The sequence below is a fragment of the Dysgonomonas sp. 520 genome (genome assembly GCF_010501095.1).
Taxonomy (GTDB): Bacteria; Bacteroidota; Bacteroidia; order Bacteroidales; family Dysgonomonadaceae; genus QVMP01.
On record NZ_QVMP01000020.1, the window covers coordinates 1 to 57,671 of the forward strand.

Annotated in this window: 45 protein-coding genes (1 of these 45 running past the window's edge); 29 read left to right on the plus strand and 16 right to left on the minus strand. The window is 40.3% G+C overall.

The features are described from left to right. Positions 1 to 235 precede the first annotated feature (235 nt). The 8 genes from D0T56_RS11740 to D0T56_RS11775 all read left to right on the plus strand — a co-directional run bounded on the left by D0T56_RS11740 (position 236) and on the right by D0T56_RS11775 (position 12,398). Positions 236 to 2,971: a hypothetical protein gene (locus tag D0T56_RS11740; protein WP_163320353.1), complete on the plus strand. Its 2,736-nt coding sequence runs from the start codon at positions 236 to 238 to the stop codon at positions 2,969 to 2,971. Then, positions 2,968 to 4,632 carry a glycoside hydrolase 43 family protein gene (locus D0T56_RS11745; RefSeq protein ID WP_163320354.1) on the plus strand — a complete coding sequence of 555 codons (1,665 nt, stop codon included), beginning with the start codon at positions 2,968 to 2,970 and terminating at the stop codon, positions 4,630 to 4,632. The genes D0T56_RS11740 and D0T56_RS11745 overlap by 4 nt, the downstream gene beginning before the upstream one ends. Before the next feature lie 494 nt (positions 4,633 to 5,126). Next, positions 5,127 to 5,543, plus strand: a complete 417-nt coding sequence (locus tag D0T56_RS11750; protein WP_163320355.1) for a hypothetical protein — start codon at positions 5,127 to 5,129, stop codon at positions 5,541 to 5,543. Beyond that, positions 5,503 to 6,219 (plus strand): helix-turn-helix domain-containing protein, encoded by a 717-nt coding sequence (locus tag D0T56_RS16905; protein ID WP_221412352.1) that lies wholly within the window; start codon positions 5,503 to 5,505, stop codon positions 6,217 to 6,219. The genes D0T56_RS11750 and D0T56_RS16905 overlap by 41 nt, the downstream gene beginning before the upstream one ends. Positions 6,220 to 6,323: 104 nt before the next feature. Continuing rightward, positions 6,324 to 6,785 carry a hypothetical protein gene (locus D0T56_RS11760; RefSeq protein WP_163320357.1) on the plus strand — a complete coding sequence of 154 codons (462 nt, stop codon included), beginning with the start codon at positions 6,324 to 6,326 and terminating at the stop codon, positions 6,783 to 6,785. Next, a complete protein-coding gene (locus D0T56_RS11765; RefSeq protein ID WP_163320358.1) occupies positions 6,775 to 8,139 on the plus strand; it encodes an Ig-like domain-containing protein in 1,365 nt (454 codons plus the stop codon). Before D0T56_RS11760 ends, D0T56_RS11765 begins: the two co-directional genes overlap by 11 nt. A gap of 138 nt (positions 8,140 to 8,277) precedes the next feature. Beyond that, the gene (locus tag D0T56_RS11770; RefSeq protein WP_163320359.1) at positions 8,278 to 8,505 is read left to right on the plus strand and encodes a hypothetical protein; all 228 of its coding nucleotides are present in this window, start codon (positions 8,278 to 8,280) and stop codon (positions 8,503 to 8,505) included. Between the two features lie 2 nt (positions 8,506 to 8,507). After that, a complete protein-coding gene (locus D0T56_RS11775; RefSeq protein WP_163320360.1) occupies positions 8,508 to 12,398 on the plus strand; it encodes a T9SS type A sorting domain-containing protein in 3,891 nt (1,296 codons plus the stop codon). Between the two features lie 99 nt (positions 12,399 to 12,497). On the opposite strand, the gene dnaJ is transcribed toward D0T56_RS11775, so the two are convergent. Continuing rightward, positions 12,498 to 13,640, minus strand: a complete 1,143-nt coding sequence (dnaJ, locus tag D0T56_RS11780; RefSeq protein WP_163320361.1) for a molecular chaperone DnaJ — start codon at positions 13,638 to 13,640, stop codon at positions 12,498 to 12,500. Positions 13,641 to 13,657: 17 nt separating this feature from the next. Beyond that, a complete protein-coding gene (grpE, locus tag D0T56_RS11785) occupies positions 13,658 to 14,224 on the minus strand; it encodes a nucleotide exchange factor GrpE (RefSeq protein ID WP_163320362.1) in 567 nt (188 codons plus the stop codon). Positions 14,225 to 14,805: 581 nt separating this feature from the next. Between grpE and D0T56_RS11790 the strand changes: the two genes are divergently transcribed. The 5 genes from D0T56_RS11790 to D0T56_RS11810 all read left to right on the plus strand — a co-directional run bounded on the left by D0T56_RS11790 (position 14,806) and on the right by D0T56_RS11810 (position 19,878). Next, the gene (locus tag D0T56_RS11790; protein WP_163320399.1) at positions 14,806 to 16,659 is read left to right on the plus strand and encodes an SLC13 family permease; all 1,854 of its coding nucleotides are present in this window, start codon (positions 14,806 to 14,808) and stop codon (positions 16,657 to 16,659) included. 153 nt (positions 16,660 to 16,812) lie between these two features. Further along, positions 16,813 to 17,409, plus strand: coding sequence for an RNA polymerase sigma factor (locus D0T56_RS11795; protein ID WP_163320363.1), 597 nt, complete (start codon positions 16,813 to 16,815; stop codon positions 17,407 to 17,409). A gap of 56 nt (positions 17,410 to 17,465) precedes the next feature. Then, positions 17,466 to 18,038, plus strand: coding sequence for a hypothetical protein (locus tag D0T56_RS11800; RefSeq protein WP_163320364.1), 573 nt, complete (start codon positions 17,466 to 17,468; stop codon positions 18,036 to 18,038). An 87-nt stretch (positions 18,039 to 18,125) separates the two neighbouring features. Next, positions 18,126 to 19,100 (plus strand): polyprenyl synthetase family protein, encoded by a 975-nt coding sequence (locus D0T56_RS11805; RefSeq protein WP_163320365.1) that lies wholly within the window; start codon positions 18,126 to 18,128, stop codon positions 19,098 to 19,100. 7 nt (positions 19,101 to 19,107) lie between these two features. Then, entirely contained in the window at positions 19,108 to 19,878 is a 771-nt protein-coding gene (locus D0T56_RS11810; protein ID WP_163320366.1) for a TatD family hydrolase, read from the plus strand. 222 nt (positions 19,879 to 20,100) lie between these two features. Here D0T56_RS11810 and D0T56_RS11815 read toward each other — a convergent pair whose 3' ends face one another. Next, positions 20,101 to 20,916, minus strand: coding sequence for an AraC family transcriptional regulator (locus tag D0T56_RS11815; protein WP_163320367.1), 816 nt, complete (start codon positions 20,914 to 20,916; stop codon positions 20,101 to 20,103). A 370-nt stretch (positions 20,917 to 21,286) separates the two neighbouring features. Between D0T56_RS11815 and D0T56_RS11820 the strand changes: the two genes are divergently transcribed. The 3 genes from D0T56_RS11820 to D0T56_RS11830 all read left to right on the plus strand — a co-directional run bounded on the left by D0T56_RS11820 (position 21,287) and on the right by D0T56_RS11830 (position 24,066). Continuing rightward, a complete protein-coding gene (locus tag D0T56_RS11820) occupies positions 21,287 to 21,874 on the plus strand; it encodes a hypothetical protein (RefSeq protein WP_163320368.1) in 588 nt (195 codons plus the stop codon). A 187-nt stretch (positions 21,875 to 22,061) separates the two neighbouring features. Next, the gene (locus tag D0T56_RS11825; protein ID WP_163320369.1) at positions 22,062 to 23,483 is read left to right on the plus strand and encodes a PKD domain-containing protein; all 1,422 of its coding nucleotides are present in this window, start codon (positions 22,062 to 22,064) and stop codon (positions 23,481 to 23,483) included. 4 nt (positions 23,484 to 23,487) lie between these two features. Then, positions 23,488 to 24,066, plus strand: a complete 579-nt coding sequence (locus D0T56_RS11830) for a hypothetical protein (protein ID WP_163320370.1) — start codon at positions 23,488 to 23,490, stop codon at positions 24,064 to 24,066. Positions 24,067 to 24,349: 283 nt separating this feature from the next. Here the strand turns inward: D0T56_RS11830 and D0T56_RS11835 are convergent, their stop codons facing one another. The 6 genes from D0T56_RS11835 to D0T56_RS11860 form a co-directional block, all read right to left on the minus strand. Beyond that, positions 24,350 to 25,861 carry a T9SS type A sorting domain-containing protein gene (locus tag D0T56_RS11835; protein ID WP_163320371.1) on the minus strand — a complete coding sequence of 504 codons (1,512 nt, stop codon included), beginning with the start codon at positions 25,859 to 25,861 and terminating at the stop codon, positions 24,350 to 24,352. 90 nt (positions 25,862 to 25,951) lie between these two features. Next, a complete protein-coding gene (locus tag D0T56_RS11840) occupies positions 25,952 to 28,735 on the minus strand; it encodes a family 10 glycosylhydrolase (protein ID WP_163320372.1) in 2,784 nt (927 codons plus the stop codon). A 72-nt stretch (positions 28,736 to 28,807) separates the two neighbouring features. Beyond that, entirely contained in the window at positions 28,808 to 30,487 is a 1,680-nt protein-coding gene (locus D0T56_RS11845) for a PKD domain-containing protein (RefSeq protein WP_163320373.1), read from the minus strand. Positions 30,488 to 30,544: 57 nt separating this feature from the next. After that, positions 30,545 to 31,390, minus strand: a complete 846-nt coding sequence (locus D0T56_RS11850) for a hypothetical protein (protein WP_163320374.1) — start codon at positions 31,388 to 31,390, stop codon at positions 30,545 to 30,547. A gap of 23 nt (positions 31,391 to 31,413) precedes the next feature. Then, complete coding sequence (locus D0T56_RS11855; protein WP_163320375.1) at positions 31,414 to 33,045, minus strand: SusD/RagB family nutrient-binding outer membrane lipoprotein; 1,632 nt, start codon at positions 33,043 to 33,045, stop codon at positions 31,414 to 31,416. 12 nt (positions 33,046 to 33,057) lie between these two features. After that, positions 33,058 to 36,183, minus strand: coding sequence for a SusC/RagA family TonB-linked outer membrane protein (locus D0T56_RS11860; RefSeq protein WP_163320376.1), 3,126 nt, complete (start codon positions 36,181 to 36,183; stop codon positions 33,058 to 33,060). A gap of 1,064 nt (positions 36,184 to 37,247) precedes the next feature. Between D0T56_RS11860 and D0T56_RS11865 the strand changes: the two genes are divergently transcribed. From D0T56_RS11865 to nagB, 11 genes are all read left to right on the plus strand, one after another. Continuing rightward, entirely contained in the window at positions 37,248 to 37,622 is a 375-nt protein-coding gene (locus D0T56_RS11865; RefSeq protein ID WP_163320377.1) for a hypothetical protein, read from the plus strand. Next, positions 37,619 to 39,085 carry a glycosyltransferase family 2 protein gene (locus D0T56_RS11870; protein ID WP_163320378.1) on the plus strand — a complete coding sequence of 489 codons (1,467 nt, stop codon included), beginning with the start codon at positions 37,619 to 37,621 and terminating at the stop codon, positions 39,083 to 39,085. The genes D0T56_RS11865 and D0T56_RS11870 overlap by 4 nt, the downstream gene beginning before the upstream one ends. A gap of 223 nt (positions 39,086 to 39,308) precedes the next feature. Beyond that, positions 39,309 to 40,244 carry a DUF4922 domain-containing protein gene (locus D0T56_RS11875; protein WP_163320379.1) on the plus strand — a complete coding sequence of 312 codons (936 nt, stop codon included), beginning with the start codon at positions 39,309 to 39,311 and terminating at the stop codon, positions 40,242 to 40,244. Beyond that, a complete protein-coding gene (locus D0T56_RS11880) occupies positions 40,245 to 41,540 on the plus strand; it encodes a SpoIID/LytB domain-containing protein (RefSeq protein ID WP_163320380.1) in 1,296 nt (431 codons plus the stop codon). A 51-nt stretch (positions 41,541 to 41,591) separates the two neighbouring features. After that, the gene (locus D0T56_RS11885) at positions 41,592 to 43,478 is read left to right on the plus strand and encodes an MFS transporter (RefSeq protein ID WP_163320381.1); all 1,887 of its coding nucleotides are present in this window, start codon (positions 41,592 to 41,594) and stop codon (positions 43,476 to 43,478) included. A 5-nt stretch (positions 43,479 to 43,483) separates the two neighbouring features. After that, positions 43,484 to 44,722 carry an exo-beta-N-acetylmuramidase NamZ domain-containing protein gene (locus D0T56_RS11890; protein ID WP_163320382.1) on the plus strand — a complete coding sequence of 413 codons (1,239 nt, stop codon included), beginning with the start codon at positions 43,484 to 43,486 and terminating at the stop codon, positions 44,720 to 44,722. Positions 44,723 to 44,882: 160 nt separating this feature from the next. Further along, the gene (locus D0T56_RS11895) at positions 44,883 to 45,986 is read left to right on the plus strand and encodes an acyltransferase family protein (protein WP_370458805.1); all 1,104 of its coding nucleotides are present in this window, start codon (positions 44,883 to 44,885) and stop codon (positions 45,984 to 45,986) included. Next, a complete protein-coding gene (locus D0T56_RS11900) occupies positions 45,983 to 46,834 on the plus strand; it encodes a BadF/BadG/BcrA/BcrD ATPase family protein (protein WP_163320383.1) in 852 nt (283 codons plus the stop codon). The genes D0T56_RS11895 and D0T56_RS11900 overlap by 4 nt, the downstream gene beginning before the upstream one ends. A gap of 16 nt (positions 46,835 to 46,850) precedes the next feature. Continuing rightward, complete coding sequence (murQ, locus tag D0T56_RS11905; protein WP_163320384.1) at positions 46,851 to 47,669, plus strand: N-acetylmuramic acid 6-phosphate etherase; 819 nt, start codon at positions 46,851 to 46,853, stop codon at positions 47,667 to 47,669. A gap of 111 nt (positions 47,670 to 47,780) precedes the next feature. Next, entirely contained in the window at positions 47,781 to 49,769 is a 1,989-nt protein-coding gene (locus D0T56_RS11910; RefSeq protein ID WP_163320385.1) for a glucosamine-6-phosphate deaminase, read from the plus strand. A 115-nt stretch (positions 49,770 to 49,884) separates the two neighbouring features. Further along, a complete protein-coding gene (nagB, locus tag D0T56_RS11915) occupies positions 49,885 to 50,694 on the plus strand; it encodes a glucosamine-6-phosphate deaminase (protein ID WP_163320386.1) in 810 nt (269 codons plus the stop codon). A gap of 91 nt (positions 50,695 to 50,785) precedes the next feature. Here the strand turns inward: nagB and D0T56_RS11920 are convergent, their stop codons facing one another. The 6 genes from D0T56_RS11920 to D0T56_RS11945 form a co-directional block, all read right to left on the minus strand. Further along, positions 50,786 to 51,229, minus strand: coding sequence for a DUF4293 domain-containing protein (locus D0T56_RS11920; protein ID WP_163320387.1), 444 nt, complete (start codon positions 51,227 to 51,229; stop codon positions 50,786 to 50,788). Positions 51,230 to 51,232: 3 nt separating this feature from the next. Beyond that, complete coding sequence (locus tag D0T56_RS11925) at positions 51,233 to 51,565, minus strand: DNA-directed RNA polymerase subunit omega (protein ID WP_163320388.1); 333 nt, start codon at positions 51,563 to 51,565, stop codon at positions 51,233 to 51,235. A gap of 29 nt (positions 51,566 to 51,594) precedes the next feature. Beyond that, on the minus strand, positions 51,595 to 52,434 hold the full coding sequence (locus tag D0T56_RS11930) for an outer membrane protein assembly factor BamD (RefSeq protein WP_163320389.1): 840 nt from the start codon (positions 52,432 to 52,434) through the stop codon (positions 51,595 to 51,597). A 100-nt stretch (positions 52,435 to 52,534) separates the two neighbouring features. Next, positions 52,535 to 54,058: a GH3 auxin-responsive promoter family protein gene (locus tag D0T56_RS11935; protein ID WP_163320390.1), complete on the minus strand. Its 1,524-nt coding sequence runs from the start codon at positions 54,056 to 54,058 to the stop codon at positions 52,535 to 52,537. Continuing rightward, on the minus strand, positions 54,055 to 54,759 hold the full coding sequence (locus D0T56_RS11940; protein ID WP_163320391.1) for a Crp/Fnr family transcriptional regulator: 705 nt from the start codon (positions 54,757 to 54,759) through the stop codon (positions 54,055 to 54,057). The genes D0T56_RS11935 and D0T56_RS11940 overlap by 4 nt, the downstream gene beginning before the upstream one ends. A gap of 224 nt (positions 54,760 to 54,983) precedes the next feature. Next, positions 54,984 to 55,991 (minus strand): aspartate-semialdehyde dehydrogenase, encoded by a 1,008-nt coding sequence (locus tag D0T56_RS11945; protein WP_163320392.1) that lies wholly within the window; start codon positions 55,989 to 55,991, stop codon positions 54,984 to 54,986. 156 nt (positions 55,992 to 56,147) lie between these two features. On the opposite strand from D0T56_RS11945, the gene D0T56_RS11950 reads away from it, so the two are divergent. Next, positions 56,148 to 56,903 (plus strand): shikimate dehydrogenase, encoded by a 756-nt coding sequence (locus tag D0T56_RS11950; protein ID WP_163320393.1) that lies wholly within the window; start codon positions 56,148 to 56,150, stop codon positions 56,901 to 56,903. Positions 56,904 to 57,137: 234 nt separating this feature from the next. After that, positions 57,138 to 57,500 (plus strand): hypothetical protein, encoded by a 363-nt coding sequence (locus tag D0T56_RS11955; protein WP_163320394.1) that lies wholly within the window; start codon positions 57,138 to 57,140, stop codon positions 57,498 to 57,500. 61 nt (positions 57,501 to 57,561) lie between these two features. On the opposite strand, the gene D0T56_RS11960 is transcribed toward D0T56_RS11955, so the two are convergent. After that, positions 57,562 to 57,671: the final stretch of a type I restriction enzyme HsdR N-terminal domain-containing protein gene (locus tag D0T56_RS11960; protein ID WP_163320395.1), read on the minus strand. The gene runs 340 nt beyond the window's last position; the window shows 110 of its 450 coding nt (coding positions 341-450); its start codon lies off the right edge, out of view; its stop codon occupies positions 57,562 to 57,564.

The window sequence follows — 57,671 nt, forward strand, 5'->3', positions numbered from 1 at the left end:
GATGGTCAAAATTGCTTCTATAAAATTATTGTTGAATAAAATTTAAACAAACTCTTAAATTATACTTAATTTTTGAGTTTTTGTCATGTTGAACGTAGTGAAACATCTAAAAAACAGATCCTTCGATACTCTCAGGATGACAAAATTGAATAAAACGAAAAAGTCTAGACGGTTTCATCGTAAACATCAAGTATTCTAACAAAATTTAGACCTTAAATTCTCAAACACTGTATAGATGAAACATACGTGCATATTATTATTACTATTAAATTGTTTTTTTTCATACGGGCAAGATATTCCCCTACCGTCTGATTTACCACAGACACATCCTCGTTTGATGACAACACCCGCTTACAAGCCTGTATTGCAAAAGCAACTAAAAGAAGAAGTTTGGGCAAAAGAGGTGATGCAAGGTATTTTAAATAGAATCGACCCTTACGTAGAAAAGACCCGGACGCAAGAGGATTGGCTGACCTCCCGCCTGATGATGTACTGGAAAAGCAAGGCGACGAATGTATATATACGTGGAGGTGTTTACTCTCATGCCGACGGTGAAGCACCTGTTCCTACGGTCAGATTTGGAAGTACAAGAGGAATCGGCTCGCCAATAAAAAGACCAAAAATTGAAGATGTGATTCCTTATATGGATGATACTAAAGGAGTTTATTTTCATAATACTGCCAAAGAAGGAAATCCTTTGGAATGGGTAGACCAATCGAATGTATCGGGAGGAAGCATAGAAAGCATCAACGAAGAAATTATGAAGTTGGCTAAAGATGCCGCTTTTCTCTACTGGCTGACCGATGATAATAAATATGCGAAGTTTGCATTCAACTTGTTCGATACTTACATGATCGGCATGTATTACCGCAACGAGCCTCTGGATCTGGGCAACGGTCATGCGCAAACATTAGCCGGACTTTCCACGTTTGAGGTCATACAGGAGCGGATTCTTAACGAATTGTCTTACACCTACGATTTCTTGTATGCTTACATAGAGAAGAATCATAAAGACAGAATGGATATATATTCCACTACATTCAAAAAGTGGATAGACCTAACCATCAAAAACGGGGTTCCTCAAAACAACTGGAATCTGCACCAAGCTAAATTCATACTGAAAGTGGCTATGGTGCTGGAAGATAACAGTAAATATGCAGATGGAAAAGGACGTGAATATTATATTGATTACATTCTGAATAAAAGTTCTGCCCGCCAATGGTCGCTGACCGATTTCATGAAATTCGGCTATAATATGGAAACGGGTATTTGGAACGAATGTCCGGGATATGCACAAGGCGTAACACGGGATTTAACTAACTTTATCCGTGATTATGATAATACGTTCAATCAGAATCTACTGTCATATACTCCGGTTATAAGAAAAGCTGTGGAGGTATTGCCTCAATACTTGTTTCCCAACAATAAAATCACCGCATTTGGAGATTCTCATTACAGTAATATCAACACCGAAGCTTTCAGCGATATGATACGAATGGCTCAGAAATATGAGGACAAGGCTGATGAAAAGTTATTTACTGAGATGTATAAACTATTTGAACCAAGAGCAGAACAAACAGAAAATAAAGGGAGTAACCTTCCTGCACAAGTATCCACTTTTTTCACAACCAAACCACTTGTTTTAGATAAAAAAATCGGAAAAGGAAAACTAAGCGACTATGTTACACAAACATTTTATGCTCCTAACGTGAGTTGGTTTGTTCAGCGGAATAAATATAATGACAGACAAAATGGACTGATGATATCTCAATATGCTTCGTTCGGCAACCATGCCCACAGTAACGGTATAGCTATGGAATTGTATGGAAAGGGCTATGTATTAGGTGCCGAGTCGGGAATCGGGTCTTCTTATTTTGAAAAACCTTATCTGGAATATTATTCCCAGTTTCCTGCACACAATACGGTGATGGTAGACGGCATATCCAAATATCCTGAGATGCTGAGCAATCATCCTTTCGACTTGCTTTCCTGCTATCCGGCATCGGGACAAAAAAACGGATATTATCCCAACATAACTTATTCGGAGGTTTATTTTCTTGAGCCTGAAAGCAGAAGTGATCAAAACCGTCTGCTAAGTATTGTCAGCACAGGAGAAACATCGGGCTATTATGTAGATATTTTCCGTTCGAAGAAACAACGAAAAGGAGATAAATTTCACGATTATTTTTATCATAACTTAGGTCAGGAATTGTTTATTCAAAACACAACAGGGCAACATTTAAACTTACAGCCAAGTCAGGAAATGGCTTTTGCAGGAGGACATCTCTTTGCCTTGGATTATATGTGGGATAAAGAATCAGCAAAAACGAATGAAGATTATCAAGCCGTTTGGAAAATGACAATGCCGGACAACAACCATATCTATATGAATTTATGGATGAAAGGCTATGAGGGTCGGGAAGTATTCTCAATTAAAGCCCCATCGTGCAAATCTTTTCGGGGCGATCACGGATTACCCTATCAGGTGGATAAAGATCCTTATCTGACTATCGCCGCCCGTCAGCATGGCGAAGCATGGAAGCATCCGTTTGTCTCCATATTTGAACCGACAACCGAAAATGAAGGCAGGTCAATACAATCAATCAATTCTTTCAACGCTAAAAATGTTTCACCCGATTTTGTGGGTTTGATTGTAAAAAACAAATCGGGTTGGATAGACTATATATTTTCATCGGTGAAAGACGAAGTTGCCCTTTATAACGATATGTCGGTAAATGCCACTTATGCAGTGATAAGAGAAAACGGAAATGATTTTACGATCTTCATGGGGAATGGAAAACTCATAAAAGCGAAAGGGTTTACGATTGAGGCTGACGAAGAGACTAACGCCACATTAGAATACAAAAACGGTGATTATTGGTTGGCATGTGATACACCTGTTACGATTATCACAGAAAAAAATAAGAAAGTAAAATTTGAGAAAACAGCTTACCATAAAATTAAGTTATGAGAAAAATATTTTTTATACTAAGTCTTATTCTATCTACGACAGTCAATGCCCAAATTTACAAATCACAAGTTTGGGTGTCGGATCAAGGAAACGGTACATATAAGAATCCGATTCTTTACGCCGATTATTCCGATCCCGACGTAATACGTGTTGGTGACGATTACTATATGACCGCATCCAGCTTCAACTGCGTACCGGGTTTGCCTATCCTTCACTCGAAAGATTTGGTGAATTGGCAGTTAGTCAACTATGCGCTGAAAGACTTGTATCCGGAAAGTGTAGAACCTGCCAATTTCTTCGACAAGGCACAGCATGGAAAAGGAGTTTGGGCTCCCTGCATCCGCTATCATAAAGGAGAATATATGATCTACTGGGGTGATCCGGATTTTGGTATCTATGTAGTAAAAACAAAAGATATACTTGGCAAGTGGGATAAACCAGTCTTGGTATTACCCGGAAAAGGCAGGATAGACCCAAGTCCTTTGTTCGATGATGATGGTAAAGCATACCTGGCTCATGCTTGGGCAGGAAGCCGAGCAAGGCTGAACAGCATAATGACTGTTTGCGAGATGAATGAAGATGGCACAAAAGTCATCAGCGAAGAGTCATTGATATTTGATGGTAATGATGGTAACCATACAGTAGAAGGAGGTAAGTTCTACAAGAAAGACGGCTATTACTATCTGCTTGCTCCTGCGGGAGGTGTGGCTATGGGATGGCAAATTGCTTTACGCTCGAAGAACATTTACGGTCCTTATGAAGTAAAGACAATTCTGGCTCAGGGCAAAACCAATATTAACGGACCTCATCAGGGCGGTTTGGTAGAGACACAAACAGGTGAGTCGTGGTTCATACATTTTCAGGATAAAGGTCTTTACGGACGCATTTTGCATCTGCAACCGGTCAACTGGAAAGATGGCTGGCCTGTAATGGGAATCAATGATAAAAATTATTGTGGAGAACCTGTAATAACATATAAAAAGCCAAATGTTGGGAAGACATATCCGATAGAAACTCCTGTGGAAAGTGATGAATTTGATTCAGCGAAACTCGGACTGCAATGGTCTTGGCACTCCAACCCCGGACAAGCATGGGGTTTTGCTTCAACTGATGGCTATTACAGAATGTACGGACAATATTACCCCGATAATTACTCCAACTTCTGGGATATACCTAATCTGCTGATGCAAAAATTACCTGCACCACAATTTTCTGCTACGGCCAAAATATCAGCAGTTTTGAAGAATGATGGCGATAAGGCAGGGCTAATAATGATGGGATGGGACTATTCCTATATAGCATTACTGAAAAGAGGAGATAAATATCTACTGGAACAAATTACCTGCACTGATGCCGAGCAAAAGACGCAAGAGAATAAAGTATCGGAAATTATATTGAACGGACTGAAGATTGATAAACGAATGAATTACCAAACTCCTATTGATAATGTACATCTCTACGTGCGTGTGTCTGTTAAGGACGGAGGGTTATGCAGATTTAGTTATAGTGTTGATGGCAAAAAATTTCAGAATGTAGGCGAATCGTTTCAAGCCAAACAAGGCAAATGGATAGGTGCAAAAACAGGAATGTTCATCATGAACGAAAAAGAAAACACATCCCGTTCGTGGGTCGATATAGACTGGTTCAGAATAGAAAAATAGAATATAATAACCCGTAGTGCATTTAGAAAATAAAAGATAACTAACTGAAACACAAAACATATCCACATTACCATTGAGTCATCTTCGCTCCTCGAACGTTGTTTCTGTACAAAGTGAAGGATCTGTTTTTTTGAGAATCCAGATTCTTCGTTGCTCTCAGAATGACAAAGCCGGTATGAATTTTATAATAAATGAGTTAACATCAAAGTATTAAATACACTACGGGTTATAGATAATGTTTATAAAAGCTCAGTTCTGTAACTGAATTTGCGAATTATAAATAGTAAAGCAAAATCACGTCATCAGCCTCGTTAATTCAGAAAAAAAGTAGTAACATTGTACATCCTAAAAGTTTCACATTACAGATAGATGTACAGAATCGCGTTAAATATTATTTTTCAATTACCCAATTCTTTATTTGATAATTCTTGCAATTCATTGGTATACAGGTTGAATATTCGTTTTTCTAAAATATTAAAAAAAGAAGTGCTGTTATGATTGTCCAATCATATTACATTGCCCTTATTGCCCTTATTGTTGCCACAGCTATTCTGGGTTTGCTATTTATAGCGCAACACAGCCAAAACGAAACAACGATGCGCAATTTCCATATAGCCAAACGGCTGATGGCAGCTGCGTATTTTTGTGTGGCAGTTGGTAAACTGCTCGAATTATTGAGTCATATTGGCGGACAAACTGCCGCCGCTGAAACCCCGAAAATTTTGCTTTCACAGGTTATTACGCTTGTGGTTGCAGTATCGCAAGCATTAATTTTTACGCTATCGTGTCTGCTGTTGCTCGATACGAAAAGCGTTAATCGAGAACAACTCAAAGTACAAATTATTCACAGTTGCCTTATACATAATAGCTGTGGTGGCTTGCTATGTTATTTTACCAAAATCGGCAGTTGAAGTTTCGGTTTATGTTTTCACCATGATGTATTGTGCTACGCTTGTTTATTTTACTTACTGCTTTACTGATAGTTATCGGCGTTTTCGTGTAACGATGGACAATTTCTACTCCGAAGACCTTGCTGCTCGCCTACGGTGGATTGCCATAGTGTTTTATGCTGCGCTCGTTGTGGGAGTATTTGCACTTGTTACGGCTCAGTATTTTAACTTTGTACTCGGAACAGCTTTTGCGCTCACATCTCTGTGTTTCTATACTTTTTTCGGAATACAGATACTTAATTATCAATGGCAGTTTGAAATAATAGAAACACCCCAAAATGACGAAAACACAGAAAGTCCGGCAAAAATAAACACCGGTCTTCTGCGACGTTGGATTGACGAAAAACAGCTTATGGAGCAAGGTATTACTATTAACAATGTGGCGCATTACATTGGCACCAACCGCCACTACCTTTCGGAATATATCAACGCCAACAAAAATATGACTTTTCGCCAATGGATAAATAGCCTGCGTCTTGCCGAAGCAAAAAAACTGATAAGGGAAAACCCTGAAATGACATTGAACGAAATTGCCGAACAATCGGGATATTCTAATGCGAGAAATCTGATTCGCCAGTTTTACCAACAAACAGGTGGCTCGCCAACAGTCGGGAAAGAAAAAAATCTCAATTCTTAAATTTTTTGTTGTTTTGTCACCTCGATTGTCGTTTTGTCACCTCGCAAACAGTTGAGTTTTCGTAATTTTACAGATATTAATAAAAATTATAATCTGTAAATTCTATGTTACTATTAAAAACAACTCTTGGCAATCTTAAAAAACTTGTCATAACTTTGATTTTAATGAGTTTTACCCCATCCTTATTATGGGCAGTTCCGCCCCTCATCATCCCGAATGATGTAATTACGGTTGAGGGAGGAGTTGTCAGTCCCGACAACCCCGATGTGTACGAAATTGACAAAGGCTTTTATGTCAACGGCACGTCTTACACGCTCACGCTCATGCGACCGCAAGGTGCCGGGGCAAACTATCCCGTTCGTATTGAATATACGCTGCAATGCAACATCTACGACAATAATCTTTCACGACCCTTATTTTGGAAAGATAAAGAAAACGAAGAATTTTTGGACGAGGGCGTTCTCGAATTTGCTGCAGGCGAAATAACAAAAACCCTCGCCGTGGGAAGACAAAGAGTCTCCGGGACCATGTTTAGTTCGTCAAGCCGATTCTTTAATGAACCTTAAAGTAGCGGCAAATCAAACTTTAATTCCTCAGATTTATGTCTCGGATGAAAACATGAATATGGGCGACGCAATGCCGGTAATTATAGACGATTGGCAATTGATAAATGTTCCGCCGCGTTTTGGCGCAATTACGGCCAATGCCACAAGTTACGATAAAGGTGCAACTATTGAGCTTACCATTCCGGTATTGAACAGTAAACTGCTGCAAAAACTCTTCCCGAATAACACTTGGCTCAACGATATTTATGTTACGCTCGATGGCGGAAAAACGTTTACTAATCACGCCTACCTCACTTTCGACGGTATAAATAACAACATTATTGCCATTGCCGAAGCCAAAAATCAAACCAATAGTGCAATAACTGTAACAGCCGAAGTAGTGCACCGCGTAAAAGGCGAGCCAACAGGGCCGGATGACGTTATACCAACAACAGATTATTATATATATAATGCAAATACGTCATTTATAGTTACATCGAAACAAGCGAAATTTAAACCAATAGAATCGTTTGAGTTTACGCTACCTAAAGATAATTATGTAAATATTAATCTGCCGAATGTTGCTATTCTTGCAAAAACAAATCCAATAGAATCGACGTTTAAAACCGGAACGTGGACAAGCAGCGACCCTGCAGTGGCCGAAGTTTCGGTAAACGGCATACTCAAGCCAAAGAGTTATGGCAAAACCACTATAACTTTTACGAGCCACGAGGTTGAATATCGCGAGTTGATGGATATTGAGGCCAATAATGATGTTTTAATACAGTCGTTCGATATTTATGTAGTTGGCGATTATCCCGAGTGGAGTATTGCAAATGATTCCGGATATTATAAAATGATAAACGAACCCAACAGGAACAATATATGGGTTTCGCATAATTTAAAAAACAGCGATTGGAAAGTTGATGGAGAAGTATCGGTAAAGGTTATCCACTCCGATTCCGAACAATATCAGCCAATTGTTGATGCTTTCGAGGTTACACCTTCTATGCTTGAGAATGCCAGAGGCTTGGTTTATAACATTCCTTTCAACGATCATACATTCCCAAAAAAACCAACAGCGTTCGAAGCGTGGAGGGCAGACACCATCTGGGCTAAACCTTACCGTGTAGAGATGTCTTTTCCGCTGAAACAAACTGTTGGAGATAGAGTAATGACTTGTGTGTTGCGCGATACGTTTAACATTCATCTTTTGTTGCCCGAAAAACCAGAAGTGAGGCTCATCCGGGATGTTCCTGTAGAAGTGATGGTCGGGGAAGATTTAACTCTCAAATATGAAGTTAAGTACTTGAATAAAGATAACCCTAATTATCATGGATTTGAAGTGTTTATAGGCAAACAATGGTATGACTAAGATGATTGGGAGGTTGCCGGTCAAGAGTCGCATAAATTTGTTTGTGCTACTTCCGATAGCTATAAAGAATTCCTTATCTCTAACGATCTAAGATGGCAAGAACCTTCCGAAGCCTCTGGTTGGTTAGAACTAACAGATATGGGGCATTACTACAATGCAACTGTTTCAATTAGCTTTTCCAGCGAAAAATGGGGTCACAAATGGCAAGGGTATTCTGAAATATCGGTAGAAAACTTGGATGGATTTATTGGTAAGCACTCGTTGTTTGGAGATGTTTTATTTAAAACAAGCAAACCTTACGAAGAAAGTAAGAATCTGACGGCTCAATTACAACATCTTCAAATGGCTACTATTTATTACCTTTAGATTTGCATAACTATGAAGTTTGGTATTGGCACAATGCCCACAATACGAAACAGAACGCTTACCATATTTTGGATGTTGTTGCCGAGGGATATCAACCCAGGTTAATAAAATTCAGTTCAAACCCCTCATTAGGAGAACTTGACGAAACGGGCGGAATAACTATCACGTTAAGAAAAAAAACAGAAAAGTTACTACAGCCTACCATCAAGCTTTGGACACAATCGGCCGAAGTGTTTGGAGAGAATGCTATTCTTCACACATTTGGCGATAGAACCTGGGGTCTGCATGCTGGATATTGGTCTGAGCCAAAAAGGGCTTATGCCGGATGTTTCAAAGTAGGGAATGTATATAACATGCTCACCTACGACAACAAATTATTGACCGAGAAAGGCCGCAATTCTATCACTACATACGACCGCATGGCTGATACCCGAAATGCAGTGTTGAATGTAACAGTAGCACTCGAAAATGATCAAGTGCCTGAAGATTTCAAGTTGGTTACACCCAAAGGGGAGGTAGCACCTATAAATTACAAGTTGATAGAGCCTTCGGAATATGGAGTTTTTGAAACCACTTATGCCAATCTATCTTATCGGCTCAACGATGTGATTGATTATGGTAACGACGAAAACGGTGATCCGATTGCCGAGAATGCAGTTTTCCCCGATATCGAAGTAGATGGTAATGTGATTGCCGAGCTACCCGGATTGTTCAACGACGAAATCGACCCAAAAGTGTATGAAGATAACATCACACAAGAGTTGAAAGACCTTATCCAACTCAGTCCGGCTAAGTTCGATGTTAAGAGTATGACCGATGTGGCAAAAACCGGAGGTAATCAAGACAAAGCCTTCGAACGTGCCAATGAGCTTAATTTCTCTTTGCCCGACCCCATTCCGTTCGAGTTTCAAACCCGCACCGAGGGCAACCGCTACTATCTGCGCGGTATTGTTTCGCATAACTTTATTAACGATGTACCGCTTGTAGGTCAGGCTAATATGGGAATGGAATTGCTGGGACGTGCCGACGAATTTGATGCGGCGTTCGACGAGCTGAAAGGTACAATTAGAATGCGTCCGAAAAACAGAACTCCACGGCATAGTTCGGCAAATGCCTTTGCTGGGTTGCGTGGCTACATGGAAGGATACGGAGAGTACGACCCGTTGACACATTCGTACGAATACGGTATCAATGAGGGTGCTGTGTCTGTCGAACTTTCGGCAAGTGCATACGTAAAAGTTCCGCTCGCACTGCTTAATGTAGGCATTGGTGTAGACGGAGTTGTTTCGGCCACCATGGGTATGAATAAACCCTCGGACGAGGACTGGAAACGACGTGTAAACAAAGCAAAATTCGACCTTTGGCTCGAAACGCAACTAAGCCTCGACGTCAGGGCTGATGTCAGCGCAGGCTTGGACATCGGAATTGCAGGCGTAGAAGTGGGGGTAACCGGTCGTGCAGGATTTAAAAACATGAATAAACTGGTGCTGAAACCTTATTTGCCATCGAGCGATAGCCAAAGTTTCACGGCAGGCGGAAAGTTTAATGTTTATGCCAACATGTATGCTTGGGCACATGCTTACTTCTTGTTCTGGTCGTGGGAAGACGAATGGAAAATATTCGATGTCAGCAAAACGTGGTACTATCCTAACAATAATACAAACCCGTATTTGCGAGACGCACCAAAACTACGTTCGGTAGCACAATCCTATCGTCGCAGTTCGCTGTCAATGCCTAACACAATTATTCAGGATATTGCGGCTAACGCTTATCCAAAGTATTTCGATTCGGGCAATTCGTTAATGTTGAGTAATCTAAAAGAGTCTGCCGACCAAAACGACGATAGGGTTTCTGTTTATTCTTCAGGTAATATAAGTGATATGCTTCCCGAATCAACGCTTCCCGCTTTCGGGTTCGACGTAGCAACTTCCGCTAACGGCGTATCGGTTGCCGCATACGAACAGGTAAACGAAGCTATTGGAAAGAAATCCGACAATATTTCGCAAGAAACTTACATCAAAACCCAGTCGAACAATATGGACATATATGCGGCAATTAAAAATAATGGCGGCAATTGGCAAACTACCCAGCTGTCTGATGCCGGTATATCGTTGTCAGACCGCAAAACGGATATGGCGCCCAAAACTGCCGTATCGTCCGACGGAACAAAGGCTGCCGTAGTTTGGCGCAGTGGTTTTACCAAAGTTGATGCAGCAGGGGCAAGAGTTAGTGGCAACCTGAAGCTCTCTCGTTACGACGGAACATCGTGGAGCGCAAAGCCACTCGATCTTGGTGCTGCCGACAATCTTGCCGATTACAGTCTTGCCATTGACGGCGATTCGATTCTGATAGCGGCAATGCGTCTTGGAACCGATTCTATCGGTAAAATCAAATTAATTTATGTTTCGAAAGAAGACGAAATCAAACATATCGAAACCGGGCGCATCGGGCGTAAACCGCAAATTGTAAGTACAGGCGACAATTATTATGTCGGTTTTATGGGACAGAGTGCACAAAACGATACCACCAACATAAACGATATGTACTTGCTTGCAACAACGAAAAACGGACAAGCTATTGACAGTATTTCGGGTTTTGCAGGAATGACCAATAAAGTTTCGTTTGCCTACAAACTGCTTGCCGACCATTCGGCAACGGCTATAAAGGATTTGGCTATTCTTTACAATGCTACGAAAGTGGTAGGCGAAAGCGAGGTGCAAACTAGTCTTTATACAGTCAAACTGGACAAGCAGGACGGCAAAATCATAGCTTCCGAACCTCAAAGACTGCTGACTGTGCCCGACGAACAACTAATTATGAGTTTCGATGGTTACAAATCGGGCAATAGTATAAAAACGGTAGCCACTATCAGTAACGAATCTCACGGGGCAATAGTAGTGGAAGAACAGGTGATGTTTGAAAACAAAATAGCCTGTTTGTCGGAATCTTTCAATATGGCCGAAATAAAAGCCAACCAAGATGTGAACGTAGAGTTTGAGGTGAAAAATGCGGGCTTCAAGCCGGTAAGTTCGCTCGCTCTGACCATTGGCACAGGAGCAGAGCAAACCATGGTAATGGAAATAGCACCGGGCGATGTACAGGTTTTACGTGGTACAACTACGATTCCGCTCGAAAATACCGATCCTGTAAATTACAGCATTACAGCTACCTTTGCCGACGGTTCGGACAATACCACAACCGGTACGCTCGACCTGACTGCCTTCATGATGAAAGTTGATCTTGTTTCGCTCAAAAATACCGCTACCGAAAATACAGCAGTAGTGAGAATCGTAAACAATTCGTCAACGCCGCTTACATCTCAATACGAAATAACGGTTGGTATTTATGAAGATATTTTTGGCGAAAAGCTTTATTCGGGAACCACGCTGAAAACTCTCCCTGCTTCGGATCTCTACACCGACGGCACAGCAAAAATAGCAACAGCAGCGTTTAGTATTCCTACGGTTGACGAAACGAGAAGCGTGTATGCTATTGCTAAAGTGAAGAAGGGAACTTCCGGCAACTTGCGGGCAGCAACAAGCGAAGCGGAAGACGTTGAACAAGCCGAAAAGAACTATACGAGCATACAGTTGTTCCCGATAGCGAGCAATTCGATAACAACAAATATAAAAACTCCTGAAGCAACAGATAAAAAGGAAAATGGCTTGTGGATTTATCCTAATCCGGTAAGAACAATGCTGCATATTGTTGACAATGGACAACTGCCTAAAGAAAATCTGAAAGTTGAAATTGTGGATATTAACGGAATAACAGTGTTCTCTCAAACTTTCTCTTCTTATCAAACGCAGCTTTCTATCAATGTAGCTTCCTTGACACCGGGCATTTATATTGTGAAAGCCGGCGAATGGACCAGGAAGTTTATGAAGGAATAATCAAAACCGTAATTTTCGGAAGATTATCGAAGTTACTAAAGCAACAGGGGCTGTCCTATATGGACAGCCCCTGCTATTTTATTACACTATATTGTTCTATCAATCGAACATTCGTCTGAAATGGCTGAATATTTTATCCTTGATTGACTTATTCGGCTGAAAGTTCGGTGAATTTTCCAACCCCGAAAGAGTGGCTTTCTCGCTGTCGTTGAGCTTTTCGGGAATATACACACTTACGTTTATCAGCAAATCACCCGTACCATAACGGTTTATACTGGGTAAGCCCTTGTTTCTCAAACGTAAAACCTTTCCGGGCTGTGTTCCCGGCTCGATATTCACTTTCACTTTTCCGTCTATCGTGGGCACTTCCACACTACCTCCCAGAGCGGCAGTGGAAACACTCAGCAACAAGTTGTAGACAACATCATTGTCGTCACGCAGCAATTCGGGATGCTTTTCCTCTTCAACCAGAATCAGCAAATCGCCATTGATCCCCCCATGACGGGCAGCGTTTCCTTTTCCACTCATCGAAAGCTGCATACCTTCTGCAACTCCCGCAGGAATATTTAATGTAACAACTTCATCTTCTTTTACAATACCTTCACCCGAACAATGAGTACATTTCTTTGTAATAATTTTACCTTCGCCACCACAAGTAGGACATGTAGCCTGAGTTTGCATTTGCCCAAGAATAGTGTTCATGACACGGGTGGTGACACCCGAACCGTTACAAGTGGTACAAGTAGTGAAAGCAGTTCCATCTTCCGCTCCTGTTCCCTTACAATAAGAACAGGCAACATATCTTTTCAGTTTTATTTTTTTCTCTACACCCGTAGCTATTTCTTTCAGCGACAATTTCACTTTCACTCGCAGGTCGGAACCTCTATTCATCCGACGACCGCCACCGCCGCCGTTACCAAAGCCAAAATGACCACCGAAAATATCCCCGAACTGAGAGAATATATCATCCATGGAAAATCCTCCGCCACTGAATCCACCGCCAAAACCACCGGGCGCATTATGTCCGAACTGGTCATATCTGGCTCGTTTTTGCTCATCGCTAAGCACATCGTAAGCCTCTGCTGCCTCCTTAAATTTTTCTTCGGCAGTAGGGTCGTCCGGATTTTTATCGGGGTGATATTGTATCGCTTTTTTCTTGTATGCTTTCTTTATCTCCTCAGCCGTAGCGTTTTTAGGCACTTCCAGGATTTCGTAATAGTCTCTTTTCTCTGTATTTGTCATTTGTCAGTTAGTCTTATTTATTTAGCAACAATCACTTTAGGATAACGTATAACCTTGTCTCCCAAAACATAGCCTTTCTGAACGCAATCTACGATCGTATCTTTTTGGCTGTCATCTTGTGCAGGAATTGTTGTTAACGCTTCATGCTTGTCAACATCGAAAGGCTGCCCCACGGTTTCAATTTCTTTTACTCCATGTTTGTTGAGGAACGCCACAAACTTGTTATGAATAAGTCCGACACCCTCTTTCACGGCGTCCAGATTTTCAGCCTTACCAATAGTTTCGATAGCTCTTTCAAAATCGTCGAGCACAGGCAAAATATCAGACAAAACCCTTTCGCCTCCCGACTTTATGAGCTCTGCCTTTTCCTTCAACGTTCTCTTTCTGTAGTTGTCAAACTCGGCATGCAAACGCAGATATGAATTGTTCAACTCATCGTACTTTGTCTGCAAATCAACTTCTCCTGTTTCAGACATATTGTCACTATTAGCTTCTTCTGTTTCGGTTTCCGACTGATTATTTGTCAGGTTTTCATCTTTAACCTCATCGTCGGAAACAAACTCCTGTTTCTTTCCCTCTGTCATGTCTTTATATCTTATTCTAATATATTTTCTTAATCGTATTACTCATTTTATCCCTATCACAACAAATACTTTGCCAAACACCCCAAATCAGAACATATAAATAGCAGATATAACTTTTTAAAGCTAAATTGGCAAAACTTTCAACAAAATACCATTCATTAACGTTTACTTATCTTGATAGTAACAACAAAATCTTAGTATCTTTGTATGGGTAAAGATATTTGCTTTATATTTTAGTTAAAAGTTACTTCATCCTGCGGATAGTTACGAGTAAACGAGTGGGCTTACACATCACAAAATTTGCAACCTGTTTACTTGCAACACGTAATGTAATTAATGAAGTCATCTAGACTTTTTAAATTATACTTAATTTTTGAGTTTTTGTCATGTTGAACGTAGTGAAACATCTAAAAAACAGATCCTTCGATACTCTCAGGATGACAAAATTGAATAAAACGAAAAAGTCTAGACGGTTTCAATATAAAAAAACAGGTCTGCGACCTTAACGAAATAAGAATTTTCAAAAAGTATAAAAAATAATGGCACAATTGTTTTTAGGACTTGGGGAGTTTTTCACCCCGATGAAAATAACGTTACTCATATTGTTATTGGCATCTATATTCTTTATGAGGGGCAAAGTACGCTCCGACCTTGTTGCGCTCTGTGCTCTTTTGGCTTTAATGCTCACAAACATACTGACCCCGTCGGAAGCATTGTCAGGATTTTCGAACTCGGTGGTTATTATGATGGTCGGACTATTTGTTGTGGGGGGAGGTATCTTCCGCACAGGTCTGGCGAAAATGATAAGCAGTAAAATATTGAGCCTTGCCGGAAGCAGCGAAACCAGACTTTTTGTATTGGTTATGATTGTTACCGCCTCAATCGGGGCATTTGTCAGTAACACCGGAACAGTTGCCGTTATGATTCCCATTGTGGTGAGTATGGCTGCACAGGCAAACATTTCGTCACGCAGGCTGCTTATGCCTCTTGCCTTTGCCAGCAGTATGGGTATACTGACACTTATCAGTACCCCGCCCAATATGGTTATTCAGGAAAAACTAATCGAATACGATTTCGAACCCCTGGCTTTTTTCGACTTCACTCCCGTGGGATTGATAGCACTAAGTGTAGGCATTGTTTTACTATATTTCCTTAGCAAATGGTTTCTTTCGAGCGACGAAAGCTCTTCAGCTAAAGACAAACAAGGCAAATCGTTAGACGACCTGATCAAGGAATACAACATTTCCCAGACACTCTATGTGTTGCATATAGAAGAAAAATCGCCGATAGCCGGATTCACGTTAAAAGAACTGAAAATAGCCAGTATTTACAACATAAATATCTCAAAAATAAGCCGTCTGGTGAAACCCTCTCGTTTGTCTCGCCCCACCATCAGCGAAGAAATGGCAGGCCCGAACACAATGGTAAACGTAGGAGACAGGCTCTATTGCACAGGTAAAAAAGAAGACATCGAACGCTTTGCACAGGAAGCCGGACTCACAATAAAAGATACAGCAGCAAAAGAAGAAGGCTCTTTTTCCGACTTTCAGAACATTGGTGTGGCAGAAGTATTCATCATGCCCAGTTCACGCCTCATAAACAGACGGATATCGGACACAAATTTCAGAGAAGAATATAACGTGAATATTATCGGGATACAGCACAACAACAAGTATATGACCGATGATTTTCAGAATATGAAACTGCAATCGGGCGACGCCCTCCTTATTCAGGGAACGTGGGATAAGATAGCCAGTATCGGAAAAACAAGGCAGAACGACCTTGTCCTCGTCGGTCAGCCGTTGGAAGAAGCCAAGAAAGTGACTCTTGACAACAAAGCCCCTATTGCCGCAACGATAATGATTTTCATGGTATTGGCAATGGTATTGAACATCGTACCGGCGGTTACCGCCGTGATGATAGCCGCCGTACTTATGGTTGTTACGGGTTGCCTTCGCAACATGGAGGAAGCATACAATAACATAAACTGGGAAAGCGTTGTCCTCATTGCGGCAATGATGCCCATGTCGCTAGCTTTTGAGAAAACGGGTGCGGCAGCACTCATTTCGGAAGGATTGGTTAACAATCTGGGGCAATATGGCGAATATGCCCTTCTGGCAGGAATATATTTCGGGACATCCATCCTGACAATGTTTATAAGCAATACGGCAACAGCCGTACTTTTCGCCCCCATCGCCATGAGCGCAGCTTTAGGAATGGGATGCGAGCCCTATCCGTTCTTGTTTGCCGTAACGGTTGCCGCCAGCATGTGTTTTGCAAGTCCTTTCTCTACGCCGCCCAACGCCTTGGTTATGTCGGCCGGAAAATATACGTTCATGGATTATGTGAAAGTAGGATTGCCATTGCAAATCATTATGGGTATTGTAATGATCTTCGTATTGCCTCTGCTTTTCCCTTTTCATAAAGCTGTTTAAAGGCAGAAAGCTAAATTTTCACAACCATTTTTTTGTTTAATTGCAAAAAATGTCATTTATTTGTAGTTACTATTAAAAAATATTTATTGTATCATCTTCAATTTTTACGCCTATTGACAAACATTACTCTTTGATTTTTAAACAAAAAAGGTAATGAATACTATGTTGGAAATGATGACCGACGAAGAGTTGGTAAAGTCATATTCTGTGGGAAATAATAGTGCGTTCGACTGTCTTCTGGAGAGGCATAAGAAGTATATATATAACTATGTCCTTTTTATAATCAAAAACAAGGAACTGACAGAAGATATTTTCCAGGAAACTTTTATTAAAGCCATTACAACCATCAAACAGGGACGATATACCGAAAACGGTAAATTTCGTGCCTGGATCACCCGTATTGCCCATAATCTGATAATAGACCACTTCCGTCAGGAAAAAAGTGAAAACACAGTATCGAACGATGAAGTGCAAGTAGACTTGTTCAACAACATGACACTTTGCGACATAACCATCGAGGAAAGGTTGATCAACGCTCAGATAACTCAGGACGTGAAAAAACTGATCCAATTTTTGCCCGACAATCAGCGCGAAGTGTTGGAGATGCGCTATTATCAGGATTTGAGTTTCAAGGAAATATCCGAACTCACCGGTGTAAGCATCAATACTGCATTGGGACGTATGCGCTATGCAATATTGAACATGCGGAAAATGGCGGAAGAAAACAAAATGATATTAACAATAGACTAAGGCCGATCTTTATAAGTTTTAAAAAGTAAGTTATAAGTTATACTAATATTTGCCCGGTGAAAAAATATATTTCAATAATTATCTTTTTCATATCCATAACTTACAGTTGCTCCGAGTATACTCCAAAACCCATCGGATATAACCGGATAGAAAAATCGCAATATGGTTACAAAAACTACAAAACTTCCGATTTTTCTCTACTTTTTCCCGAAATTTCCGACATAAAAGAGATAAAAAGCGACATATCCGTCGGTCATTGGTTCAATATTGAATATCCGAACTACCATGCCAGCATACACTGCTCGTACACTCCGGTGAAAAACAAAACCGACTTGAAAAAGTTACTCGAAGACAGTTACCGTCTGGTCTATTCCCACTCCATTGTGGCCGAAGACATAAGCTCGTCTCTATACGATGACCCTCTGCGAAAGGTATCCGCTACCATTTACAACATTGAGGGCAATGCCGCCACCCCACTCCAATTTTATGCAACCGACAGCACAAAACACTTCTTCAGAGGATCGCTATACTTCAATCATAAAGTCAACCCCGACTCCATTGCCCCTGTGGTAGAATACGTAAGGGAGGATATTATGAAAATCATCGAAACCATTTCGTGGACAAATTAGTTGCATCCGAAAACCGCATCTCTTTTTTCATCTGAATGTTTTACCTAACTTTGCACTCCATGTAAAACCGATTAATAAAAAAAGATTATGCGCCAATACAATTTCAACGAAATATTAGAAATCCTGAACAAACAGATAGAAAATATTGAGTTCAACGAAAAACCTCAATCTCTGTTCGAACCAATCAGCTATATTTTAGCACTTGGAGGTAAGCGTGTCAGACCGGCATTAGCATTAATGGCATACAATCTGTATAAAGACAATCTGGCGGAGGTTCAACCGATAGCCGCTGCCATCGAAATATTTCACAATTTCACACTGTTGCACGACGATTTGATGGACCGGGCAGATATGCGCCGTGGAAAAGACGCTGTTCACATTAAATGGAACGACAATGCCGCCATCTTATCGGGAGACGAAATGCTCATCGAAGCCTATAAGGAACTGGCTAAAACAAGAAAAGACGTGCTTTCGCCTGTTCTCGATTTGTTCTCGAAAACAGCAACCGAAGTTTGTTGCGGTCAGCAGTACGACATGGAATTTGAGAAACGCATGGATGTTACCGTTGACGAATATCTGGAAATGATACGCCTGAAAACGGCCGTATTGCTAGGTTGTGCGCTGAAAGAAGGAGCCATGATAGCTGGAGCATCGGATCAGGATGCAGACGCACTCTACGATTTCGGGATAAATATAGGTCTTGCCTTTCAGTTGAAAGACGACTTGCTAGACGTATATGGCGACCCTGCTACCTTCGGAAAGAAAATAGGTGGCGATATTCTTTGCAATAAGAAAACATATTTATTTATCAATGCTTTGCAAGATGAAGAATCTTACAAGAAGTTGACTCCTTGGTTAGAAAAAACCGATTTTGCGGAAGCTGAAAAAATAAAAGCCGTAACAGAAATTTACAATCAACTGAATCTGAAAGAAAAATCGGAAAAACTAATTCAGGAATATTATAAAAAGGGAGTATCTTCTTTAAATAAAGTTTCGGTAGGCGAAGAACAAAAAGCCGAATTATACAAGTTCGCAGAAAACCTGATGTTCCGCAATTCATAATACTGCAATGGGCATCATCGACACACATACGCACATCTACGAACCCGATTTTGACAACGACATTAACGATGTCATAACCAGGGCAAAGAACTGTGGTGTAGACAAAATTCTTCTACCCAATATTGACTTGAATTCCGTTGACCGGCTTCATAATTTGGTTGAAAAACATCCCGATTATTGCGCCCCTATGATGGGGCTCCATCCCGGAAGTGTGACCCTCGATTGGAAAGAGGATTTGAAGCAAATAAAGGAAAATTTCTCTAAACACAAATACATTGCAGTAGGTGAAATAGGCATTGACCTTTATTGGGACAGGAGCCTCGAACAAGAACAAAAGCTGGCATTTGAAGAACAGCTCAGATGGAGTATCGAGTACAATTTGCCCATATCAATTCATAGTCGTGATGCCATCAGGGAAACAATAGAGTGCATCAACAATGTTGATAAGGAAAATTTGAGAGGGGTTTTCCACAGTTTTGGAGGAACGCTGGAAGAAATGACAGAAATTCTGAATCTAAAGAATTTTTATCTTGGCATCAACGGGGTTGTAACCTATAAAAACTCAAAACTTCCGGAAGTGCTTACACACACCAACCTTTCTCACATTGTCATCGAAACCGACGCGCCCTATCTCCCACCCGTTCCGTACAGAGGGAAAAGAAACGAGCCGTCGTATACTGTTGAAATTGTGAAAAAACTGAGCGAAATTTTCGATTGCACCCAACAAGAAGTGATTGAGAAAACCTCCCATAATGCACAAATACTTTACGGATTGTGATCTGAGATAGACACACACAATTTTACTACAAAACATTCTTTCGAGATTATTTCCCGAAAAATTTGCCATATAAAAAAATTGCGTATATTTGTACTTTCATTATCTATAATATCCAGACGTCTGTCACTTAGCAAGTGACAGACGTCTATTTTTAAGAGGTTTTTCTTAATGCAAATTTAGGGCAAAATATGTGTCGCCCACTACCCTAAATATTCCTTAAAATTATGTATTTTGCTTCTGATATCTTTCGTTCCTGATTTGCCGTGGCGAAGCCCCCAATATCTTATGACAAAACTCATTGAAATGAGACAATGTATTGAACTTATTATCCGTTGAAATTTGCTTCAAACTTTTATCGGTGTGATAAATTTCGTGGAAAATCTGATTTGCTCTTCGTTGCCTAAACCATGAATAGGCCGTAGTGCCAAAAACTTTCTTGAATTTTTTATTGAATCCTGAGTAGCTATAATGCATCTGATCAGATAGTTCCTTTATATTCTTTATGTTTTGAGACAACCTTCTGACCTGCTCCGAAAAATAAAGGTCGTCTGTCAGGTAAGTGCTGAAAAAATCGTCTAATTGCTCTTTCGAACAAGAGGCTTTCAGTATGCAAATCAGCTCTTTAGCCTTGATATCCGCAAGGAAATCGTAATCCACACTCTTGTCCTTATAAATAAGGAGCGAGTTGATATAGCCGTTTATGACTTCATTAAAAGACAGATAAATAACACCCTGATGTTCAGACTTTTTCAAATTTTCCATCCTGAAGCTGTCATAAAGATACTCCTCATCACTAATATCTATCGACAGAAATGAAGAATTTTCCAATGCGCTCATCATGCACCCATACCCGGAGGGTAGGAAGAACAATTTATTTGCCGAAATAGATTCTTGCTTAATATCCGAAAAGGAGGTATCCAATCTTCCCGAAATGATTAATACGATTCTGCAATTGTCTGCTTGGGAAACCCATTTTTCACCTCTATCCAGGTCAATGAACCGGATGCCGGGTTTTGTTCTGTTATTTTCAAATTTCATAATTTGTTGTTGTTTAAGTTCCTGAATCTGTGCGTGTTTAATGAATATCTAACAAAAAAATCGGGTCTATCTATTTTTACCCATTTGATAAAACACTCATTATCAAAATTTTATTTCATTTAGAATTACGTTTTATTGCCCTCAAAAATTCACTGTTTACCTAATGTTTTACAAACCGCAATATGTGCTTTTTTCACCCCTACATAATACTCTTATTATCAGGCGAATACAGGGCACACCTAAATATTCCGTCACTTGCTAAGTGACAGAGCACACAAACTACTAGATATCAACAAATTAAACTTTTTGAATAAGAGGCAAAAAACGAACTGAGGGTAAAAAATTAACACGACAAACAACGTTAAAACTTATGAAAAAAACTTTATTATTCTTATCGCTTATTTTAGCCTGCTCCTTCTCTTACGGGCAGGTGGGAATAAACACCGATTCGCCACACCAAAGTGCCGTTTTGGATGTGCAGAGCACCACTAACAACCAGGGGATGTTACTGCCCCGCATGACAACTGCGCAAAAAACTGCGATAACCTCTCCGGCAACCGGATTGCTGGTTTACGACACCACCACAAAGTGTATCTCGCAAAACGTGGGAACGGAAGCCGCCCCCTCGTGGGTATGCTTGTCGGCGAAAGACAACCAATCGAAGTTTTTCTATATGCCATCCATTGCCATCGACGCTTCGGCTGTGGCAACAGGGCAAACTCTGAACCTGTATAACGAATACAAAACACAGTTCAACACGCCCATGGCAGCCAGCACCAGTGCTCCGGCTAGTATTCCCTATTTCCCCGCGGCAACAGACTTGTACTATTATATCACATATTATGACAATACGGTGATAAAAGTGAATAGCTTGAATGCCAATGGCGTGCTCAATTATGACATCATTGCGGCGGCGCCTTTCGCTTCCTTTATGAATGTGGTGATGGTTGTAAAATAAAAATGCATCTTGTCATTGAGTCGCCTTCGCTCCTCGAACGTTGTTTCTGAGTGAAACGAAGAATCTGTCTTAAATAGTTGACGAGTAAACATGTAAACGAGTTGACAAGTTAAGAAACTAGTACCTTGTTCGCTGGATATAGATGCTTCGCTATGCACTGCATGACAAGTACAAAAAGAAAAGAAAAATGAAAAAAATAAAAATATTATTATTGCTGCTAGCCTGCTGCACTTTGCTGCCTGCACAAGTAGACCCGAATAAAAAATATATGAACTGGTGGTATTTCGGAGAAAAATCAGGATTGAATTTCAACCAGATGCAGACCATTTCCGGAGTGTCTTTACCAACACCCGTTACAGGACCGTTTAGTACGACAGAGGGTTGTTTTACCATATCTGACAGGGATGGTAATCTATTGATGTCATCGGACGGTATGAGTGTTTATAACAAAAACAATATAGAAATGGACAACGGTGCAGGATTGAAGGGGCACCCGTCATCTTCTCAATCGGGTATTGTGATACCTTTTCCTGAGGACGAAACTAAATATTATATCATCACTGTTACTGCAGGACTCGATACTGAAGGTCTTAATTATTCAATAGTCGATTTAACTGAAAATGGAGGTCTTGGCAAGGTAACTACAAAAAATATCAATCTATTGGGGTCCACTTACGAAAATATAACGGTTGCACCTAATTCAAACGGTCGCGATTATTGGTTGATTCACAGAGGAGATGGTGCTTTTTACGTCTGGTCAATAACAAGTACCGGAATCTCAACCACACCCAATATGTACCTCTACACTGAGGCTCCATGCCCTTATCGCTATGTTAGTGTGACAAGGCTTTCGCCTGATAACACAAAACTAATAAGTTCTTCATACAACTGTAATAGTCTTTTTTATGCGGATTTCAACCCGGCAACAGGAGTGGTATCTAATGTGGGAGAAGTTAACTTTAATGACAATGTATACGGAACAGAGTTTTCTCCTTCCGGTGAATATATATACGTTACACAATATAAACAAGGTTATTTTAAGATGAAATATGCTGATCTGACCAGCGGAACCGTTCCTCCTCTTATAACAACATTAGGTCCCGTTTCTAATTTCACAATCGGACCGGATAATAAAATATATGGAATAATAAGTAAGACAAAAAAATTGATTGTGATACTAGATCCCGATGACGGGGGAAATGATGTAAGGATATTTGATAATTATCTGATCAATAATGCCAATGATGGTTTACCGACCTTCATCAACGGGAATTTGAATATACAAATAGAAGAAAAACCGTCTGTTTGTTCTGCTTATCAAACAGAATTAGAAATTGTGATTTCGGCCACAGGTGCAAATATCCCTGCTCAACTGATATGGAATTTTGGTGATGGTTCTTCTACGAAAGCGGTTAGCTATACAGGCAATGGCACTTACACTCAAAAGCATACATACAATACGTCGGGACTGTATGAGGTTACTGTCACCCCACAAAGAGCGGATGGCGCTTTCTTATCTCCTATAAGACAACAGATACGGGTTATTGACTGCCCTATCCGCACCAATCGTATGATTCGCACCAGTTTGTCTAATTCAGAAAACGAATAAAAATATGAAAATAGTTTATATATGCTTTATGCTATTTTGCCTGTCGGTCGTGTCAGTCAATGCGCAGGTAGGTATCAACAACGAGAGTCCGCATGCCAGTTCCGCTTTAGACATGGCTAAGGATGGCAATCGGAGCGGCGTGCTCCTACCCCGTATGACTACGGCTCAAAAACTAGCCATTGTGAAACCGGCACACAGCCTTTTGGTCTACGATACGGATAAGAATTGTGTTTCGCAAAACATCGGAACGGAAACCGCTCCCGTGTGGGATTGCCTGACACTGTTCAACCGTCAGTTCTTCTATATGCCCTCAATCAACATTCCGACCGGGAAATTGGGTGCTGCTACGCTCGATTTGTTTGCCGAATACCAGAGCCAATTTTCAACGCCCATGTATCGCAGTGTGGGTGCGTCAGCTTCGATGGGCAATTTTTCGGCAAGTGACTTGTATTATTACATAACCTATTACGATCCGGTACTTATTACGGTCAATTCGATCAGTGCCACAGGAGTTATGTCATACACGGTGTTGAAGCAAGCGAACAAAGACGCTTATATGAATATTGTATTTGTGGTGAAATAAAATGAAAAAAGAGGGTACCCATAGTGCATTTAAGACTTTGATGTTAACTCATTTATTATAAGACTCATATTGGTTTTGTCATTTTGAACGAAGTGAAAAATCTATGTATTTTCAATCCAGATCCTTCGTTTTACTCAGGATGACAATGTAAATATGTATTATGTTTCTGTTAATTATCTTTTATTTTCTAAATTCACTACGAGTAAGAGGGTATCTCGAGGAAGTAATAAACTTACTACACTGAGACACCCTCTCTTTATCTAACAAATATATATCCCGATTGTTATTTTACTAAAACTTTCTCAGAAAATGTTTCTCCGGCTTTTGTTGTCATTTTCACAATATACAAGCCATTAGTAAATGGAGCCGACACAATTTTCGTGTTCTGAGCTTCATTAACTTTTTGTCCTGTTAATGTATAAACTTCCACAGAGCCAACCTCTTCCGTCATTTCTATATTACCATCAACATATCTGGCTGTTACAGCATCGACAGCAACATCGTCTATTCCACTAAAGTTGCCTTTAATTTTCATCTGATATTTTGCAAATCCATTGTTACAAATGAATATATAAACATCAACAGTTGCTTCGGTTGCTGTATACGAAATGCTTTTCTTATCTATTATCGGCAATGTAGAATAAGCTGTTGTTGACGCACTTCCAAATCCTTGTTTCGGGAAATCGAATAAGAACTTGGCTGTACTGAATCCACCTTCATAAGAGAACAAACCAAAAGAGTTGTCCGGATATCCATCTTTACCCTGGCTGTTAAGGTACAAAGCCGATAAGAAATAAGTTACGCCACCTATTACAACTTCGTCTACACCACAACCCGAAGCACTGAAAAACGCAACTCCGGCAGGGGCTTTAGAGAACCCATCTTGCAATTTGCCTTCCATATCATACAAACTTGGATAAGAAGCCTGTCCGTCTACATAGAACAAATTTTCGCTAATAGGACGCACATAAGGAGCACCTCCCAAATTGAGAGAGCTTATAGGAAACAGTTCTTCCAACTTGATGATTGTCGGTTGTCCGGGAATTCCAAAGTTAAGCTCAGGCGAGAAATCCGAATCGGGATCGGTAGTGCCCACCAATGCTCCATCTTTAATATCCCATCTGAAAACGCTGGTCAGATAGTCCTTATGCGGATTTGTTCCACTGGCAGCAACAGCACCCATCACATAACCGTTTCCGTTCATATCTCCGTATACATTAAAGTTATCTATACGAACAGTTCCGTCTTTAGTTTCGGGGAATAGACTTTCCTGAGCACCATAAGAAAACCTGATTTTGTTTACCGGAGTAGCATTCAAGTCTGCCATTACCCACATATCCAATGCACCTGAGTAGATATCGGTAACCAAGTTAAACAAAACAATATTTCCGGCACCATCAATAGCAATAGAGTTATTAACAGATCCGCTAGGAGTTGTAAAAGCCAATCCGTCGAGGCTCTTTGTTTCCAGATAGTCTCCCGTAGCAGCGTCAAACACCTCTAGTCTGGGCACGGTGTTTTCACCCACAACTACCCTATGCACGAAGATAAGTTTTCCGTCTTTAAAGGCATAACAGCGAGCATTTGCATTTGTAAGAATATCTGCAGGAAAGTTGTTTGTAACTCCATCATCACTTACTATAGTCTTAAGGGACCTAATCCATACAGACTCCATGGTTACGTTTCCGTCGGATGAAGAATAAGGCGCATCCGCATCTTTTGTTGGTGTATACTGAGCATTTGCCATAAACACGCTTAAAGTTAAGGCCGCAGCCCCAAGTAAAAATTTTTTCATAACTCAAAATTTTTAATTAAACAATAAGAAATTTTCTATAAATAAATAATCCTAATCATGCAAACCGGTAGTTGATCCGATTACTCCGATCTAGTGAATCCACTTCAATACTGCAATATTCTTATCCACTTCAATCCTCACTAAATAAACACCTCTGTTTAAATGGCTTGGCAGAGCAACTTCATTATTCACGCCCGAAACAGTCCGGTTTTTAACCACTTTTTCAACCTCCTTACCCGAAAGGCTTAGCACCGAAACCGATATTTCAGCATTTCCGATGGAGTTTACAACCAGATAATCTCCATTGATGTAGCAGTTTAACTTATCGTCCAAGTAGTTGCCAATAGACGACCACGGCGACAATGTATAAACCTCAGACCAAGCGGTATAATAAGATGCGCCATAATTGGCTCTCATCCTCAGGTAAGATGTAGCGTTGGAATCTATGTTATCGAAAACAACTTCATATACATTTTTTCCAACACTCTTAATTGATGTTTCCCTGATCGGAAAACTTGCATTCTTACTCAATTCGACCCTGAAACCCGATGCCGTGGGAGATGCTTCCCATTTCACCAGAAGCGTTTCTTGCGGCAGTTCCGAGCCGTTGGCTGGTTCTATAATAACAGGTACGGGCGGAGGCACAAGCTGAGTAGAAGCCTTCACTGCATCAGAGGTATACTTATGCTCGTTAAAGACCGCCTTCACCCTGAAGAAGTAGTTGTAGTTGTTATTCAACAATCCTTCAGGCAAAGTATACGAAGTTTCTGTTGTTTCCACCGAATGAACCAGCGACGTGAACGAGTTGACATTAGACACCTCCAATATATAGAAGTCTTGCCCGCCTCCTGATTGCCAAGTAACGGTTGGTGTAAGAGATATCGTTTCGTCCTGAGCAGGATATGTTACCGATAATTTTTCAGTTCCAACAACAACTGTTCTTGTTTCGGACGTACTGACCGGAGCATTAACTTTTATTGTTTTCACCCTCCAATAATATTTTTCGTCCGTTTTCAGGAAATCAAGATCAATTGTCGACAGATGAGTCTTCCTCTCCATGTCTCTTTTATAAAGTATTGTTGAAAAATCCGCTTTATCGGATAATTCAAAAATATAATATTCGGCATCGGACTGAGGCTGCCAAGTGAAACCAAACGGATTGATCGGCGAAGCATTATTTGCAGGTGAAATTAACGTTACGGGCGATGATGTGGTTGGCGAACCGCCCATTATCACCGGACTATATTCGTTTGCATACCTGTCGTATACGGATACAGCATATTTGTAAGCACTTGTTGGTTTATCCGCTGCGATAGCATAACTTTTGCTATACGAAATACCTTGCAAATATTGAGATGTAGCAAAATTTCCGACATTAGCCGCCACATCGTTCGGAATGGCATAAACGGCATACCGCACATCATCGGAGGTGTAGTTCCACTTCAGTTCATTGCCTTCTACCCTCAGGTTAGTAACCAATCCCTGATCGGGGACAGCAACCATCATTGCAGGGGTCAATGATTTGTGTGTAAATATTTTCGAGGCGAAATAATTATTTATAGCCTTCACCAATAGCGGCGATGTATTGTAGAAAACACTACCCGGAGCATTATTTTTATTAAACAGCCTGTTGTTTTCGATCTGTATTGCGAAATCGGCTCCGGGAATGGCAGCTTTTGTCAGCATTGGTTTTTCCGACTCGTTCTGCATATTCAGCAAGCCTGTCAATTCGATATGAGACAAACCTCCAGCGTCAATTTCTTCTTCGTCAATCTTTACAACTCCTGATTTGGGTACATCCAGTATCTCCGCCAGATTCTGACTCACAAAGATGTGGGTATTGAAAAGGCTGGCCATATCCGACCACCACTCGCAGAGTATTGTATAGTTAGAAGATGTTTCTGTCGTTGCCCAATATATCTGGGGCGAGATATAATCAATTGTCTTCGATTTCATCCACGCCAAGGCATCGGCATAAATACCTTCATAGGCATATCCTCCGGTGATACCGGCAGGCAGGCTTACTCCATATTTATTAGCAACGGAAACATCCGTAGACCATTTTCCGGGAGGGCCTATGCCAAACCACGCATAAGGCTTAACTGTCTTTATCGTATCATACACTTCGGCTACAAACGTGTTCACATTTTCGCGCCTCCAATCTTTTATAGACATATCCGAAGGCTTATAAGCGTCAATAGAAGCCTGATCTCTTATCAATCCCTGATAATCGATATATTGCAAATAAAAATAATCATCAAAAAGAACTCCGTCTATATCGTAATCATTAACTATTTCGCCAATAATATTCTTCACATGAGCTCTAACTTCCGGATTCCCGGGGTCTAGTATTGTTCCCCACTTGGTAGCTACTCCTGCTTTAACCTCTGTTGGTGCAGTTATCACCCATTTGGGATGTGTCACTCTGTAATCGCCGGCCTGTCCGTCCCACGAACCGGCAGTCGACTCAAACCTGTAAGGATTAATCCAGACATGCAATTCGAGCCCTCTCTTGTGAGCCTCTTCAATGGCAAACTCCAACGGATCGTATCCCGGATCAAGCCCTCTTGTCGAAACCAAGCCGGTAGCCCAAGGTTCGTACGAAGACTTATACATCGCATCGGCTCTACCTCTTGCCTGATAAAGAACGGTATTGATATTTGCAGCCTTTACAGCATCCAACAATTCTATCAATGTCGCTTTTTGGCGATTAATCTGGTCTACGTCTCCCGTTGTCGAAATAACAGACTTAGGCCAGTCGAGTCCAAAAACGGTAGTGAACCATGTTGCCCTCATCTCCCTTTTAGGAGAGACTTGGGCATAAGCGCCGGCAACAATGGCAAAAGATATAAATATCAGTAATAACTTTCTCATATTTAACGATTTAAATTCAGCGTCCATCGTCAACACCGATAGCGTTGACGACAGACACTCAACTACTTTTTTTTAGAACAACTTAGATTTCTCATTATTTATAGCGATACCATAAATGGCCTGACCTACAACCAGTGTTTCAAGTTGTTTGGTTTCATAGTCGTAACGCTTCAGTCCGGTCTTTTCTTCTTCTCCCGCTCCTGACCTGTAGCCAAAATAGAGAGAGCCATCCGATTCGTCAACAACCATTTGCGTGATGTATGGAATCTCCCCGACAGGGCCTTCACTATCCGGCAACAATTTCAGTATCTGATATTCTGCCGGATTCATATTTGCGGTAAGCTTATCTATCGGAATCCGATATACCTCACCTTCGGTAAGTGATGCAGCAGTGGCAACATACAATACCTTTCTCGTTTCATCTATCACAAATGATTTCACCTTCTGTCCTGGTAATATTGCTCCCGATGAAGGAACCGGTGAAGGATTTTTCGCATCATAATCTTTTGTCAATATATCCGTATCCACAAAGCGGAATATACCTCCGTCGTTGTTGGTCTTAGCCCACCACCACATGTTATTGTATCTGGTGAATCCTCTGTTCAACGAACCGTACAGAATACCTTTGGAATAATAACCTAAACGCGCGTTTCGTACCCAGAACGGATAATTGGCACCTTCGTCGCTTCCATCCGACCCGGTTCTCTTCCCGGTACTATTTCTTTCTGTCAATGGAACTTTACTGATTCCCGTATTGCGGTCGGAACAATAAAGTGTATTTGATGCCGGATCTATATATCCACAGAACGGGTCGTCGTTCGCATAGCCTCCATCATTAGTAAACATTGTTTCAACCGTAGAGCCATCTTGCGCTACAATAGAAACTTTTCCGTCACCCATGTTTCTGAAAGTATCATCATTTTGGAAATAGAACACTTTACCTGCATCAATAACATACAACAGACTATCGTGAAACAGTATATTGAACGGATGCTGACCCGACTTCACACCAAGGTCGAACGGTAGATTCTTCACATTAGACTGCAGGTCTTTAATGACCTTCAGCGCCATAATGTTTCCGCCTTTTACCGCATAATACAAGGTTTTGGCTTCTTTGGTGTAACCAACCTGTACATTCACAACCACCTCTTCCAGTTTCTTTTCAAAGTCCGTACCTTCTTTGTAAAAGGTGGTTTTCAGTGTTATCTGCTGAGAACCGACATTTGAAAAAGTCAATTCTCCCGGATCTTTCTCAGAACTTTCCGTAACAGGTTGCTTGTTTGCGTCCAATGTTCCCTCCGGAAAAATCCATTCGTACCTTACGTCGTAGTTCTCCGGATTGGGCAGATACAAATCCAATTTCATTTTTGTTTTCAAAATTTCCGTCACAGCATCGGAAGACGTGTAGAAAACCCTTGGGAAAATTTCAGTGATCATCAAATCTTTTATCAATTCTCCCTTATTCTCCAACACCATTTTCACTTTGTAAACACCCGGACTGGCATATTTATGAATAGGATTGGGCTCATTGCTTGTAGTGCCATCGCCAAAATCCCAACTAACCGAACCTTCCAACACCGATGTATTGATAAACTGAATGTCCGACCCTACAAAATAGTCATGCTCATAGTCGCCGTCCACTTCGTAGACGAAAGCAATGTCGGGATTAGGAAAATGCTCTATATCAGGGTCGTTTTCACACGACGATAGAACAAATGTGAAAGCAAATAATATATATATAATTCTTTTCATACTCGTTTACGCTTTTAAAAAGTCTGAATGACTTTATTATTAAAAAACTTTATACCCTTAGTTCAATGTTATTTTCTTTTTCTCCGTGAAAGATGCTATTCCATTCGAATCTTCTACCCTAACACTGGCGTTTAAGAAATAGTATCTGTCGTAAGACACCATAAACAATCCGTCTGCAGACTTATATGTCAACGAATCGAGCGGTATTGAATAGAATTTTTCCTTGATCAGTTCTTTCGATTCTTCCTTTATGACATAGAAGACTCCTTTGTTTTCGGTTGAATCGCGCTTCACATGCTTCATAAAATCTTCTTCCGTCTCGAAACGAGGATTTGTTGAGGTCAGAATCTTCTGTAAGTCTTCAACTTCGAGTTGAGGATAAAGTTTCTCGCGAAATTCCTCCAGAAATCCCTCCGGAAACAATGTTTCGTATTTGGTCTGATCCCATTTCTCCACATCTTTCCAGATTGTAGACCGCAAAGTGTAACTCGTTGGAAATTTGACATTCATCAAGTAGGTCAAATCTTTATCACTCCAAAAAGATTCGGAATGAGGGAAGTCTTTTATATACTGAAATACTCTTACCAACTCCGTAGTATCGACAGGCGTATAGTTGAACGTAAAAGAAGTAACCAAAGGGCACGACGCCGATATGGTGGTCACACGGCTCACGTCGTACCACACGCTAATATTTGCAATACTTTTTCCGTCCAAGGGGTAATACTGCAATCTGGAAATCTCCACAGAATCACCCGCTTTGACAGCGTCCGATTTCAACTCCCAATAAACAGTGGGAGCAAACTCCCCTACCCTGTTCAAGTCGTCAATCGGGTCATTAATTGTGCATGAAGCCAGCAACCCGCATCCGACAACAAATAGTAATATTTTATTTATGTATTTCATACTTGTATAATTTTAAAAAGAATTTACTCTGCCCAAATCATAGTTTTTTTCAACCAATTAGGATTTTGATATGCACCCAATCTTTCCAGCTCTGCTTTGTTATACACATCTTCTGTTTCCGGGTCGTAGTTCAAACGCTGAACCCATTCCACATTATTGCCCCAATACGGTTCATACAAGTTGTATGGCCTGCGCAAGTTGGGATATATTTCCACACCATCGTACTTCACTTTTTCTTCGCCGTCTTTCACCTTGCTTCCGCTATATTTGTAGCGGCGCATATCTGTCCATATCTCAGGTTGCAGATACATACACACATATTTCTGGCGCATCAGGTGACCGATATTAAATCCTGCCTGAGGCAGATATTCTTCCCGTTTCAGATACATGGTCACGTGGGTCGATCTGCACTCGTGTCTCTTCATATTCATTTCGGCAGCTTCATACGTAGTTTTGTACGCCTCCTCTTTTTGTCCTCTCCAATACTGAGCCTCGGCTTTTATCAACAAAAGTTCTTCCGTAAGCATCAACGATATATAAGAATCGTTCGATGTGAACACCCCGTATCTGTCAGGACTTTCGTTTGTCAAATACATGTTAGGATAATTCACCTGTTTATATGAAGCATCCATTCCGATGTTATTTTCCAGATAACGGTATTTCGTATCCTGATCATCCGAATCTTTTGGTCCCGGAGCTTCTTTCATCAACCTCACCATACGAGGATCGTCGGCAACTCCATACTGAGATCGTTTTGCTGGATATCCCAAAATTGTTTCAACGAAGAATTTAGAAGGGATAGCGTTTTGCAATTCATTGGAGCGGCTTTCCCACGAATTGATAATAGGGCGTTTGGGTCCCCACGGGCAGTTTCGTTCCAACTGTGTACCTCCCGAATATTTGTAATTTGGCTCTACCCAACCATCCAAAGCCTTATTTGCTGCTATGATAATTGAATCGCAAAATTCATTTGTATTATTCCAATTAGGCAGATTACGCAAATATATTCTGGCCTTCAATCCGTAAGTAAAATGTTTCCATTTTTCCAGATCGCCACCATATATCCGGTCTATAGACTCTGTGATTCTTATATTCTTAGAATTATTGTTCCAATTCGGATCATCATAATCTTTCAGCAATTGCTCCACTTCGTCATACATCCACCGGTAAACTTCTTCCTGAGTGTCGTATTTGGGTGCATTAGACTTATATGCCTGAGAAAGTGGCATATCGCCAAAAGCATCGGTAGTATACAGCGTAGACATCAAGCGGATGGTACGCCCTATCAATACACAATTTTTGGCGCCAATGGCTTCGGCAGCCTTTTCCATCTCGTTCAGGTTTGTACCTATATCGTAATAGTGGCGTCTCCATTGAGGATGCCTGTTTACGGACAAAAATTCCCAACCTTGTTTATACGGATATGTTCCTGTCTGGCTTCTGCCGCCTGTTGTTAAGGCTTGTGCCAGATAGACATTATATTCGGCATGGTCATAAACCAATTGTGCTCCATAGAATAAGATTACGGGCAGAGACTGGTCGGGAGTCACTGTTGTAGTCGTATTCGGGTTATCATTTATGTCCAAGAAGTCATCGCAACTCATAAAGAAGCAAGAAGACAAGACCGCTAGAGCTATATAAAATATTTTATTCATAACTGTTCAATTTTAAAAAGTTGCATTCACTGTGAAACTAAAACTTCTGGTTTTGGGAACATTAAGATTATCAATCCCCATACTTCCACTACCACCACTATTTCCTAGAGAATTGACTTGCGGATCAGACCCTGAATAGCGAGTCCATAAAAACAAGTTGCGTCCCGTAGCAGCAACAGACAATGTTTTAAATATTGTCTTCTTTATGAATTTCGTAAAATCGTAGCTTAAAGTCACATAACTTAAACGCACGTAAGAGCCGTCTTCAATGAAGTTAGAGCTAACCGGCTCGTAATATGTTGAATAAAACAACTGATCGAAAGTCACAGGTGTGGTGTTTTGTGCCCAAACAGGGTTTTCTGCCGTTCCTTTATTCACAACACCATCAACCACTATTTGCCTGTTGCGGTAAGTTTCCAGACGTTCGTGCATACCCGAACTCATCAAGCTACGGGAAGTTCCGTTAACCACATCCCCGCCTTTTCTGATATCGAACTGGAATGATAGTCCAAATTCTCTGTAATTCAACTTACTACCTATCCCCATGATAAAGTCAGGCTCACGATTGCCGAGATAAACAAACTTTTCGGGATTAATGATTGGGTTTCCATCTTCGGTAACTATAACCTTTCCATTTTCATTTCTCAGATAATCTTTACCGATGATACCGGTTGTCGACTCATTCAGCCATGCCGAAGGGAAAATATCACTACCCACACGGGCTGCGTCGAACGACAATTTATCCTGACCGTCGGGCAAACTGACAACCTTACTTCTGTTGAAACTAAAATTAGCGAATCCCATCAAGTTCCACTCTTTCGTTTTCAGAATGTCTTGTTCCAGAGACAATTCAAGACCTTTATTTTCTATGCTACCTTCGTTTCTGGTTTGCATGATAGTTCCTGACGATGGCGTTACACGTACCGACACGATCTGATTGTCAACTCCTGTCGAATAGTATGCCACGTCCAATCGTGTGCGGTTGTTGAAGAAACGCAAGTCTGCACCAATCTCCCACGATTTATTCATCTCCGGCTTCAATGTGTAGGCCACACTTAAAGTTGGGTCTACCCCAAAACCGCCATCAGGGAAGTTTGGTTTTTGAACAAATTTTTGCCCAAACTGATATGGACTGGCATCTTTACCCACCTTCGCCCAGTTTCCACGCAATTTTCCGAAACTGAAAATATCGCTGGTCAGGTTGAATAATTCGGAGAAGACCAATCCTCCCGTAACAGAAGGATACCAGTAAGAGTTTTCACCTTCAAGTAAAGTTGATGTATGGTCGTTTCGCAGAGTAACACTCAACGATGCCAAACCTTTATAATCGTATCTTAGTTCTCCGAAATAGCCGTAAGTCCTTTTCTTCGAGAAACCCGGATAGTTGTCCTGATTTGCTCCGGTTACCGAATTTTTAAGATTGTTTATACTATAAAAACCCGAACCTGTGATTATATATTCCGAACCGCCAATTCTGATAGAAGTAGATTTATTTTCCTTCAATTCCGTACCCAACATCGCTTCGATAGACATGTCTTTATTGATAGAATATGTATATCTGGCTATCGCCTGTGCAGAAAACATACTGCCTCTCGCACTTCTCATGTTGTGTGTACCGAACAACTCGCGCCTGGCTGATTCGTACTTGTCGTTGCTAACTATTTCTTCCGGCCTGTTCACATAATCAGCTTCGGAAAAACGAGGAGTTGTATATTCCTCAAACATCGAATTGCTATGCTCGTAGCCTAAACGACCCGATAGTTGCAAACCTTTTACTGGCTTCCACGTTGCGGCGGCTTGCAATAAGTTTCTTGTCGATTCGGTCTGGTTATAGTCTTCATTAGCTCTCCAATACGGATTCAAAGGCGAATTGCCCAAAATGTCCGCTCTGTAAAGCCAATCTATATCACCATACTGGTCTTTATAGTTGCGCATATCATTATTAATAGGCCAACTGTAAACTCTGGAAAGTACCGACGACCGTGTAGACATCATTGCATTGAGGGTAGAAGCCGTTGATACGGGGAATGGGTCATTGGCTTTCGTATTGATAATGTTACTCATAAACGAAATATTCAATGTAGGAGTAGGATCAAAAGAAGCCTTCAACAACATCCCCACACGGTCTACTTTGTCGGACGGAATAATCCCCTCCTGCGAAGTATAGTTTAACGATCCGTATGCCGTAAACTTCTCCGAACCGGCCGAAACCGATACATCGTACTTTTGCATAAGTGCTGTTTGGAAGAAATTATCGGCATTATCATATTTTTCCGTTCCTGCCGGAGCAATAGGCCCCCATCCTCCTGTTGTAGGAGATGCACCAATAATGCCTCGTCCACCCGGCAGATATGTACTTTGCAACTCAGGCACCCTGAAAGCATTATCAACTTGCAGGCTGGCGTTTGCACTTATCACCGTGCGGCCTTTTTGAGCCGATTTTGTTGTAATCATAATGACACCGTTTGCCCCTTCTTGTCCGTAAAGAGCCGAAGCCGCAGCACCTTTAAGCACCGTAACATTCTCTATATCATTAGGATTCAGGGCAGCCATAGAGCCCGATCCTCCGGAGATGTGCATTCCGTCAATCACAAACAACGGTTCATTGTTTTGCTGAGAGTTGATAGACGATATACCCCTGATTATCAACTGAGAGCCTCCATTCGGAGAACCTCCCTGATTGGTAATATTAACCCCTGCAATCTTTCCTTGCAGAGCATCGATGAAGTTTGTAGACCTTGCAGCCAAGATATCGTCCGAATTGATAGACTGAACAGCAAAATTCATCCGTCTTTTTTCGGCTACAACGCCCATTGCCGTAACCACAACCTCATCTATCAGAGTTGATTGCGCTTTCAAAGTAACATCTATCACCGCAGATGTACCCACCTTTATCTCCTGTGTGTGCATACCTAGATATGCGAAAACCAGAGTAGCATTGTTATCGGCAACTATAACAGAATATTTTCCGTCAAAGTCCGTAACAACTCCACTCGCCGTGCCTTTCACCGTAATTGTCACCCCTATCAATGGCTCTTTTTCTTCGTCAACAACAACTCCTGTTATTGTTTTCTGAGCATAAGAAGCTGATATTGAAAGAGAAAAAAACAGAAATAATGAGTATAGCCATTTTTTCATAATTCATGATATTTAAAAATTAACATAATGTACATTCATTTCAATTTAAGGATTCTTTTAATGTTTATATTGAGATTTATACCGTCATCAATATTCTCACAATATCAAACACAGCTACAATAATGCGCCCTCATTGTTAAATAATTTAATTTCATTTTCTGTATTTTATCAAAATTATACATATTTTAATCACACAAGATTGTCTAAAACGCCCTTTACGCTTAATTTATAAGATGAGTAAATTTTTACAATGAAAAATACAAGAATAAAAAAGATCTTTTACTGTCAGCAATATAAATAACAAAGGAGAGAACACCCGTTACCAACATTGCAATCTGAGCAAAATCCACATAAGACGAACTGTGTTTATCATAAAGTAACAAATCAATTTATGTTAACCAATCCATTACAAGACGCAAATTACGACTCATTTTCTTTCCAAACAAACGAGAATACAATTTTAACAAAAATAATTCACTTTATTTATGTTTTAAATACATATTTTCTATATTTTTTTAAGCATCATCATTTATTTTCATACACAAAAAAAGCATTACACATGCAACTCAACAAACAATAAACACCTAAAACACAAGCTATCAAAAAGAAAAGAAGCCTTATTTTCGAAAAAAGAAAGGAAATTGCCCGAATCACTATATATTTAAATTATGTATACTTTTCATAAATAACTAAATTATATACAAAAATATCACAAATGAGAAAATTTATTTATATATTTGTACTATCTATATTTAATGGTTAGGATATTTCAAGCTGAACAGGCCAAAAAATATAATTTCAAAAATCATCTTCGGGCTTATTTTAATACAAAAAACGACTGTAAGTGGCTGATAAATCGACATTGCATTTATCAAGGCAAGCGCAAAGACGGCAAACCGCTAAGTTTTTTATCCATCATAAAAAAAAATTGTCGCACCTTTCTGTCTTGGCGTTTTATTAGAAAATGCAACGGATAAATATCTTGAGAGCATAATAAAGTTACAAATAAACATGAAAAAACACCACGAAAGCAAAATCAACATTTTGCTTCGAAAAATAAATTTATGAAATACCTATTATACATAATAATATTTTTTTCATACACACTGACACCTTTACGTGCGGAAGAATCTCGTTTTACCCCTCAAATATGCAAACAGCCAACAATTGATGCCGTAATTGAAGCCTCAACTGTTGAAAAAAACGGGGTAGTATTCGGAAGTACAAAAAATGGTATTATCTTCGCTTTAAGGGCTGAAAACGAAAATCTCTTACGGGAACAAATAGAAAAGAATGCTCCGGCAAACAACCATAGCTATCCCTTTAGTGCGATAAAGAAATGTGTATGTTCGTGTGTATATCCATCAGTGCCGGAAACATTGGTAAGACCTTGCGATGACAAAAAATTGAATAACAATATAATAACCATAATAAGATGAAAATAAATTGTTTTATTCCTTTCCGGAATGTAGCCCAAGTTAGGGAAACCATAAAATCTTTAAGGGAATCCGAATTAGTAAATAAGATTTACTTACTGGCCAATGACGACAGTGAAGGCTCGGTGGAAGATTGTGAACCAATATCCATCGATTCGCTCAGGTCTACCAAAACGATAAAAAAAATTGCAGAAAAAGCCGACGCCGATTACACCCTCATCTACACCAAATCGGCAGATTTAAGAATGGGAATGTTTGCCCTCGACAGGATGATACAAATAGCTGAGGATTCCGGCGCAGGACTTGTTTATGCTGATCATTATCAGATGGCTGATGAAAAGAAAACAAGCAGTCCCGTAATTGCTTATCAAAAAGGAAGTTTAAGAGACGACTTCAATTTTGGCTCGGTTCTCATCTACAAGTCGGACGATTTAAAGAAAGCCGTTGCGATGATGGATAAAGAATATAAATCGGCAGGACTTTACGACCTCCGCCTGAAACTATCTCAGCATGCAGACCTGGTTCACATCAACGAATATCTATACACAGAAATAGAAAATGACACCCGCAAGAGCGGAGAAAAGATATTTGATTATGTAGACCCCAAAAACCGTGACACACAAATAGAGATGGAGGCTGCATGCACAGATCACCTTAAAAAGATAGGCGCATATCTTGCTCCCTCTTTCAGGATTGTTAACTTCAATAAAGAAGAATTTGAGTTTGAGGCATCAGTAATCATACCCGTTCGCAATCGCATACGCACCATTAAGGATGCTATAAAATCGGTATTGAGCCAAAAAACAAACTTCAAATTCAACCTGATTGTTGTCGACAATTATTCCACCGACGGAACATCCGACGCAATAGACGAATTTACTGACGACAGGCTCATCCACCTAATCCCTGAAAATAAAGAACTTGGCATTGGCGGATGCTGGAATGCTGGTGTGTACCACGATAAGTGTGGAAAATTCGCCGTTCAGTTGGATAGTGACGACGTTTATTCTGATGAAAATACGCTGCAAAAAATAGTTGACGCTTTTTATGCACAAAATTGCGCTATGGTGGTGGGTACATATATGCTGACAGACTTCGACATGAAAATGATTCCGCCCGGAATTATTGACCATAAAGAATGGACTCCCGAAAACGGACGTAACAATGCCCTGCGCATCAACGGACTTGGTGCACCCCGTGCTTTTTACACTCCTCTGTTGAGAAAAATAAAAGTGCCAAATACCAGTTATGGTGAGGATTATGCGTTAGGACTTTATTTTTCCCGTGAATATCAGATTGGACGTATTTATGACGTTTTGTATCTATGCCGCCGTTGGGACGACAACTCCGACGCTTCGCTTGACATTGTGAAAATGAATGCGCACAATACATACAAAGACAGGATTCGCACATGGGAAGTTGAAGCACGTATCAGTTTTAATAAACAAGCAAGAGTAAAGATTTAAAACAGTGAAGTCATCTAGACTTTTTAAATTATACTTAATTTTTGAGTTTTTGTCATGTTGAACGTAGTGAATTAACAATCGACGAAGCGAAAGCGAGTCAAACATCTAAAAAAACAGATCCTTCGATACTCTCTGGATGACAAAATTGAATAAAACGAAAAAGTCTAGACGGTTTCAGTTACAAGTTACGAGTAAACAAGTTGACAAGCATAAAAAAGAATATATGTCCGTAACATCAAGAAATATAAAGAACCTGCTTGCAGAGCAATTGAAAGTATGGGATTTAGCCCGTTCAAACTATGCAGCTTTGGCAAACGTGGAAACGAAAGACTTTCGGTTCGATGGATTTGACATAAGAGTACAGTTCAACCCTGCTCGCATACAATCTACTGCAGCAAAGGTTGATACGAAGTCCATTCAAGAGAGAAAATGCTTTCTTTGCCCTATCAATTTGCCTGTGATTCAGGAGGGAATACCATACGGAAAAGAATATCAAATACTGGTAAATCCGTTTCCTATATTTCCTCAACATTTCACCATACCATCTTATCACCATGTTGACCAATTGATTTTAAACAGATATGGCGACATGCTCGATCTGGCTAAAGATCTGGATGAGTTTACAATTTTCTACAATGGCCCTAAGTGCGGAGCTTCTGCACCCGATCACGTTCACTTTCAGGCAGGCAACAAAGGCTTTATGCCTATTGAAGAAGATTGCAAGAACGTTGAAAAGAGTGTTATCATTAAAGAAAACGGACTAAGTGTTTATACTTTAAAGAATTATCTCCGAAACTTTTTCTTGATAGAATCGGATGACAAAGATAAGGCTATTGCGTTTTTCAAAAAACTCTACTCATTATTGGAGGTGAAAGACGGAGAAAAAGAACCTATGATGAATATAATCACATGGTACGAAAATGGGACTTGGTTCAGTTGTATTTTTCCTCGCGAAAAGCACCGCCCAATCTGTTTCTACGAAGAAGGAGAAAAAAATATACTGATCAGTCCTGCTTCTGTTGATATGGGGGGTGTATTTATCACTCCTCAGGAAAAAGATTTTAAGAAAGTGACAACTGATGATATAACCCGCATATTGAAGGAGGTTTGCATAAGTGACAAAAAAATGCAGCAAATAATAGAAAAAGTAAATCAGTAAATGGAACCATTAGTAAAAGTTGGAATTTTATCGGGAAAACAAATAAGTTTTGTTCTCAATTCTGAATATTCTTGCGACGGAAAAAAAATTCAGGGAGAACAAAATATCTCTTTCAAAGAAGGCAAGATTCTTTGGAACGGAAACTGCTATAACGATTTGTTTTTCGAAGCAAAAAACGGGGATTCCTCTTTCATGCTAAAAGATGTTGTTATTGGCGTCAATTTTCACTGGGAACGTAAAGAAGACCAGGTATTTCAAGGCTCACTGCACTTTATCATAGAAAATGATGAAATAACAGCTATCAACATCATCAAAGTAGAAGATTATCTCACAAGTGTCATTTCCTCCGAAATGAGCGCAACAGCATCACTTGAGTTGCTGAAAGCTCATGCGGTAATCTCTCGCAGTTGGCTGTTGGCTCAAATTGAGAAGAACAAAGAAATTGCAGCGAACAATCAAACATATTCAACATTTACCGAAACTGATGAAGAACTTATCCGTTGGTATGACCGTGAAGACCACATAAACTTTGATGTTTGTGCAGACGACCATTGCCAACGCTATCAAGGAATTACGAGAGCATCCGCCAATATTGAGACTGTGAAACAGGCAATAATGGAAACACGGGGACAAGTATTGACATCGGATGGTAAAATCTGCGATGCCCGCTTCTCAAAATGCTGTGGAGGTGGAGTTGAAGAGTTCCAAAATTGCTGGGAAGATGTAAAACACCCCTACCTCGTAAAACTCAGGGATAGTGAAAATCCACAGGATTTGCCCGACCTGACAAAAGAAGAGGATACTGTATCATGGATAGGCACACGCCCCGAAGCATTTTGCAATACACAGGACAAAGGCATTTTGTCTCAGGTTCTGAACAATTACGATCAGGAAACAACAAATTTCTATCGCTGGAAAGTTGAATATACTCAAGAAGAAATATCCGAACTTGCAAAAAAACGTTCGGGCATAGATTTCGGTACAATTGAAGAATTCATCCCCATAGAAAGAGGAACGTCAGGCAGACTGGTAAAATTGAAGATAGTCGGTTCAAAAAAAACGATGATTATCGGGAAAGAATTGGAAATAAGACGGACTTTATCTACATCACATCTGTATAGTTCGGCATTTTTTGTAGAAAAAACCGGTAAAAAGTTCATTTTTCACGGAGCAGGATGGGGGCATGGCGTAGGTTTGTGTCAGATAGGCGCAGCCGTCATGGGAGAGAAAGGGTACAAATACGATAAAATACTCCTGCACTATTATGTGGGAGCTGAAATAGAAACACTTTATTAAGTGAAAAATAACTTGTAACTCGTTTACTTGTAACTTGTAACTGAAAAATATATGGAGAAGAAAACAAGATCGCCGTGGGCATGGATTCCAACGCTATATCTAGCCGAAGGATTACCTTATGTGGCTGTAATGACTATTTCCGTCATTATGTATAAACGTATGGGAATATCTAACACGGATATAGCATTATATACCAGTTGGTTATATCTCCCCTGGGTTATAAAACCCCTCTGGAGTCCATTTATAGACTTGCTTAAAACCAAACGTTGGTGGATATTTGTGATGCAACTGCTGATAGGGGCAGGTATGGCAGGAATCGCTTTTACCATTCCTATGCCGTTCTTCTTCCAAGCCACGCTTTGTTTCTTCTGGCTGATGGCATTCAGTTCGGCAACTCACGACATTGCCGCCGACGGATTCTATATGCTTGCTCTGAACTCGAACGATCAGGCAAAGTATGTGGGGATACGCAGTACTTTCTATCGGGTTTCCACAATTATGGGACAAGGAGTGCTTATTATCCTTGCCGGATTTCTGGAAGGGGTAACCGGAGTGGAACCGGCAAAGATAGAAATTGAAGTATCTCCTCAATACACCCAATCTACGATGATGATTCCTAATGTTGGAGACATATCGGAACAAGAGGGCGAAATACACTTCATCACAGCTGCCGAAACATTGAAAGTCGGCACACAAGGACTAGATAAAGACAGCCTGAAAACATTCCTGAAAAACGTAGCCGTTCTTAATGCAGAAAACGGATTTATACATAAAGAAGACCTTGAAAAAGACACTCCGACCGGTGAGAAAAAAGACGGTTGGTGGACTGCCAATGTCTCCAAACCCCTCGGAGGCTGGATTAAACGGAATTTCGGAGAACATCGGGAAGTTGCAGAGCTTGATCATGCAGGAAATGTTATAGTTACGGCAGTTTGGCTTTCAAAAAAACCGGAAACAGGCAAAGAAATGGTACTGAACACAACTATGGACAGAGGAGATAAAAGCATATCCCTGATTCATGGCGACAGACTGGCATTCACCGAAAAGAATTGGAACAAACCTGCGTACATGGTTTTCCAAGTTGACCCGAAACTGACAACAGCCAGTACGGTAGAATATAAAGGCTTGTCGGGAAACATTCCTTTCGCCTGGTCTATCACATTCTTTGTGTTGGCAGGATTGTTCGTTTTCTTTAGCTTCTATCATAAGGTAATGCTACCAAAACCCGATTCGGACAAACCCGCAGCAGAACATGTGACATCGAAAACGATACTGAAAGACTTTGTCGATACATTCAGGACTTTCTTTAAAAAGCCACAAATCGGAATTGCGATATTTTTCATGCTAACATTCCGCTTCTCGGAAGCACAAGCATTGAAGTTGATTAATCCATTCCTGCTCGATTCGCGGGATATTGGAGGATTAGGGCTTACAACGGGTGAAGTAGGCTTGGTTTATGGAACTATCGGAATAATCGGGCTTACCCTCGGGGGAATAATCGGAGGATATGCCGCATCACGGGGTGGTTTGAAAAAATGGTTGTGGCCTATGACCATGAGCATGCTTATCACAATAGCCACGTTTGTTTACCTGAGTTTTTCTCAAACAGAAAGCCTTATACTTATCAATATTTGCATTTTCATAGAACAATTTGGTTACGGTTTCGGATTCACCGCATATATGCTCTATTTGATGTATTTCTCGGAAGGAGAGCAAAAAACTGCACACTATGCCATTTGTACAGGATTTATGGCATTAGGCATGATGATTCCGGGCATGTTTGCCGGATGGCTGCAAGAACAGTTAGGCTATAATCATTTCTTTATATGGGTAATGATTTGCTGTATTGTCCCGATCGTTGCCGTTGCTTTACTTAAAATAGACCCCAATTACGGGAAAGCGGAAAAAGACAAAGAAAAAGAAACAATAGAAGAATAAGAACCATGAAAAAAGTATTAATCATAGCTATAACATTTTTCTGTGCCGTTTCTACAAATTCATTTGCACAGAAAATAACAATAAAGACAGGAATTGAAGTATTGAAAGATCAAAACTTCAAAATTCTGGAAGGAAAACGGGTAGGACTAATCACCAATCCGACAGGTGTTGACAACAATATGAAATCGACCATCGACATTCTTCACGAAGCTGCGAACGTGAAGCTGGTAGCACTTTACGCCCCCGAACACGGAGTAAGGGGAGATGCTCATGCGGGCGACCATATAAATAACACCGTAGACCCTAAGACAAAACTTCCTGTTCATTCTTTACACGGAAAAACCAAAGAGCCAACAGCCGCTATGCTGAAAGGCATTGATGTTCTGGTATATGATATTCAAGATATCGGATGTCGCTCTTTTACATATATCAGCACAATGGGACTTGCTATGCAAGCAGCGGCGGCAAACAATGTGAAATTTGTTGTACTCGACCGCCCCAATCCATTGGGAGGACAGAAGGTGGAAGGCGGACTGGTGGACGACAAATTCGTTTCGTTCGTAAGCCAGTTTAAGATCCCATACCTGTATGGCCTGACTTGTGGAGAGTTGGCCCTTTTATTGAACGGAGAAAACATGCTGAAAAAGAAATGCAACCTTGAGGTTGTAAAAATGGAAGGTTGGAACCGTGCAATGACTTACGATCAAACAGGCTTGCAATGGATTCCGTCTTCGCCGCATATTCCCCAGCCTATCTCCGCTATTTTTTATCCCGTATCGGGCATTTTGGGAGAATTTGGCTACATGTCCATCGGGGTCGGATATACCATACCCTTCCAGATGTTTGCGGCAGAATGGATAAAAGCAGAGGAATTTGCAAACAAGCTGAATTCGTTGAACTTGCCCGGCATATATTTTCGTCCGCTTTACATTAAGCCATTCTACTCTGTAGGACAAGGCAAACAACTTCAAGGCGTACAGGTGCATATCATGGATTACCAGAAAGCCAGGCTTTCGGAAATTCAATTTTATGTGATGCAGGTGGTTGCCGACCTCTATCCGAGCAAGGCTGTTTTTGCCAATGCCAGCAAAGATCGCTTCAATATGTTCGACAAGGTATCGGGAAGCGATTATGTGCGGTTGACATTTGCCAAGAGAAATCGTTTCAGCGACATTAAAGATTACTGGTACAAGGAAGTAGAGCCTTTCAAACAGAAATCGAAGAAGTATTACTTGTACAAATAATATCAGTCTGATGATGTATCAATAAGACAATTTGAATATGAAAAACGAGGAATATAATACACTTCAATCACCTCCCCTTTCGGGGGAGGTTGGAAAGGGGGGCAAGCCAAACAGCAGGCTTCTTTCCCTCGACGTATTGAGAGGAATTACCATTGCCGGGATGATCATGGTCAACAATCCCGGATCGTGGGACTATGTCTACGCCCCGCTGGGACATGCCGAGTGGAATGGCCTGACACCTACCGATCTGGTCTTTCCCTTCTTCATGTTCATCATGGGGATATCCACATACATATCGTTACGCAAATTCAATTTTGAGTTTAATAAACCTACATTATTCAAGATAATAAAAAGAACCTGCGTCATATTTCTCATAGGCTTAGGACTGTCTTGGTTCGGACTTTCGTTCCGTACATTCAACTCCTTATCGGGTGAAGGACTCGGCTTCTTTGAATGTCTGTGGAAAGGTGTAACCAATTTCGAGAACCTGCGTATATTGGGCGTTATGCAGCGTCTTGCCCTCACCTACGGCATCACGGCGCTGATTGCCATCTTTGTGAAGCATAAATATATTCCATATATTATAGTAATCACATTATTGGGATATTTCTTCCTCCTGCTTTTCGGAAATGGTTTTGAGTTTAGCGAAAACAATATTATTTCGGTCATCGACAGAGCCATTCTGGGAACAAATCACATGTATCTGGACAACGGAATACGCCTCGACCCCGAAGGACTGACAAGTACAATCCCTGCAATATGCCATGTACTTATAGGTTTTTATTGTGGCAAACTGATTTTGAGCACAAAAGATAATACTCAACGCATGCATTATTTGTTTATAATAGGTACAATCCTTACCTTTGCGGGATTTTTATTGAGTTATGGCTGTCCTATAAATAAAAAGATTTGGTCGCCCACTTATACACTGGTTACTTGTGGGCTAGCGGCAACCCTATTAGCTTTGCTTATTTGGATTATAGATATTAAGGGTTATAAAAAATGGAGCGTCTTTTTCGAGTCTTTCGGAGTCAATCCTCTATTTATCTATGTTGCGGCAGGAGTATTTGCAATTCTCTTGATGAACATAACATTTACGTATGACACACAATTAATTACTTTAAAAGGGTTTATATATACTATTTGCTTACAACCACTGTTCGGAGATTATTTTGGATCTCTCGTATACGCACTGTTGTTTGTAGGCTTCAATTGGATGATAGGAAATATATTGTATAAGAAACAAATATATATAAAGATATGATATTATTAGCTGATGGGGGATCAACTAAAGTAGACTGGTGCTTAGTAGATCGAGGTAAATTAATTAAACAAGTTTACTCAAAAGGTGCAAATCCTTTCTTCCGTACGCGTGAAGATATTTCAGCCGAATTAAGTCAGGTTTTAGCTTCACAAATGAAGGATTACCAAATTGATGCTGTTCATTTTTTTGGTGCGGGATGTGCTTTCCCCGAGAAAAACGAAATAGTAAGGGCAGCCATTGCCGACAACATATCCGTCGAAACAATCACAGTGGGGAGCGACCTGCTGGCTGCTGCCAAGGGTTTGTGCATGGACCAACCCGGCATTGCCTGCATCATCGGGACAGGCTCCAACTCGTGCTACTACGATGGCGAAAACATCGTGGAAAACGTTTCGCCTCTTGGCTACATTCTGGGCGATGAGGGTAGCGGGGCTGTATTGGGGCGGCTCTTTGTTGGCGCATGCCTGAAAAACCAGTTAACTCAGGGAATCAAAGAAAGATTTCTCGAATACACAAACCTCACCCCATCAATGATACTAGACAAGGTATACAGAGAACCTATGCCCAACAGGTTCTTGGCAAGCCTGTCTCCATTCATCAACCAAAATATAAAAGACGAAAGTGTTTACAACCTTGTCTACAATGCACTTAAAGACTTCATTGTAAAAAATGTGATGCAATATGATTACAGAAACAACAAGGTTCACTTCACCGGATCAATAGCCTATTACTACAAGGATGTGCTGAACACAGTTGCATCCGACCTTGTTATAAAGATAGGAAGTATTGCCCAATCACCTATGGAAGGCCTTATCAAATATTATTCTGAAGTAAAAATGGCTATCTAATTAAATAAATCAAAAAATGACATTTATAAAAATATCCGAACAACCATCTTTGTACGACAATCTGGAAAAAATGTCGATACACGATTTATTGGTAGGTATAAATAATGAAGATAAAAAAGTTGCGCTTGCCGTAGAAAAAGCGATTCCCCAGATAGAGAAACTGGTATCGCAGATCGTACCCCGTATGGAAGAAGGAGGTCGTATATTCTATATTGGCGCAGGAACAAGCGGACGTCTGGGAGTTCTTGACGCATCCGAAATACCACCCACTTTTGGCATGCCTAATACCTACGTGATCGGCATTATTGCAGGTGGCGACAAAGCTCTTCGCAATCCTGTGGAAAAAGCAGAAGACGATTTGGAAATAGGTTGGAAAGACCTGATGGAATACGGCATCAACGAAAAAGACACCCTGATAGGCATAGCAGCCTCAGGTACAACCCCATACGTAGTAGGAGCATTGAAGATTGCCCGTGAACATGGTATACTGACGGCCTCAATATCGAGCAATCCCGATTCGCCAATAGCCCGGGAAGCCGAAATTCCAATTGAAATGATAGTAGGCCCCGAATTTGTAACGGGAAGCTCGCGAATGAAATCCGGCACAGGGCAAAAGATGATCCTCAACATGATCACGACTACCACAATGATAAAACTCGGACGAGTGAAAGGCAACCGCATGGTTAACATGCAATTGTCGAACGCCAAATTGGTAGACAGAGGAACCAGAATGTTGATAGAGGAACTAGGATTGGAATATGACGAGGCCAATAAGCTGCTATTGGAACACGGTTCTGCAAAAAAAGCAATAGACGCATACAAAGAAAAGCATTAAAAGATGGGTTGATTCAATATTTAAGACAATTATAGCACATTTATTAAACAAATGTGACATCAGATATTGGTTATTTACCTGTAATTTAGCAAGCTAAAAAAAGATTAAATTATGAAGACTGATTTAAGTTCACAAATTACCCTCGACAGGGTTTCGGGTAAATATTACAGGCCTCAAAACGGCTACGAGCTGACAGCTCTTACCCGCTTCGAGAAGATAGAAACTCATATCTACGAATCCTCTAACGAGGCTTCGGTGCTGGTTGCCAGAGAAATCGCCAACGGTATAAGAAAAAAACAAGACAACGGAGAAAATTTTGTTCTGGCTTTGACCGGAGGACATTCTCCCCGCAATATTTTTATCGAATTGGTGAGGATGCATAAGGAAGAAAAACTTAGCTTCCGCAATGTTATCATCTTCGACGTTTATGAATTTTATCCTCTCAGCCACGATTCTTTCAGCAACATAAAACTGTTGAAAGACCTCTTCCTAGATCACATTGACATCAATCAAAATAATGTGTTTTCTCCCGACGGAACAATTCCCAAGGAAGAAATACTGAATTTCTGCAAGTTGTATGAAAAACGCATCCAGAACTATGGCGGACTGGATTACGCACTGTTAGGTTTGGGACGAAACGGCAATATCGGTTTGAACATACCGGGTTCTAATCAGAATTCTCAAACCCGGCTCGTTCTGCTCGACATACAATCGAGGAAAGAAGCCATAAACACTTTCGAATCAATGGAAAACGTACCTCTCAGTGGAATAACGATGGGGGTATCTACCATAATGAACGCAAAAAAGATAACCCTGATAGCTTGGGGTGAAGACAAGTCGAAGTGTATCAAAGATGTTGTGGAAGGAAAAATAGACGAAGCCATACCGGCATCTTACCTGCAACTACATTCAAACACTAAGATCGTCACAGACCTTAGTGCAGCATACGAGTTAACAAGAATCAGTCAACCATGGCTGGTTACAAGCTGCGATTGGACAGACAAACTGATAAGAAGGGCTATTGTATGGTTATGTTTCAAACTAGACAAACCAATACTGAAACTGACAAACAAAGACTATCAGGACAATGGTTTAGGCGAGTTGCTTTCTTTGTTCGGCTCAGCCTACAATGTTAACATCAAAATATTCAACGACTTACAACATACCATTACAGGATGGCCCGGCGGAAAGCCGAATGCCGACGATACCAACAGGCCGGAAAGGGCAAAACCATACCCTAAGAAGGTTGTCATTTTCAGCCCTCACCCCGACGATGACGTTATTTCGATGGGCGGAACATTCCAACGCTTGGTTAATCAACAGCATGATGTACATGTAGCTTATCAAACATCAGGAAACATTGCGGTGGGCGACGAAGAAGTTATCCGATACGTTTCACTGATGGAGAATGTCATAGCAAAATATAATCCTGACGATGTTGATTTGAAAGAAAAACTGGCTAAAATTCTCAATTTCTTATTGCATGAAAAGAAATCGGGCGACATAGACACGTCTGATGTATTGTTCATTAAAGGACGCATCCGACGGGAAGAAGCCACAAGTGCATGCCGGTTTATAGGACTTGACGACTCAAAGATAAGTTTTCTGGACTTGCCTTTTTATGAAACCGGAAAAGTAAAAAAAGCACCTATTTCCGAAACAGATGTAAAAATAATAAAAGACTATCTGCAAAAAGTTCAGCCACACGAGGTATTTGTAGCCGGCGACTTGGCCGACCCGCACGGAACTCACAAAGTATGCCTTGATGCCATATTGGCCGCTGTGGATGAGCTGAAAGAAGAAAAAACAAAATGGCTGAAAGATTGCCGGTTCTGGATGTATCGGGGAGCATGGCAAGAATGGGAAATAGACCATATAGAAATGGCTGTACCTATTTCTCCGGAAGAATTGCGTCAAAAAAGATTATCCATTTTGAGGCATCAATCTCAGATGGAAAGTGCTCCATTTTTGGGCAACGACGAACGCTTATTCTGGCAACGATCGGAAGACAGAAACAAGGGCACTGCCGAACTATATCGCAACCTGGGTCTTGCCGCCTACGAAGCAATTGAAGCATTTGTTGAATATAAACCTTTATAAATATTTAAAAAAAAAATTATATCTTTATAGCCTTTCCCGAATTATGTATTCCATATTTCTTTACGGAATACATAATTCTTTTACATAGAGTGAAAACCATAAATACCAAGTTTCTATGAGGTTAATAATCGAACCTAACTACGAACAGATGTCGCAATGGACAGCGAATTACATTGTCAGTAAAATAACCAAAGCTCAACCAACAGCCGCAAAGCCTTTTGTATTAGGACTCCCTACCGGTTCCACACCTTTAGGTGTATACAAATGTTTAATTGAATCACACAAAAAAGGTCTTGTTTCTTTCGAAAATGTTATCACATTCAATATGGATGAGTATGTGAATCTTCCTCAAGAACACCCCGAAAGCTATCACAGTTTCATGTGGAATAATTTTTTCAATCATGTGGACGTGAAAAAAGAAAACGTAAATATACTGAACGGAAATGCACCCGACTTGGAAGAAGAATGCCGCCGTTACGAAGAAAAAATTACTGCTGCAGGCGGTATAGACCTATTCCTCGGAGGTGTTGGAGTTGACGGGCATATTGCATTTAACGAACCGGGGTCTTCGCTTAAATCCCGCACACGCATCAAAACATTAACGAAAGATACTATAATAGCCAACTCCCGTTTCTTCGACAACGACCTGACTAAAGTCCCCAAAGAGGCTGTCACCGTTGGGGTAGGAACCGTGATGGATGCCAAAGAAGTGGTAATCCTGATTAACGGACACAACAAAGCCAGAGCATTGGCTCAGGCTGTGGAAGGTGCTGTAAATCAGATGTGGACTATTACCACACTCCAACTACATCCGGCTGCCATAATCGTTTGCGACGAGCTGGCTACTGATGAACTAAAGGTCGGAACATACAGGTACTTCAAGGATATTGAGGCGAACAATACTGATCCTGACTCATTATTATAAATAATACCAATCAGTATTTGGATTTACTATAACAAATAACCCCCAAACTTTGAAGAGTTGGGGGTTATTTTTCGTTATGCTTACAGCACCTTTATCTTATTCTATCTAAAGACCTTACCAATTTCTCATCCGCTTTGATCCTTACCTGAGCCAGAATATTGAACACTAAAGCAATTGCAGGCAGAATTATGCCGTATTGAACGCTCAAGTATTCCAAATTCAATTTGCCTATAGCTGCATTCATATACACACCGAATGTAATATAGAAAAGGATAATCAAAACCGTTGTTATATTGCAAAACAACAGTTGCCGTTTTCTATTCTTGTACATAAAGATGTTCACAAATGCAACAAGTCCTGTCAACAAACCGAAGGTAAGCACTCCCCATGTAGGGAATTTATTAACCCCATCAAAGAAAACACCAAATGCCGTAACCGTAAATCCATCCTTAAAATCGAATAAAGGACAAAATACAGTTGCAGCCATCAATGCTACTATCAACAACAGATAGATGCTCTGAATACGTTGAATCATACTTTAGAACTGGTCTTTTTCTTTGCTTGGATTCCGGTAATATATCTTTCCTTCCTCGTACTCTTGTGTTGCGATAAGAGTTGGCTTAGGCAGTTTTTCATAATAACGGGAAATCTCTATTTGCTCCCTGTTTTCAAAAACTTCCTCCAAATTATCATTGTAAGATGCAAATTCTTGTAGTTTTCTGTCCAAATCTTGTTTCATTTCCACACCAATCTGATTTGCACGCTTGCCAATGATACGAACTGTTTCGTAAACGTTTCCTGTATCCTGGCTCAACGACATCATATCACGTGTGATTGTATTGCCCGGAGCATTACTTTTTTTATAATCCATAATTTATATAATATTGTTTATTGAATTTGTTAAGATTTAGAACCTTTAGACGTTGATGAATGATCTTTTTGTTCTACGCTTTTCACAGCCGAATTATAATACTTTTCGATTTCTTTTCTCGATTTTCCTTCCGGAAACATGTTTATATAATTGAAATATTCGTCAATTACATCCCTGTATCTCAACGGCTGACGCTCGGCAACGCTGTTTATTGCCAATTCGTACCTCGATTTAACGATCAATACCTGATATTCTTCTGCAAACTTCGAATAAGGATAATTTTTCAGAGCCTCACGCGCAGTAACTACACACGATTCATAATTATTACCCATATAGTTGCCTAAGTTATAATATAACCGACATGCCATAACTTCTTTATACGCCAGTTTTTCTTGCAATTCAAACACATACTCCTGTGCAAGTTTCGACTTCTCGCTCTGGGGATAGAATTCCATAAACTCAAGAAACTGCTGGATCGACTTTACCGTCGTTGTTTGGTCGAGGCGCGGGTCGGGCGAACTCAGATACGATCCGTAAGCTGCCTGAAAGCGGCATATTTCGGCATACTCACCTCTCGGATATGTGGTGTAGTAGGCTGTATAATAACTACTTGAAGTGATATAATCTTTATCGTAAAAGAAACTTTGAGCCAACAAGAACAAGCCTTCTTCTGCTCGGCTGGTACCTTTCAGGTAAGGTTGCAACTCTTCTAACAAAGTATACGCTCTGTTGTATTTTTTTTCTTCGTAGTATTTTTTAGCATAGGTATACTTTAAGTCTACATCGTTGCTTTTCAATATCTTGTTATATTCGCCACAAGACATCATCACAACTGCTAAAACAAAGATATAAAGGAGTTTAACTCTCATTCTTATAGTCTTTATCAAAATTTAGTCAGCAAATTTAACCAAAGCTTTTTTATTTTGAAAAAAAACTTCTTGTTTTTATATAATTTTGGACTTATTAATCCTATTGGTTAATATATCCTTTTTCTTTTAAGAACTCCAATATCCGTTCCACATACATCCTGTTGTTCGACAAGCGGGGCACTTTATTCTGTCCTCCTGCTTTTTCGATATGCTTCAGCCAATCATAAAACACGCCTTGAGGCACCTTGCGGATCACTGGCTCCTGCAAAGACAAGCCATACGAACGTTTGGCTTCATAGTCCGAATTTACCTTTTTAAGGGCATTGTCCAACTCTTTCCCAAACTCCTCTATATTGTTTGGCTCTACATCAAACTCGATCAGCCATTCATGCGCTCCCACATTGTTATCTCCGAAATAAACCGGAGCCGCCGTATACTCAGCTATTTGAGCGCCGGTTTTCCTGCAAGCCTCTTTCAGCGCATTATCGGCATTCTCAACAATCAACTCTTCGCCAAAAGCATTTATAAAACTTTTTGTTCGCCCCACAATCCTAAACAGATAAGGAGACAGGGATGTAAATTCGACCGTATCGCCAATCATATACCGCCAAAGCCCCCCGTTTGTAGAAATCAATATTGCATATTGCTCTCCGGTTTTCACCTCATCGAGAGTAAGCGTATCAGGATTTTCTTCATCCCACTGGCTCATAGGTATAAATTCATAATAGATATTGCTGTCGATCATCAACAACATATCTTTCGATTGTGGCGAAAACTGTACACCGAAGAAGCCTTCCGAAGCATTGTAAGTCTCCCAATAACACATATCTTCTTTCGGTATCAGTTTTTTATATTGTTCCTCGAAAGGGGTAAAGCTCACTCCTCCGTGAAAGAAAACCTCTAGGTTTGGCCATATATCGGTCAATTCCCTGCCTGTTTCCTTTTTTATTTTTTTCAGTAACACCAATAGCCACGAAGGCACCCCCATAAATGCACGCACATCATTTTTGACTGCGTATTTTGTAAGTGCTTCCAGTTTTTCTTCCCAATCGGGCAATAGAGAAATACTTTCGGGCGTACGGCTAAGTTTTGCCCAGAAATACAGATTTTTTATCAAAATAGCCGAAATATCTCCCGTAAAAAAGCCGTCTCCGATACTATTTATCTGCTTACTACCACCCAAAACAAGCGTTTTTCCGAAAAAAAAGCGAGCCTTGGGATTAGACTTTCCATAGATGGCTAGCATTTGCTCGCCACATTTGTAATGTCCTTGTTTCAACGATTCTTCGGTTACGGGAATATACTTGCTTTTATCCTCCGTTGTGCCCGACGACATTGCAAACCATTTGACAGGTTTGTTCCAGAGCACATTTTGCTGCCTTTCTTTCAGTATTTTGTCAAGATAAGGGCGCAATTGCTCATACTGAAAAACAGGAACTTTTTTTCTGAAATCGTCTGCATTTTTTATTGTAGAGAAACCGAATTCCGTTCCGATAAGGGTATCCGCCCCGTTCTTAATCAGATAATCAAGAATTCTATTTTGAGTTTCAATTGGGTTTTGTAAAAATCTGTCTATTTCCCGATAACGGAAATCGAGATATTTATGAGCTATTTGCGTAATCATCCTATCCTGCTGATTTTGCGGAGACGCTCTTCGTCAATTACTTTTATTTTCCGCCCGTCAAGAGCGATGATATGTTCTTCTACAAAAGTAGATAAAGTTCTGATTGCATTTGAGGTTGTCATATTCGACAAGTTGGCAAGATCTTCTCGCGAGAGATAAATGCTGATTGTGGCTCCATCTTCTTCCAGCCCGTAATTTTCAATAAGGAAGATTAATGATTCAGCCAAGCGTCCTCGGATATGTTTCTGGGTGAGGTTTACAACACGCTCGTCTGCAATACCTAAATCGGTAGAAAGTTCACGTATAAAATACATCCCGAACTGCGCATTCTGGAGCACCAGTTTTTCTACCAGGTCCATAGGTATAAAACAAATCATAGATGGCTCGAAAGCCGAAGCAGCCGTCACATAAGGTTCTTTAGCAAAATAGGCACGGTAGGCAAAATTCTGAACCGGCCTCACCATCCTTATAATCTGGCTGCGCCCTCCTACTCCGTTTTTGAATATCTTAACCTTTCCTTTAATCAAACTCATCAAATACTCGGGAATCTCTTCCTCGTTGTATATGATTTCGTTTTTCTTAAACTCGATAAGCTTTGCTTTCGAGGCTAACAATTCTTTCTCTTGTTCAGTTAAATGAACCCACATTTCACCTAATCCGGCAAGAATCTCAGTTGTATTTACATCTGTAATTTCCTTCATTATTCGGGCTAAACGTTATTGAGGCTGGTTTACACTATGTCATACAAAGTTAGCGTTTTTTTTTATTTACAAATGAAAATCATAAAAAAACTGTTTTTTAACTATGTTTTAAAATATAAAAATCATCTTATAATTTATTTTCACAATAGTAAAGTGTATATCAATAGTCAATAAAAAAAGAGGAGTCTCCTCCTCTTTTCCTTCAAGCATTATGATAATAAAATTTATATCGCTTTCTCTTTTATCAGATATTCGGCTATTTGAACGGCATTTAGTGCGGCTCCTTTTTTTATCTGGTCGCTAACAGTCCAGAATGTAAGTCCGTTAGGATTGGATATATCTTTGCGAATCCGACCAACATAAACCTCGTCTTTGCCTGTTACGAACAATGGCATCGGATAGTCTTTCTTATCTGTATCGTCTTGTAATATAACCCCGTCGGCTTTTGCAAAAGCAGCTTTCGCCTCTTCTATCGAAATCGGTTTTTCGGTTTCCACCCACGTCACTTCTGAGTGTGCACGCAGAACCGGAACACGCACACACGTAGCACTCACCTCCACATCCGAGTGCATAATTTTACGTGTTTCGTTATACATTTTCAGTTCTTCTTTCGTATATCCGTTTTCCGTAAATTGGTCTACCTGAGGAATTAAATTGTATGCCAATTGATAGAAAAATTTCTCAACCACTACATCTTCACCGTTCACAATTTGCTTAAATTGTGCCACCAGTTCATCCATTGCCGAAGCTCCGGCTCCCGATGCAGCCTGATATGTAGCCACATGTACTTTCTTGATGTGAGAAATATTCTCTATTGCTTTCAATGCCACCACCAACTGTATTGTCGTACAATTAGGATTGGCAATAATACCCCTCGGACGAACTTTTGCATCTTCGCCATTCACTTCCGGAACAACCAAAGGCACATCTGCATCCATACGGAAAGCACTTGAATTATCAATCATTATTGCGCCATGCTTGGTAATGGTTTCAGCAAATTCGACAGAAATACTACCACCTGCCGAAACAAAAGCAATGTCTATACCTTTGAAATCGTCATTGTGCTTCAGTTCCTTCACAGTATATTCTTTATTTTTAAAAGAATAAACTTTACCCGCACTACGGGCAGAACCAAATAAGGTTAATTCTTCGATAGGAAAATTTCGTTCTTTCAGAACTTTCAAAAACTCCTGTCCTACCGCACCACTTGCACCAACAATTGCAATTTTCATTTTCTTGTTTTGATATAAATTATTTGTAATGATAAAAACAGGCTGCAAAGTTACAAATTAAATAAAGATAAACCCTCTCTTGTCTCTTAAAAGAATTGTGCAAGTGCTTACTTTTTTTATAGTTTCTTTGTTAACTTTGGAGCAAAAAAACAGAATATGGCAAAAGACACTTACGGTTTGGTAGGATATCCCATCAAATTATCCTTTTCGAGAGGGTATTTCTCCGAAAAATTTGAGAAAGAAAATATCAATGCAGAATATTTAAATTTCGAGATTGCCGACATATCCGAATTTCCCGATATCGTATCGAAACATCCAAACCTCAAAGGAATGAATGTCACGATACCTTACAAAGAAAAAATCATTCCTTACCTTGACAGCCTAGACCCGAATGCAGCTCAAATTGGAGCGGTGAATGTTATCAAAGTCATAAAAAAGGAAGGACAAAGCAATCCCGAACTGATCGGATACAATTCCGACATGATTGGTTTTCAAAAATCAATAGAACCGCTGATAAACAAAGCCATTCATCGCAAAGCATTGATACTTGGTACGGGAGGGGCGTCAAAAGCCGTAGCGCAAGGCTTAACCAATCTGGGACTTGAATATAAATACGTATCAAGAACAAAAAACAGCGACAATTTCACATACAACGAACTGAATCGGGATAGAGTAGATGAATATACGGTCATTGTAAACGCCACCCCCATCGGCGCATCGTACGACCCTGATAAATGCCCCCATATTCCTTACCAATATCTTTCTGACAGGCACCTTTTATATGATCTGATCTACAATCCTGCCGAGACAAAATTCTTAAGATTAGGCAAAGAAAAAGGAACAATTACAAAAAATGGAGCCGAAATGCTAGTACTTCAGGCAGAAGCAGCATGGAAAATATGGAATAAATAGTCCATCATAACAATCTAGTTCACAACAAATAAACATAACAAACAAGACTAATAGAAAAAATCTATATGGAGATTTTATGTTTTACAACATATTTTTCAAATAAAGTTTATATCTTTGTATCAACAAACAATGCAAGAGATACCATGAAACGCTTATAAAAAGCCATTGGTGTCTCTTGTTTTTATTTTTTTATTAGGTTATTTATAAAGATTGTTTTATTTAAAATTTTAGGTTATGAAACGTTTATTTACTTTGGCTATTGCCATATTTTCTCTAACAGCTGTCGTATCTGCTCAAGATTATGCTTTTCTTGGCAAATTGAATGAAAAGACAACATTCAACGGAATAGTTCGTTACTTGGATGCCAGCTACACTCAACAAGACTATTTGCAACAAATATTTGATATGACGTCTGCTAAATATGCCAGATCTATCAAAAACGGACAGGTAGACGAAAAAGCAATGCAAAAGACGTTGGCTTTCAATCTGGCTCATGCAAGAAATGTATTGACTCCCGAACAATATAGAAAATATTTGATGGTGGTTAACATCACTGCAAGCAGAAACTATCAAGACAAAGTTTTAGCTTCTAAATAAGAAGTAAGAATCACTTACTAACAAATAAAACCGGCTCATTATGAGTCGGTTTTATTGTATATCATATTTCACAATAGGCCGGAATATCGGGCAGATAATTGTACGATTGGGTATCGTAGTCGATAGAGCAGCAATAGTGTTGCAGTCCATTAGAAACCACAAGATAAGCTA

What these genes read in the sequence shown, in the direction of transcription:
- D0T56_RS11740 (WP_163320353.1), top strand. Translation starts at nt 236, where the DNA reads ATGAAACATACGTGCATATTATTATTACTATTAAATTGTTTTTTTTCA.
- D0T56_RS11745 (WP_163320354.1), top strand. Translation starts at nt 2,968, where the DNA reads ATGAGAAAAATATTTTTTATACTAAGTCTTATTCTATCTACGACAGTC.
- D0T56_RS11750 (WP_163320355.1), top strand. Translation starts at nt 5,127, where the DNA reads ATGATTGTCCAATCATATTACATTGCCCTTATTGCCCTTATTGTTGCC.
- D0T56_RS11760 (WP_163320357.1), top strand. Translation starts at nt 6,324, where the DNA reads ATGTTACTATTAAAAACAACTCTTGGCAATCTTAAAAAACTTGTCATA.
- D0T56_RS11765 (WP_163320358.1), top strand. Translation starts at nt 6,775, where the DNA reads ATGAACCTTAAAGTAGCGGCAAATCAAACTTTAATTCCTCAGATTTAT.
- D0T56_RS11770 (WP_163320359.1), top strand. Translation starts at nt 8,278, where the DNA reads ATGGGGCATTACTACAATGCAACTGTTTCAATTAGCTTTTCCAGCGAA.
- dnaJ (WP_163320361.1), bottom strand. Translation starts at nt 13,640, where the DNA reads ATGACAAATACAGAGAAAAGAGACTATTACGAAATCCTGGAAGTGCCT.
- grpE (WP_163320362.1), bottom strand. Translation starts at nt 14,224, where the DNA reads ATGACAGAGGGAAAGAAACAGGAGTTTGTTTCCGACGATGAGGTTAAA.
- D0T56_RS11790 (WP_163320399.1), top strand. Translation starts at nt 14,806, where the DNA reads ATGAAAATAACGTTACTCATATTGTTATTGGCATCTATATTCTTTATG.
- D0T56_RS11795 (WP_163320363.1), top strand. Translation starts at nt 16,813, where the DNA reads ATGAATACTATGTTGGAAATGATGACCGACGAAGAGTTGGTAAAGTCA.
- D0T56_RS11805 (WP_163320365.1), top strand. Translation starts at nt 18,126, where the DNA reads ATGCGCCAATACAATTTCAACGAAATATTAGAAATCCTGAACAAACAG.
- D0T56_RS11810 (WP_163320366.1), top strand. Translation starts at nt 19,108, where the DNA reads ATGGGCATCATCGACACACATACGCACATCTACGAACCCGATTTTGAC.
- D0T56_RS11815 (WP_163320367.1), bottom strand. Translation starts at nt 20,916, where the DNA reads ATGAAATTTGAAAATAACAGAACAAAACCCGGCATCCGGTTCATTGAC.
- D0T56_RS11820 (WP_163320368.1), top strand. Translation starts at nt 21,287, where the DNA reads ATGAAAAAAACTTTATTATTCTTATCGCTTATTTTAGCCTGCTCCTTC.
- D0T56_RS11825 (WP_163320369.1), top strand. Translation starts at nt 22,062, where the DNA reads ATGAAAAAAATAAAAATATTATTATTGCTGCTAGCCTGCTGCACTTTG.
- D0T56_RS11830 (WP_163320370.1), top strand. Translation starts at nt 23,488, where the DNA reads ATGAAAATAGTTTATATATGCTTTATGCTATTTTGCCTGTCGGTCGTG.
- D0T56_RS11835 (WP_163320371.1), bottom strand. Translation starts at nt 25,861, where the DNA reads ATGAAAAAATTTTTACTTGGGGCTGCGGCCTTAACTTTAAGCGTGTTT.
- D0T56_RS11840 (WP_163320372.1), bottom strand. Translation starts at nt 28,735, where the DNA reads ATGAGAAAGTTATTACTGATATTTATATCTTTTGCCATTGTTGCCGGC.
- D0T56_RS11845 (WP_163320373.1), bottom strand. Translation starts at nt 30,487, where the DNA reads ATGAAAAGAATTATATATATATTATTTGCTTTCACATTTGTTCTATCG.
- D0T56_RS11850 (WP_163320374.1), bottom strand. Translation starts at nt 31,390, where the DNA reads ATGAAATACATAAATAAAATATTACTATTTGTTGTCGGATGCGGGTTG.
- D0T56_RS11855 (WP_163320375.1), bottom strand. Translation starts at nt 33,045, where the DNA reads ATGAATAAAATATTTTATATAGCTCTAGCGGTCTTGTCTTCTTGCTTC.
- D0T56_RS11860 (WP_163320376.1), bottom strand. Translation starts at nt 36,183, where the DNA reads ATGAAAAAATGGCTATACTCATTATTTCTGTTTTTTTCTCTTTCAATA.
- D0T56_RS11865 (WP_163320377.1), top strand. Translation starts at nt 37,248, where the DNA reads ATGAAATACCTATTATACATAATAATATTTTTTTCATACACACTGACA.
- D0T56_RS11870 (WP_163320378.1), top strand. Translation starts at nt 37,619, where the DNA reads ATGAAAATAAATTGTTTTATTCCTTTCCGGAATGTAGCCCAAGTTAGG.
- D0T56_RS11875 (WP_163320379.1), top strand. Translation starts at nt 39,309, where the DNA reads ATGTCCGTAACATCAAGAAATATAAAGAACCTGCTTGCAGAGCAATTG.
- D0T56_RS11880 (WP_163320380.1), top strand. Translation starts at nt 40,245, where the DNA reads ATGGAACCATTAGTAAAAGTTGGAATTTTATCGGGAAAACAAATAAGT.
- D0T56_RS11885 (WP_163320381.1), top strand. Translation starts at nt 41,592, where the DNA reads ATGGAGAAGAAAACAAGATCGCCGTGGGCATGGATTCCAACGCTATAT.
- D0T56_RS11890 (WP_163320382.1), top strand. Translation starts at nt 43,484, where the DNA reads ATGAAAAAAGTATTAATCATAGCTATAACATTTTTCTGTGCCGTTTCT.
- D0T56_RS11895 (WP_370458805.1), top strand. Translation starts at nt 44,883, where the DNA reads ATGATCATGGTCAACAATCCCGGATCGTGGGACTATGTCTACGCCCCG.
- D0T56_RS11900 (WP_163320383.1), top strand. Translation starts at nt 45,983, where the DNA reads ATGATATTATTAGCTGATGGGGGATCAACTAAAGTAGACTGGTGCTTA.
- murQ (WP_163320384.1), top strand. Translation starts at nt 46,851, where the DNA reads ATGACATTTATAAAAATATCCGAACAACCATCTTTGTACGACAATCTG.
- D0T56_RS11910 (WP_163320385.1), top strand. Translation starts at nt 47,781, where the DNA reads ATGAAGACTGATTTAAGTTCACAAATTACCCTCGACAGGGTTTCGGGT.
- nagB (WP_163320386.1), top strand. Translation starts at nt 49,885, where the DNA reads ATGAGGTTAATAATCGAACCTAACTACGAACAGATGTCGCAATGGACA.
- D0T56_RS11920 (WP_163320387.1), bottom strand. Translation starts at nt 51,229, where the DNA reads ATGATTCAACGTATTCAGAGCATCTATCTGTTGTTGATAGTAGCATTG.
- D0T56_RS11925 (WP_163320388.1), bottom strand. Translation starts at nt 51,565, where the DNA reads ATGGATTATAAAAAAAGTAATGCTCCGGGCAATACAATCACACGTGAT.
- D0T56_RS11930 (WP_163320389.1), bottom strand. Translation starts at nt 52,434, where the DNA reads ATGAGAGTTAAACTCCTTTATATCTTTGTTTTAGCAGTTGTGATGATG.
- D0T56_RS11935 (WP_163320390.1), bottom strand. Translation starts at nt 54,058, where the DNA reads ATGATTACGCAAATAGCTCATAAATATCTCGATTTCCGTTATCGGGAA.
- D0T56_RS11940 (WP_163320391.1), bottom strand. Translation starts at nt 54,759, where the DNA reads ATGAAGGAAATTACAGATGTAAATACAACTGAGATTCTTGCCGGATTA.
- D0T56_RS11945 (WP_163320392.1), bottom strand. Translation starts at nt 55,991, where the DNA reads ATGAAAATTGCAATTGTTGGTGCAAGTGGTGCGGTAGGACAGGAGTTT.
- D0T56_RS11950 (WP_163320393.1), top strand. Translation starts at nt 56,148, where the DNA reads ATGGCAAAAGACACTTACGGTTTGGTAGGATATCCCATCAAATTATCC.
- D0T56_RS11955 (WP_163320394.1), top strand. Translation starts at nt 57,138, where the DNA reads ATGAAACGTTTATTTACTTTGGCTATTGCCATATTTTCTCTAACAGCT.